General features: G+C 71.0%; 55 protein-coding genes and 3 pseudogenes (1 of these 58 running past the window's edge). 28 read left to right on the top strand and 30 right to left on the bottom strand.

The window, feature by feature from the left end; genetic code table 11:
* Both CHC11_RS19000 and CHC11_RS18995 read left to right on the top strand, forming a co-directional pair.
* On the top strand, positions 1-596 hold the final stretch of the coding sequence (locus CHC11_RS19000) for an FAD-binding oxidoreductase (RefSeq protein WP_089313106.1). It extends 748 nt beyond the left edge of the window; only the last 596 of its 1344 coding nucleotides appear in the window; its start codon lies beyond the left edge, outside the window; its stop codon occupies positions 594-596.
* Positions 597-748: 152 nt separating this feature from the next.
* Positions 749-1315, top strand: coding sequence for an LLM class flavin-dependent oxidoreductase (locus CHC11_RS18995; RefSeq protein ID WP_179278902.1), 567 nt, complete (start codon positions 749-751; stop codon positions 1313-1315).
* A 1107-nt stretch (positions 1316-2422) separates the two neighbouring features.
* Here the strand turns inward: CHC11_RS18995 and gvpO are convergent.
* The 7 genes from gvpO to CHC11_RS18955 all read right to left on the bottom strand — a co-directional run bounded on the left by gvpO (position 2423) and on the right by CHC11_RS18955 (position 6738).
* Positions 2423-2680 (bottom strand): gas vesicle protein GvpO, encoded by a 258-nt coding sequence (gene gvpO / locus CHC11_RS18985; protein ID WP_089313103.1) that lies wholly within the window; start codon positions 2678-2680, stop codon positions 2423-2425.
* A gap of 10 nt (positions 2681-2690) precedes the next feature.
* Positions 2691-2942: a gas vesicle protein GvpG gene (locus tag CHC11_RS18980; protein WP_089313102.1), complete on the bottom strand. Its 252-nt coding sequence runs from the start codon at positions 2940-2942 to the stop codon at positions 2691-2693.
* Between the two features lie 6 nt (positions 2943-2948).
* Positions 2949-3737, bottom strand: coding sequence for a GvpL/GvpF family gas vesicle protein (locus CHC11_RS18975; RefSeq protein WP_089313101.1), 789 nt, complete (start codon positions 3735-3737; stop codon positions 2949-2951).
* Positions 3734-4171: a gas vesicle protein GvpJ gene (gvpJ, locus tag CHC11_RS18970; RefSeq protein ID WP_089313100.1), complete on the bottom strand. Its 438-nt coding sequence runs from the start codon at positions 4169-4171 to the stop codon at positions 3734-3736. The genes CHC11_RS18975 and gvpJ overlap by 4 nt, the downstream gene beginning before the upstream one ends.
* Positions 4172-4374: 203 nt before the next feature.
* On the bottom strand, positions 4375-4782 hold the full coding sequence (locus tag CHC11_RS18965; RefSeq protein ID WP_089313099.1) for a hypothetical protein: 408 nt from the start codon (positions 4780-4782) through the stop codon (positions 4375-4377).
* Positions 4783-5096: 314 nt separating this feature from the next.
* Complete coding sequence (locus CHC11_RS18960; protein WP_218826156.1) at positions 5097-5753, bottom strand: hemerythrin domain-containing protein; 657 nt, start codon at positions 5751-5753, stop codon at positions 5097-5099.
* A 175-nt stretch (positions 5754-5928) separates the two neighbouring features.
* On the bottom strand, positions 5929-6738 hold the full coding sequence (locus tag CHC11_RS18955; RefSeq protein WP_089313098.1) for a TetR/AcrR family transcriptional regulator: 810 nt from the start codon (positions 6736-6738) through the stop codon (positions 5929-5931).
* 80 nt (positions 6739-6818) lie between these two features.
* On the opposite strand from CHC11_RS18955, the gene CHC11_RS18950 reads away from it, so the two are divergent.
* The gene (locus tag CHC11_RS18950) at positions 6819-9128 is read left to right on the top strand and encodes an ATP-binding cassette domain-containing protein (RefSeq protein WP_089313097.1); all 2310 of its coding nucleotides are present in this window, start codon (positions 6819-6821) and stop codon (positions 9126-9128) included.
* A 63-nt stretch (positions 9129-9191) separates the two neighbouring features.
* On the opposite strand, the gene CHC11_RS18945 is transcribed toward CHC11_RS18950, so the two are convergent.
* Positions 9192-9617: a VOC family protein gene (locus tag CHC11_RS18945; protein ID WP_089313096.1), complete on the bottom strand. Its 426-nt coding sequence runs from the start codon at positions 9615-9617 to the stop codon at positions 9192-9194.
* A gap of 105 nt (positions 9618-9722) precedes the next feature.
* Between CHC11_RS18945 and CHC11_RS18940 the strand changes: the two genes are divergently transcribed.
* Entirely contained in the window at positions 9723-10712 is a 990-nt protein-coding gene (locus tag CHC11_RS18940) for a helix-turn-helix transcriptional regulator (RefSeq protein ID WP_089313095.1), read from the top strand.
* Positions 10713-10756: 44 nt separating this feature from the next.
* Here the strand turns inward: CHC11_RS18940 and CHC11_RS18935 are convergent, their stop codons facing one another.
* Positions 10757-11275, bottom strand: a complete 519-nt coding sequence (locus tag CHC11_RS18935; protein ID WP_089313094.1) for a MarR family winged helix-turn-helix transcriptional regulator — start codon at positions 11273-11275, stop codon at positions 10757-10759.
* 277 nt (positions 11276-11552) lie between these two features.
* On the opposite strand from CHC11_RS18935, the gene rox reads away from it, so the two are divergent.
* Positions 11553-12980, top strand: coding sequence for a rifampin monooxygenase (gene rox / locus CHC11_RS18930; protein ID WP_089313093.1), 1428 nt, complete (start codon positions 11553-11555; stop codon positions 12978-12980).
* A 113-nt stretch (positions 12981-13093) separates the two neighbouring features.
* Here the strand turns inward: rox and CHC11_RS18925 are convergent, their stop codons facing one another.
* From CHC11_RS18925 to CHC11_RS18915, 3 genes are all read right to left on the bottom strand, one after another.
* Positions 13094-14221, bottom strand: a complete 1128-nt coding sequence (locus CHC11_RS18925) for a sensor histidine kinase (RefSeq protein WP_089313092.1) — start codon at positions 14219-14221, stop codon at positions 13094-13096.
* A gap of 173 nt (positions 14222-14394) precedes the next feature.
* Positions 14395-14934: a DUF1062 domain-containing protein gene (locus CHC11_RS18920; protein WP_245919425.1), complete on the bottom strand. Its 540-nt coding sequence runs from the start codon at positions 14932-14934 to the stop codon at positions 14395-14397.
* A 337-nt stretch (positions 14935-15271) separates the two neighbouring features.
* Positions 15272-16009 (bottom strand): VOC family protein, encoded by a 738-nt coding sequence (locus CHC11_RS18915; RefSeq protein ID WP_089313090.1) that lies wholly within the window; start codon positions 16007-16009, stop codon positions 15272-15274.
* Positions 16010-16021: 12 nt separating this feature from the next.
* Between CHC11_RS18915 and CHC11_RS18910 the strand changes: the two genes are divergently transcribed.
* The 4 genes from CHC11_RS18910 (at position 16022) to CHC11_RS18895 (ending at position 19801) form a co-directional block, all read left to right on the top strand.
* On the top strand, positions 16022-16207 hold the full coding sequence (locus CHC11_RS18910) for a hypothetical protein (RefSeq protein WP_089313089.1): 186 nt from the start codon (positions 16022-16024) through the stop codon (positions 16205-16207).
* Between the two features lie 277 nt (positions 16208-16484).
* Positions 16485-17579, top strand: a complete 1095-nt coding sequence (locus CHC11_RS18905; protein ID WP_089313088.1) for a TIGR03857 family LLM class F420-dependent oxidoreductase — start codon at positions 16485-16487, stop codon at positions 17577-17579.
* Positions 17576-18607: a phosphotransferase family protein gene (locus CHC11_RS18900; RefSeq protein ID WP_245919423.1), complete on the top strand. Its 1032-nt coding sequence runs from the start codon at positions 17576-17578 to the stop codon at positions 18605-18607. Before CHC11_RS18905 ends, CHC11_RS18900 begins: the two co-directional genes overlap by 4 nt.
* A 762-nt stretch (positions 18608-19369) precedes the next feature.
* A complete protein-coding gene (locus CHC11_RS18895; RefSeq protein ID WP_179278901.1) occupies positions 19370-19801 on the top strand; it encodes a peptidase inhibitor family I36 protein in 432 nt (143 codons plus the stop codon).
* A 445-nt stretch (positions 19802-20246) separates the two neighbouring features.
* On the opposite strand, the gene CHC11_RS18885 is transcribed toward CHC11_RS18895, so the two are convergent.
* From CHC11_RS18885 to CHC11_RS41385, 3 genes are all read right to left on the bottom strand, one after another.
* A complete protein-coding gene (locus CHC11_RS18885) occupies positions 20247-20471 on the bottom strand; it encodes a hypothetical protein (RefSeq protein ID WP_089313085.1) in 225 nt (74 codons plus the stop codon).
* Positions 20472-20630: 159 nt separating this feature from the next.
* The gene (locus CHC11_RS41390; protein WP_179278900.1) at positions 20631-20768 is read right to left on the bottom strand and encodes a hypothetical protein; all 138 of its coding nucleotides are present in this window, start codon (positions 20766-20768) and stop codon (positions 20631-20633) included.
* A complete protein-coding gene (locus tag CHC11_RS41385) occupies positions 20765-21484 on the bottom strand; it encodes a tetratricopeptide repeat protein (RefSeq protein ID WP_179278899.1) in 720 nt (239 codons plus the stop codon). The genes CHC11_RS41390 and CHC11_RS41385 overlap by 4 nt, the downstream gene beginning before the upstream one ends.
* Positions 21485-21675: 191 nt before the next feature.
* On the opposite strand from CHC11_RS41385, the gene CHC11_RS18870 reads away from it, so the two are divergent.
* Positions 21676-22098, top strand: a complete 423-nt coding sequence (locus CHC11_RS18870) for a hypothetical protein (RefSeq protein WP_089313082.1) — start codon at positions 21676-21678, stop codon at positions 22096-22098.
* On the top strand, positions 22095-23258 hold the full coding sequence (locus CHC11_RS18865; protein WP_089313081.1) for an epoxide hydrolase family protein: 1164 nt from the start codon (positions 22095-22097) through the stop codon (positions 23256-23258). The genes CHC11_RS18870 and CHC11_RS18865 overlap by 4 nt, the downstream gene beginning before the upstream one ends.
* A gap of 451 nt (positions 23259-23709) precedes the next feature.
* Here CHC11_RS18865 and CHC11_RS18860 read toward each other — a convergent pair whose 3' ends face one another.
* Positions 23710-25158, bottom strand: coding sequence for an MFS transporter (locus CHC11_RS18860; RefSeq protein ID WP_218826155.1), 1449 nt, complete (start codon positions 25156-25158; stop codon positions 23710-23712).
* Complete coding sequence (locus tag CHC11_RS18855; RefSeq protein WP_089313080.1) at positions 25155-25517, bottom strand: MarR family winged helix-turn-helix transcriptional regulator; 363 nt, start codon at positions 25515-25517, stop codon at positions 25155-25157. The genes CHC11_RS18860 and CHC11_RS18855 overlap by 4 nt, the downstream gene beginning before the upstream one ends.
* A gap of 390 nt (positions 25518-25907) precedes the next feature.
* Between CHC11_RS18855 and CHC11_RS18850 the strand changes: the two genes are divergently transcribed.
* Positions 25908-26201, top strand: coding sequence for a DUF1330 domain-containing protein (locus CHC11_RS18850; protein ID WP_089313079.1), 294 nt, complete (start codon positions 25908-25910; stop codon positions 26199-26201).
* Between the two features lie 449 nt (positions 26202-26650).
* Here the strand turns inward: CHC11_RS18850 and CHC11_RS18845 are convergent, their stop codons facing one another.
* Complete coding sequence (locus tag CHC11_RS18845; protein ID WP_179278898.1) at positions 26651-27673, bottom strand: tyrosine-type recombinase/integrase; 1023 nt, start codon at positions 27671-27673, stop codon at positions 26651-26653.
* 242 nt (positions 27674-27915) lie between these two features.
* On the bottom strand, positions 27916-28104 hold the full coding sequence (locus tag CHC11_RS40390; protein WP_143227170.1) for a hypothetical protein: 189 nt from the start codon (positions 28102-28104) through the stop codon (positions 27916-27918).
* Between the two features lie 212 nt (positions 28105-28316).
* Here CHC11_RS40390 and CHC11_RS18840 point away from each other — a divergent pair, with 212 nt between their 5' ends.
* Together CHC11_RS18840 and CHC11_RS18835 are read left to right on the top strand one after the other, a co-directional pair.
* Positions 28317-29510 (top strand): coiled-coil domain-containing protein, encoded by a 1194-nt coding sequence (locus tag CHC11_RS18840; RefSeq protein ID WP_089313077.1) that lies wholly within the window; start codon positions 28317-28319, stop codon positions 29508-29510.
* A 47-nt stretch (positions 29511-29557) separates the two neighbouring features.
* Entirely contained in the window at positions 29558-29767 is a 210-nt protein-coding gene (locus tag CHC11_RS18835) for a hypothetical protein (protein ID WP_089313076.1), read from the top strand.
* Between the two features lie 642 nt (positions 29768-30409).
* On the opposite strand, the gene CHC11_RS18830 is transcribed toward CHC11_RS18835, so the two are convergent.
* A complete protein-coding gene (locus tag CHC11_RS18830) occupies positions 30410-31027 on the bottom strand; it encodes a TetR/AcrR family transcriptional regulator (RefSeq protein WP_089313075.1) in 618 nt (205 codons plus the stop codon).
* Between the two features lie 110 nt (positions 31028-31137).
* The gene (locus CHC11_RS18825; RefSeq protein WP_089313074.1) at positions 31138-31401 is read right to left on the bottom strand and encodes a type 1 periplasmic-binding domain-containing protein; all 264 of its coding nucleotides are present in this window, start codon (positions 31399-31401) and stop codon (positions 31138-31140) included.
* On the opposite strand from CHC11_RS18825, the gene CHC11_RS41380 reads away from it, so the two are divergent.
* The 4 genes and pseudogenes from CHC11_RS41380 to CHC11_RS18810 all read left to right on the top strand — a co-directional run bounded on the left by CHC11_RS41380 (position 31385) and on the right by CHC11_RS18810 (position 34255).
* Positions 31385-31531 (top strand): hypothetical protein, encoded by a 147-nt coding sequence (locus CHC11_RS41380; protein WP_179278897.1) that lies wholly within the window; start codon positions 31385-31387, stop codon positions 31529-31531. The genes CHC11_RS18825 and CHC11_RS41380 overlap by 17 nt on opposite strands.
* Positions 31532-31658: 127 nt before the next feature.
* Positions 31659-32509: pseudogene (locus CHC11_RS18820) on the top strand (transposase).
* A gap of 253 nt (positions 32510-32762) precedes the next feature.
* Positions 32763-33260 (top strand): SigE family RNA polymerase sigma factor, encoded by a 498-nt coding sequence (locus tag CHC11_RS18815; protein ID WP_089313073.1) that lies wholly within the window; start codon positions 32763-32765, stop codon positions 33258-33260.
* Positions 33257-34255 carry a CU044_5270 family protein gene (locus CHC11_RS18810; RefSeq protein WP_089313072.1) on the top strand — a complete coding sequence of 333 codons (999 nt, stop codon included), beginning with the start codon at positions 33257-33259 and terminating at the stop codon, positions 34253-34255. Before CHC11_RS18815 ends, CHC11_RS18810 begins: the two co-directional genes overlap by 4 nt.
* A gap of 375 nt (positions 34256-34630) precedes the next feature.
* Here the strand turns inward: CHC11_RS18810 and CHC11_RS18800 are convergent, their stop codons facing one another.
* Together CHC11_RS18800 and CHC11_RS18795 are read right to left on the bottom strand one after the other, a co-directional pair.
* Entirely contained in the window at positions 34631-35209 is a 579-nt protein-coding gene (locus tag CHC11_RS18800; protein WP_179278896.1) for a DUF4158 domain-containing protein, read from the bottom strand.
* A gap of 465 nt (positions 35210-35674) precedes the next feature.
* A complete protein-coding gene (locus tag CHC11_RS18795; RefSeq protein ID WP_089313069.1) occupies positions 35675-36307 on the bottom strand; it encodes a DsbA family oxidoreductase in 633 nt (210 codons plus the stop codon).
* 14 nt (positions 36308-36321) lie between these two features.
* On the opposite strand from CHC11_RS18795, the gene CHC11_RS18790 reads away from it, so the two are divergent.
* Complete coding sequence (locus tag CHC11_RS18790; RefSeq protein WP_245919419.1) at positions 36322-37020, top strand: TetR/AcrR family transcriptional regulator; 699 nt, start codon at positions 36322-36324, stop codon at positions 37018-37020.
* A 92-nt stretch (positions 37021-37112) separates the two neighbouring features.
* Here the strand turns inward: CHC11_RS18790 and CHC11_RS18785 are convergent, their stop codons facing one another.
* Positions 37113-38138 carry a YihY/virulence factor BrkB family protein gene (locus tag CHC11_RS18785; RefSeq protein WP_218826154.1) on the bottom strand — a complete coding sequence of 342 codons (1026 nt, stop codon included), beginning with the start codon at positions 38136-38138 and terminating at the stop codon, positions 37113-37115.
* 1199 nt (positions 38139-39337) lie between these two features.
* On the opposite strand from CHC11_RS18785, the gene CHC11_RS18780 reads away from it, so the two are divergent.
* Together CHC11_RS18780 and CHC11_RS18775 are read left to right on the top strand one after the other, a co-directional pair.
* On the top strand, positions 39338-39895 hold the full coding sequence (locus CHC11_RS18780; protein ID WP_089313066.1) for a dihydrofolate reductase family protein: 558 nt from the start codon (positions 39338-39340) through the stop codon (positions 39893-39895).
* 502 nt (positions 39896-40397) lie between these two features.
* Positions 40398-41081, top strand: a complete 684-nt coding sequence (locus tag CHC11_RS18775) for a LysE family translocator (RefSeq protein WP_089313065.1) — start codon at positions 40398-40400, stop codon at positions 41079-41081.
* Positions 41082-41523: 442 nt separating this feature from the next.
* On the opposite strand, the gene CHC11_RS18770 is transcribed toward CHC11_RS18775, so the two are convergent.
* Positions 41524-42639 (bottom strand): serine protein kinase RIO, encoded by a 1116-nt coding sequence (locus tag CHC11_RS18770; RefSeq protein WP_218826153.1) that lies wholly within the window; start codon positions 42637-42639, stop codon positions 41524-41526.
* Positions 42640-42801: 162 nt separating this feature from the next.
* Here CHC11_RS18770 and CHC11_RS18765 point away from each other — a divergent pair, with 162 nt between their 5' ends.
* A complete protein-coding gene (locus CHC11_RS18765) occupies positions 42802-43194 on the top strand; it encodes a Tn3 family transposase (protein WP_425427332.1) in 393 nt (130 codons plus the stop codon).
* Positions 43195-43900: 706 nt separating this feature from the next.
* Here CHC11_RS18765 and CHC11_RS18760 read toward each other — a convergent pair.
* On the bottom strand, positions 43901-44254 hold the full coding sequence (locus CHC11_RS18760) for a winged helix-turn-helix transcriptional regulator (RefSeq protein WP_245919415.1): 354 nt from the start codon (positions 44252-44254) through the stop codon (positions 43901-43903).
* 241 nt (positions 44255-44495) lie between these two features.
* Here CHC11_RS18760 and CHC11_RS18755 point away from each other — a divergent pair, with 241 nt between their 5' ends.
* Positions 44496-44789, top strand: a complete 294-nt coding sequence (locus CHC11_RS18755; protein ID WP_089313062.1) for a DUF1330 domain-containing protein — start codon at positions 44496-44498, stop codon at positions 44787-44789.
* A gap of 831 nt (positions 44790-45620) precedes the next feature.
* On the opposite strand, the gene CHC11_RS18745 is transcribed toward CHC11_RS18755, so the two are convergent.
* Positions 45621-45995, bottom strand: a complete 375-nt coding sequence (locus tag CHC11_RS18745) for a DUF2255 family protein (protein WP_089313061.1) — start codon at positions 45993-45995, stop codon at positions 45621-45623.
* A gap of 61 nt (positions 45996-46056) precedes the next feature.
* Positions 46057-47076, bottom strand: a complete 1020-nt coding sequence (locus tag CHC11_RS18740) for a zinc-dependent alcohol dehydrogenase family protein (RefSeq protein WP_089313060.1) — start codon at positions 47074-47076, stop codon at positions 46057-46059.
* A 163-nt stretch (positions 47077-47239) separates the two neighbouring features.
* On the opposite strand from CHC11_RS18740, the gene CHC11_RS18735 reads away from it, so the two are divergent.
* From CHC11_RS18735 to CHC11_RS42730, 4 genes and pseudogenes are all read left to right on the top strand, one after another.
* On the top strand, positions 47240-47869 hold the full coding sequence (locus CHC11_RS18735; protein ID WP_089313059.1) for a helix-turn-helix transcriptional regulator: 630 nt from the start codon (positions 47240-47242) through the stop codon (positions 47867-47869).
* Between the two features lie 243 nt (positions 47870-48112).
* Entirely contained in the window at positions 48113-49348 is a 1236-nt protein-coding gene (locus CHC11_RS18730) for an epoxide hydrolase family protein (protein WP_089313058.1), read from the top strand.
* 279 nt (positions 49349-49627) lie between these two features.
* Positions 49628-50524 carry an LLM class F420-dependent oxidoreductase gene (locus CHC11_RS18725; protein WP_089313427.1) on the top strand — a complete coding sequence of 299 codons (897 nt, stop codon included), beginning with the start codon at positions 49628-49630 and terminating at the stop codon, positions 50522-50524.
* Between the two features lie 260 nt (positions 50525-50784).
* Positions 50785-51573: pseudogene (locus CHC11_RS42730) on the top strand (FAD-dependent monooxygenase); the annotation flags it as partial.
* A gap of 180 nt (positions 51574-51753) precedes the next feature.
* Here the strand turns inward: CHC11_RS42730 and CHC11_RS18715 are convergent.
* Positions 51754-53292, bottom strand: coding sequence for an FAD-dependent monooxygenase (locus CHC11_RS18715; protein WP_089313056.1), 1539 nt, complete (start codon positions 53290-53292; stop codon positions 51754-51756).
* Between the two features lie 159 nt (positions 53293-53451).
* Positions 53452-54033, bottom strand: a pseudogene (locus CHC11_RS43460) (helix-turn-helix domain-containing protein); the annotation flags it as partial.
* A gap of 105 nt (positions 54034-54138) precedes the next feature.
* Here CHC11_RS43460 and CHC11_RS18705 point away from each other — a divergent pair.
* Positions 54139-54780 (top strand): hypothetical protein, encoded by a 642-nt coding sequence (locus CHC11_RS18705; RefSeq protein ID WP_245919413.1) that lies wholly within the window; start codon positions 54139-54141, stop codon positions 54778-54780.
* The last annotated feature ends 170 nt before the right edge of the window (positions 54781-54950 follow it).

Below are 54950 nucleotides of genomic sequence, written 5' to 3'. Positions count from 1 at the left end.
GGTTCGTCACGCATGTACGGATCGCCTTCAGCGGCGCCGAAGGCGGAGAGGATCTGGTGCGGCCGCTGCGGGAGATCGGTCCCACCTTGATGGACACGCTGCGGGACATGCCCTACGCCGAGGTCGGCACCATCCACCACGAGCCCACCGATGCCCCCTACGTGGCCTATGACCGCAACGTGCTCCTTCACGAGATCGGCAAGGACGCGGTCGACACGCTCCTGGCCCACGCAGGACCGGACGCGCAGCCGCCGTTCATCGCCGAGCTGCGGCATTTCGGCGGCGCCTACGCCCGCCCGCCCGAGATCCCCAACTGCGTCGGCGGCAGGGACGCGGCGTTCTCCCTCTTCACCGGCGTGACGCCCGCCCCCGGGAACCGGGAGTCGCGCGACCGGTTCCTGGCGGACCTGCGCCCCTGGAGCACCGGTGGCACCAACATCAACTTCGCCGGTGTGGAGGACACCGACCCGGCCATCGTCCGCACCGCCTACCGGCCCGGCGACTACACCCGCCTGACCGAGCTCAAAGCCGTCTACGACCCCGGCAACGTCTTCCGGATCAACTTCAACATCCCCCCGAAAAAGGCGTCGACATGACGGCGCGGCCGTATCCGCGCGCCCCGGCCGTTCAGGTCAGGGCCTCGCTCCGACGCGGTGCGGGGCCATGCCGGTGTCCTTGACAGTGGCGCCGCCGGTCCGTACGGCACCGCATCCCAACCTGCACACAACCACAGTCACGGGAGGAAGTCGTGCGGATCGGAATCGGGCTGCCCGCCGCCGTGCCGGACACGGACGCCACGGTCATCGGGCGCTGGGCCGCTGAAAGCGAGGAGCGCGGCTTCGCCTCCCTGGGGGTGATCGACCGGCTGGTGTACGACAACCTGGACCCGCTCGTCGCGCTGGCCGCCGCGGCGGTCCGAACTGAGCGCATCGAGCTGATGACCACTGTCCTCAACACCGGTTACCAGGGCAACCCCGTGCTGCTGGCCAAGCAGATCGGCTCGCTGGAGCGGCTGTACGCCGGACGGCTGACCGTGGGCCTGGGCATGGGCGGTTGGCCCGAGAATTACGCCGCCAGCGATGTACCGGCGACCCGGCGCGGCGCCGCGTTCGAGGCGGGCCTCGCGGCGATGCGCGCCGTGTGGCGCGGGGAGACGACTGGAGCATCCGGCCCGGTCCCCGCCCTCCCTGAAGGCCGTCCCGGACTGCTCCTGGCCGGTCTGGTACCCGCCGGGTTCGCTCGAGCCGCCCGCCTGTCCGACGGTTGGGTGGCCCCCCGTCCTTTGGCCTGCAAACCCTCGAACAGAAGCTACTGACAGGTACCGCCAATGGCGGTCCACAGCTTCCCCAACCCCTTGCACGTCGGGGTGACCGCGAACATCCTCGACAGCCCTCGGCGTCACCCGCGAGAAGGTCCGCGAAGCCAGCGCCCGCCTGTTCGAGCCCGCGGTGATCGCCGAGGGCGCAGGCCGGGAACGCCGGGTCGTCGGCGACGGCGAAGGCGAACAATCCATCACCCAAGCCCGCCGACTGGCCGCCCGGCGCGGCCAGTCCCAGTTCCGGTCCGAGCACGTCCTGTTCTGCCTGGCAACCGACTCCGGTGCTCGGCCCACCGCGTCCTCAATGACCTCGGGGTAGACGTCGCCCGGATCAGGAAGGAACTCGAGGAATGGATCCAGCCGGTTCAGCGACGGCACCGCCGCATCGGCCGCTCCAAGACCACCGACAGTGCCTGTTCCTTCTGCGGCTGACAAGGACCTTGGCCCACTCGTCGCCGGACCCGGTGTCTGGATCTGCGGCAGCTGCGCCCACACCGCCCAAAAAAATTCTCCGTACCCAACCCCGAAGGCTCCGCACCGGATGACACCTGCGCCACACGTCACATCGAGATCCGCTGGTCAACGACCCCACCTGACACCATCCGCATCGCAAGGCTGTCCCCCCGACGCGGCGTCCGCGAGGAGGCCGTCGCGGCCGGGCTGGCCACCCCGGCCGACTTCGACCGCGGGGTCGCCGACCTGCACCGCGCCGCGGGCCCGGGGGGGCGTTCCACTACACCTTCTTCTAAGGCGACCGGGGTGAACCCGCGGTGGCCGTCGCCCGCCCGGGGCCGGTCGGTCGACAGGCAGGAGCGGGCCGAGGTCGAGGTCGGGGTGGCCTTGATCTTCGGGGGGCGGGACCGGTGAGGGGCTCGGCGCCCGGCGCGAGCCCCCCACCGGAGTCGGGGCCGGCCTCACCTGCGTCGCCGCGCAGCAGGTCGGGATCGGCGTAGGCCTTCACGCCCCACTCCGAGCGGCCGTTGATCAGGTCGAGGACATCGGTGAACCGGCCGCCCCCGTCCGAGAACACCTGGGTGACGCGTGCGTCGTCGCGGGTAGAGGATCGCGATCCGCACGGGCGCAGGCGGTGTCACTCACGGCCGCTCAGTTCCTCTCGACGCGTCCGCGGGCATAGCGGCCGGCGCGCCGGTAGCTCACCAGTTCCCCGTCCTCGTCCACCTCGGTGTCGTAGACCGCGAGGATGTCCGCGGAATCGGGGATGCGGTGGGTCTCCACGACCTCCACCTTGACGCGCCAGCCCTCCTCCGTGCGCTCCATTCCCACGACGCTCTCGGCCCGGCGGCCGGTCATCGCGGTGACGTGCTCCACCGCCAGTTCGGCGGCCTTGGACGCGGACATCATCACGGGCCTCCTAGCCGCCCGGCTGGTAGCCGCGGGCGCGGCCCTCGTTCAACCGGTGGATCAGCTCCTCCTCGCGCTCGGCGGCCTCCTCCTCGGTGATCTCGCCGGCGGCGGCCTCGTCGGCCACCTGCTGCATCTCCGCGGCGATCCGCCCCGGGTCGTACAGCTGCGCCTCGGCCTGCTCGGTCAGGGTCTCGGCCAGCCACATCACGCCCTTGACGGGTGCCAGGGGCGCCGTGACCAGCCCGGAGAAGAATCCCATCTCCTGTTACGCCTCCGGAACGAAGTCGTAGGGCGGCAGGGGCCCGATCAGCCGGATGCGGATCCGGTCGCCGTGCTCCTGGCCGAGCTTGTCCACGGCCTCCTCGAACGCGGCGCGGCGGTCCGCGCGGACCAGGAACGAGGCGTCAAGGACGTCCTCCTCCCGGGCCGGGGTCTTGCGCGTGAACGCCTCGGCCGCCGAGGCGGCCCCGTCCAGCAGGACCTGCTCGTCGCTCTCGCGGAGCCGCTGCATCGACTGCGCGATCAGCTCGCCGAGCCGGACCCGGTCGTAGTAGACCGCGTCGGCGGCGTCGGCCGGGACCTCGCGCAGCCGCTGCGCGAGCTCGGCGACCTCCGGGTCGTTCTGCATGATCTCCCGGAGCACCGCGTCCTCGACGTAGGTGCCCTTGACGCGCAGTTCGACGCGGCCCTCCAGCTGGTCCAGGACCTGCCCGAAGCGGTCGGGGTTGCCGGCCAGCAGCTCCTTCTCCACCGCGCCGCGGTCGGCCAGCGCCGCCCCGAACCGGAACGGCAGGACCACGGTCCCGGCGTCGACCAGCGCGTTCAGCACCCGCTGGTGCGCCACCAGGTCGGCGCGCTCGCCGAGTGCCCGGTCGGCCGGCAGGTCGCTGACGACCGCGGCGGCCACGCCGCCGTCCTCGATCAGCGACACGGGTCGATCGTCCAGTCCGGCCAGGTCCGGTGGCAGCGCCACGCCCGACCGGGTCACCCCGTACACGTACTGCGGGATCCGGTCCCCGGCCTCAGAGCCGCCGGGGGTCTGAGGCGTGCTCATTCTTCCTCGTCCTCCTTCTTGCGCGACGAACGCCGCCGCGCGGGCTGCTTGTCGTCCTCGTCCTCGTCGGAGTCGCCGCCGAAGGTCTCCTTCAGCCGCTCCTGCGCCCCCTCAAGGGCGCCGCGCGTCTTCTTCTTGGCGCCCGACTCCTGCATTCCGCCAACGAACTCCGGCAGACCCTGCGAGGTGCCGTCGTGAGCGATGTCCAGACGGTTCACCGCCTCGGCGAACCGCAGGTAGGTGTCGACACTGGCGACCACGATCCGCACGTCGATCGTGAGGATCTCGATTCCCACCAGCGAGACCCGCGCGTACAGGTCGATGACCAGACCCTTTTCCAGGATCAGGTCGACCACGTCGGCGAGGCCGCTGCCAGAGCCGCCGCGCTGCACGACATTGCTGCCCGAAGTCTGCTGGGCGATCGGCCCAGTCATGTGATCGCTCCTTCTCGGGTTTGACCCGTTTGGGGGTGAAGCATGACCCCCGATGTACCCGCCTCGGCCTCCCTAAACAGGAGATCTGTTTCCGGCTATGAACTCGTCATGGCGAAATGTCCGCCCATGCACGCGCGACGCCCCCGCAGAAAGCGTTCTGCGGGGGCGTCGCCCTCGTCGAAAAAATCTCCAGACGCCGGAGTTCAGCGCTTCCGAGCGGTCAGGCGCCCGACGACGATCCCGGCGGCGGCCGCGCCCGCCACCGGCACCGCACGCAGGAACCGGCCGAGCGTGAGGAGTTTGGCCACCCCCGCCACGCGGCCGGGCAGCGCCGCCACCTGGCCACCGGCCCGGGCGACACCGGTCCCCGCGGTCTTCGCCGCGCCCTGCGCGGTGTCCTTGGCGGTGCCCGCCGTGCTCTTGGCAGTGCCGGCCGTGCTCTTGGCCTTGCCCTTCGCCGTCTGCGTCGTGCTCTTGGCGGTGCCCTTCGCGGTGTCCTTGGCGCCCGTGCCGGCGGCCTCGGCCGTTCCCGCCGCCTTACCCGCCGTCCTGCTGACGTTCTTGCTCGCTTGTCCGGACCCGTTGCCCGGGACCGAGGGGGTCTCCATCATCCGTCCTTCCGTCGGGGGGATCTTCCTGCCGAACCGGTGGACCGCCGCACCGGGCGCGGCGCTCCACCGGCGAGAAATCGCGTTCGTCGGCCGTTACGCGGCCTACCCCACCCCGCCACCGCAAACATGCGGGCCGCCCCTGGGAGGGACACGGCGCAACACTGCAGGACGCGGCCGCGCCCGGCGCCCGCGGTTGGAACCCTCCTGCTGGCGCTGGCCGCCGCCGGCCGCGTCGCCTGGCTCACCGCGGGTGTCGTCGTCCTGGCCTGCTCACCGCACGTTCGTTGACCCGGCCCCGCCCGGGTCCTGACGGGTCAGATGCTCCAGAGGCGGCGCTTGCGGTAGCGGGGCTCCCACATCACCCGGTTCAGCTCCCGCAGCGGCTTGGGCAGCGCCGTCAGGAACCGGCTGCGCTCCACCGGCCCGATCCCGTCCACCACCCACGGGACGAACAGCGGCGTCCCCGTCTCGCAGCGGCCGCGCGCCTCGGCGGCCAGCGCCCGCCACTCCGCGCCGGCCAGCACCGACTCCGCCAGCGGCAGCGCGCTCCTCTCCTCGTGCAGCAGGTGCCGCTCCAACGCCTCGCGCAGCTCGCGCACCGCGGCGGACAGGTCGCCGCCCGCCCCCGCCGCGCCCTGCCCCGCCGCGCCTTTCATGGCCTCGTCGACGCGGGCGATCAGCGGGGCCAGCCGGGCGTGGTCGGCGCGCATCTCCTCCAGCACCGCCCGCTCGGCCCGGCGCCCCGCCACCGCGCGCTCCACCCGCGGCCACAGCCACCCGTCCTCCAGCTCCTGGCGCAGCCGGATCTGCTCCTTGAGGTTCTCCCAGCCCGCGCGCACGTGCGACGCCCCGCCCTTGCCCGCCGCCGCAGCCGCCGCGAGCCGGTCCAGATCCCGGCGGAACGCGTGGTGGGCGGCGTACAGGAGGGTGTGGCAGGTCATGTCGCGCGGCTGGACCGCGAAGGTCTCCATAACTGTAGGAGGCCTTCTGTGGCCCCCGATGTGACGTTCAGAGCGTCCGAGAGACGGACCTCACATGCCGCGCGCCGCCCGGCCAGTCGGCGCCTGCGGCGGGCAGGTGCACGGGCGCGCGGGCGAACGCGGCCGTCAGCGTGCCGGCGACCCCGCCGCGATCTTCGGCTGACCGTCAGCCGCCAGGGGTCCCGCCGCCCTCGCCCTGCGGGTCGAGGGCGGCGGCGATGCCGTCCAGGACCAGCGCCAGGCCGCCCTCGAACGCCTCCCGCGCCGCCTGCTCCAGGTAGGGGACGTCCTCGGCGACGCCGAGGGAGTCCTCGGTGTTCAGCCAGGCCACCAGCGGGAAGCGCTCGGTGAACCCGGGTGCCAGCGCCTCCAGGGCCCCGGCCCGGCCGTACCACCACTGCTCCTCCGACAGGCCCGTGGCCCGCACCGCCTCCCGCGACTCGGCGAGGGTCTGCGCCGCGCCGCGCACCACGCTCGACAGCGCCGACACCGCGCGCCGCACCCGCCGCGACGGCAGCCCGGTGGGGGCCAGCACGCCCAGGAGCGCCTCCAGCGCCCGGTACTCGTTCGGGCCGAGCACCGGGCGCGCCTGCGACACCTGCAGCATCCACGGATGCCGCAGGTAGAACTCCCAGGAGTCCTGCGCCCACCGGGTCAGCGCCGCCCGCCAGCCGTCCGCGGCGTCGTAGCCGCCGGGCAGTTCTGCCAGCGCGCGGTCGTACATCAGGTCCACCAGCTCGGCCTTGCCCGGCACGTAGGTGTACAGGGCCATCGCCGTGCGGCCGAGCCGCTCCCCGACCGCGCGCATCGACAGCGCCGCCATCCCCTCGGCGTCCGCGACGGCGATCGCGGTGTCCACGATCACCTCCACGCTCAGCCCCGGCCGCGGCCCCGGTCCCGTGCGGGGCGCGTCCGCGCCGCGCCACAGCAGGTCCATCGAGCGGCGCGGGTCGCCCTGCCCGGCGAAGACGACCAACGTGCATCTCCTTATGCCATAAACTATCGAAATCGAGTAACTCTTTACGCCCTAAGATATCAAGTGAGCGAGGAAGCCCCATGCCCCTCCGGCCGACGACCGCGCAGCCCGAGCCGCACCCCGGCGCGCTCCGGGCCGCCGACGCGCACGACGTGATCGAGGTCCGCGGCGCGCGGGAGAACAACCTGGCCGACATCAGCCTGGACGTCCCCAAGCGCCGCCTGACCGTGTTCACCGGGGTGTCGGGGTCGGGCAAGTCGTCCCTGGTGTTCGGCACCATCGCCGCGGAGTCGCGGCGCCTGATCAACGAGACCTACACCGCGTTCGTGCAGGGCTTCATGCCGAGCGTCGGCCGCCCCGACGTCGACGCGCTGCGCAACCTCAGCGCCGCGATCGTGGTCGACCAGGAGCGGATGGGCGCCAACTCCCGCTCCACCGTCGGGACCGCCACCGACGCCCACACCATGCTGCGCATCGTCTTCAGCCGGATCGGCGAACCGCACGCCGGGACCTCCTCGGCGTTCAGCTTCAACAACGCCGAGGGCATGTGCCCCGACTGCGAGGGACTCGGCCGCGCCTCCCGCGTCGACCTGGAGGAGCTGGTCGACCGGGACCTCTCCCTCAACGAGGGCGCCGTCACCGTGCCGGGCTTCGGCGTCGGCTCCTGGTACTGGAAGGTGATCGCCGACTCGGGGCTGTTCGACCAGGACGCCAAGCTGCGCGACTACACCCCCGCCCAGTGGGACGACCTGCTCCACAAGCCCCCCACCAAAATCAAGAGCAGCGGCATCAACACCACCTACGAGGGGCTGCTGGTCAAGGTCAAGCGGCTCTACCTGGACAAGGACACCGAGTCGCTGCAACCCCACATCCGCGCGTTCGTCGAGCGCGCCGTCGCCTTCAGCGCCTGCGCGGCCTGCGGCGGCACCCGCCTCAACCCCGCCGCCCTGGCCAGCCGCATCGCCGGGCGCAACATCGCCGACTGCGCCGCCATGCAGATCAGCGACCTCGCCGAGGTCGTCCGCGACATCACCGAACCGTCCGTCGCGCCGGTGCTGGCCGCCCTGCAGGGCACCCTGGACTCCCTGGTCGAGATCGGCCTGGGCTACCTCAGCCTGGACCGCGAGTCCCCCACCCTGTCGGGCGGTGAGGCCCAGCGCGTGAAGATGGTCCGCCACCTCGGCTCCAGCCTCAGCGACATCACCTACGTCTTCGACGAGCCCACCGCCGGCCTGCACCCCCACGACATCGCCCGCATGAACGACCTGCTGCTGCGCCTGCGCGACAAGGGCAACACCGTCCTGGTCGTCGAGCACAAGCCCGAGACCATCGCGATCGCCGACCACGTCGTCGACCTCGGGCCCGGCGCGGGCGCCGGAGGCGGCCGGGTCTGCTACACCGGCGACCTGGCCGGGCTCCGCGCGTCCGGCACCCTCACCGGGCGCCACCTGGACCACCGCGCCCGGCTGCGCGAGAAGGTCCGCGAGCCGTGGGGGCACCTGACCATCAAGGGCGCGAACCTGCACAACCTCAAGGACGTCGACGCCGAGATCCCCCTCGGCGTCCTCACCGTCGTCACCGGCGTCGCCGGATCGGGCAAAAGCTCCCTGATCCACGGGGCGCTGCCAGGCCGCGACGGCGTCGTCGTGGTCGACCAGTCCCCCATCCGCGGGTCCCGCCGCAGCAACCCCGCCACCTACACCGGGCTGCTGGACCACATCCGCGCCGCCTTCGCCAAGGCCAACGGCGTCAAACCCGCCCTGTTCAGCGCCAACTCCGAGGGCGCCTGCCCGGCCTGCAAGGGCATCGGGCTGGTCTACACCGACCTGGCGATGATGGCCGGCGTCGCCTCGGTGTGCGAGCAGTGCCAGGGCCGCCGCTACACCGCCGAGGTCCTCACCTACACCCTGCGCGGCAAGGACATCAGCCAGGTCCTGGGCATGCGCGTCGCCGAAGCCCGCGAGTTCTTCACCGCCGGGCAGGCCCGCGCCGTCCTGGACCGCCTCGCCGACGTGGGCCTGGGCTACCTCGGGCTGGGCCAGCCCCTCACCACCCTGTCCGGCGGGGAGCGCCAGCGCCTCAAGCTCGCCATCCACATGGCCGAGAAAGCCTCCACCTACGTCCTTGACGAGCCCACCACCGGCCTGCACCTGGCCGACGTCGACCAGCTCCTGGCACTGCTGGACCGGCTCGTCGACGCAGGCAACACCGTCATCGTCATCGAGCACCACCAGGCCGTCATGGCCCACGCCGACTGGATCATCGACCTCGGACCCGGCGCCGGCAGCGACGGCGGCCGGGTGGTGTTCACCGGCACGCCCGCCGACCTGGTCGCCGGCGCCGACACCCTCACCGCCCGCCACCTGCGCGACTACGTCCAGGACGCCTGACCCGCCCCGGCCCGCCGGCGCGCCCGGTGGGCCGCCCGGGGGCGCCCCGCCGGCGGGGCGCCCTCAGCGCGGCGCGGCCTTGGCCAGCACCTCCAGGTAGTGCGGGTTGGACATCACGCCCAGCACGTTGCCGAACGGGTCCACCACCGACGCGGTCACGAACCCCGTCCCCTCGCCCCGCTCGGTGATCTTCTCGTGCAGCCGCGCGCCCATCCCCAGCAGCCGCTCCACCGCCGCCTCCAGGTCGTCCACGTGCCAGAACATGATCGCTCCGCCCGGACCCGCCGGCGGCCCTCCCGGACGGAACCGGGCGTCGACCAGCCCCAGCTCGTGCTCGTAGTCGCCCACCCGGAACTCGTAGTAGGCGGCGCGGCCGTCCGGGCCTGCGACGTGGAAGTACGGCTGGTTCCCCAGCAGGTCGGCGTACCAGTCCTTGGCCGCCTCCAGGTCGTCCGCCCAGAAGCTGATGGTGGCGAATCCCCGCAGCATGTCGTGCCTCCCGTTCCCGGAGCCGGACGTTCCGGCCCCGATGCCTGCGACACTAGGCGGCCAATAGGTCATCAAACGTCCTAGTGGCGCGGCAGGATGGAAGTCATGCGTGATCCTTCCGGACGGCTCCTCCAGCTGCTGTCCCTCCTGCAGACGCCCCGCGAATGGTCGGGCACCGAGCTGGCCGCGCGGCTCGGCGTCACCGCCCGCACCATCCGCCGCGACATCGACCGCCTGCGCGAACTCGGCTACCCCGTCCACGCCACCCACGGCAGCACCGGCGGCTACCGACTCACCGCCGGCGCCGCGATGCCGCCGCTGCTGCTGGACGACGACGAGGCCACCGCCATCGCGATCGGCCTGCGCACCGCCGCCGCGGGCGCCGTCACCGGCATCGAGGACACCTCGCTGCGCGCCCTGGCCAAGATCGAACAGGTCCTCCCCCACCGGCTGCGGCACCGCGTCGCCGCCCTCACCGAGGCCGCCGTGCCCCTCCCGCCGCAGGACGGCGCCCCGCCCCCGGCCGACCCCGCCGTCCTGGCCCTGCTCGCCGCCGCCTGCCTCAACCGCGAGAAGGTCCGCTTCACCTACACCGCCGCCGACGGCCGCGGCACCCGCCGGCTGGTCCAGCCCCACCGCCTGGTCACCGCCGGCCGCCGCTGGTACCTGGTCGCCCACGACGAGGACCGCGCCGCCTGGCGCACCTTCCGCGCCGACCGCGTCACCGACCCGCACCGTACCGGCATGCGCGGCCCCGAACTCCGACTGCCCGGCGGCGCCGACGCCGCCTCCTGGGCCATGGACACCCTGGCCGGCGGGTCGGGCACGATCCGGGCGCGGCTGCTGCTGCACGCTCCCATCAAGGAGGCCGCCGAGCACGTCACCGCCTGGCAGGGCGTCCTGGTACCCGCCGACGACCGCACCTGCCTCCTGCACACCCGCTCGGACTCGATGCGCTTCCTGGCCTACCGCGTCACCCTGCTGCCCATCGACTACACCCTGCTGGACCCGCCCGAACTCGCCGACCACCTGGCCGCCATCGCCGACCGCGCCACCCGCGCCATCCGCCCCTTCACCGCACCCGCCACCACCTGACCGCGAGGGGCGAAGCCGCCCGCCCGCGCATGCGGCCGGGGCCGTCAGCCCTCGTCGGGCGGGGAGCCGAGGGACGTGTCGCCGAGCGACTCCAGCAGCGTGCGCAGGGCGGCGGCGAGGCGCCCGCGCTCGGCCGGCGACAGCGCCGCCAGCAGGCGCTCCTCGTTGGCGACGTGCAGGCCGACCAACTCGTCCACGATCTCCAGGCCGCGCGGCGCCAGCCGGATCCGCACCGACCGCCGGTCACCGGTGTCGCGCACCCGCTCCACCAGGCCCTTGGCCTCCATCCGGTCGATCCGGTTGGTGATCGCCCCCGAGGTGACCATCGCCGCCCGCAGCAGCGCCCCCGCCGTCAGCTCATAGGGAGCGCCGTGGCGGCGCAGTGTCGCCAGGACGTCGAACTCCCAGCTCTCCAGCCCCCGCGCGGCGAAGAACTCCTTCAGCTCCCGGCCGAGCAGCGACTGCGCCCGCGAGATCCGCCCGACGACGCCCATCGCCGACACGTCCAGGTCGGGTCGCTCGCGGCCCCACTGCGCCAGGATCGCGTCCACCGCGTCCGCCATTCCCACCCTCCCGCGACAATCTCAACGTTGAGATTATCAATCGGGCAGAGGCGGAGGAGGGGACATGGCGCAGCACGTGACCCGCGCGGCGCCGGAAGGAGGACGAACCCACTCCCTCCATTCTCAACTTATAGCGGACCAGGGGGCTTGCGGCAAGACCCGGGTCGTGCCGCAGAATCGTCGGCCGAGGCCGGTACCTGCGTGAACGGGGACGCGGCGCGCGCCGGCGGACCGCCGGGGCGGCCGGCCCGGAACCGCTCCGGTGAATGGGGGATCCATGATCGACGTGATCGTGGTCGGCGGCGGGCCGACCGGCCTGATGCTGGCCTGCGAGCTGCGGCTGCACGGCGTGCACGTCCTGGTGCTGGAGAAGGAGGCGGAGCCGACCCCGTATGCCCGCGCCCTCGGCCTGCACGTGCGCAGCATCGAGGTGTTGGACCAGCGCGGCCTGCTGGAGCGGTTCCTCGCGCACGGCAAGAAGTACCCGGTCGGCGGCTTCTTCGGCGCCATCAGCAAGCCCGCACCCGACCGGCTCGACACCGCCCACCCCTACGTCCTCGGAATCCTGCAGCCCACCACCGACCGCCTGCTGGCCGAGCGCGCCGCCGAGCTCGGCGCCGAGATCCGGCGCGGCTGCGAGGTGGTCGGGCTGAGCCAGGACGACGACGGGGTGACGGCCGAGCTGGCCGACGGGACGCGGCTGCGCTCGCGCCACCTCGTCGGCTGCGACGGCGGCCGCAGCACCGTCCGCAAGCGGCTCGGCGTCGGGTTCCCCGGCGAACCCTCCCGGGTCGAGACGCTGCTGGGCGAGGTGGAGCTCACCGCGCCGCCGGAGACGCAGGCCGCGGTGATGGCCGAGGTCCGCAAGACCCAGAAGCGGTTCGGCATCATGCCCCTCGCCGACGGCGTCTACCGCGTCGGCGTGCCCGCCGAGGGCGTGGCGCAGGACCGCTCTGCCCCGACCACCCTCGAGGAGTTCAGGCACCAGCTGCGGGCCGTCGCCGGCACCGACTTCGGCGCGCACTCACCGCGCTGGCTGTCCCGCTTCGGCGACGCCACCCGGCTGGCCGAGCGCTACCGGGTCGGCCGGGTCCTGCTGGCCGGCGACGCGGCGCACATCCACCCGCCCACGGGCGGGCAGGGCCTCAACCTCGGCATCCAGGACGCCTTCAACCTCGGCTGGAAACTCGCCGCCGAGGTCGGCGGCCGGGCGCCGGAGGGGCTGCTGGACACCTACCACGCCGAACGGCACCCGGTGGCCGCCGACGTGCTCACCAACACCCGCGTGCAGATGGAACTGCTGTCCACCGAGCCGGGCCCCCTGGCCGTGCGCCGGCTGCTGTCGGAACTGATGGACTTCGACGAGGTGAACCGGTACCTGACCGAGAAGATCATCGCGATCGGGGTCCGCTACGACCTCGGCGGCGAGCACCCGCTCGTCGGCCGCAGGCTCCGGGACATCAGACTGGAGAAGGGCCGCCTCTACGACCTGATGCACGACGGCCGCGGACTGCTGCTCGACCGGACCGGCCGCCTCTCGGTCGCGGGCTGGGCGGACCGCGTCGACCACGTCACCGACGCCGCCGAGGAACTCGACGTCCCGGCGGCCCTGCTGCGGCCGGACGGCCACGTGGCATGGGTCGGCGACGACCAGAAGGACCTGCTCGCCCACATGCCCGAATGGTTCGGCGCTCCCACCTCCTGAGCACACGACCGCCCCGCCGCCTTCACCGCCGTCCTCCAGGAGGTGGACGGCGGGGTGCTCACGCCGTGGACCGCAGGCCACGGAAGCGACGACGGCGGACGGCGCCCGGACCGTTATGCGGTGTCCTCAAGCGGCAGGTGGGCGCGGACCACGAACCCGCCGGCCGGGTGCGGGGAGGCCTCCAGCGTCCCGCCGAGCAGCGCCGCGCGCTCGCGCATCCCGGTGACGCCCTGCCCGGAGCCCGTCCAGCCCGGCCGTCCGCCGCCCGTCCCGTCGTCGCGCACCTCCACGGTCAGCCGGCCGTCCCGCGCGCGGACCGTGACGACGGCGGTGGACGCGCGCGCGTGGCGCAGGGCGTTGGTGAGCGACTCCTGCACGATCCGGTACGCCGACAGGGCCACGCCCGGCGGGACGTCGGCGTCCTCCAAGCCGTCCCGGACCACGCGGACGGGGAGCCCGGCAGCCTCCACCGTCCCGGCGAGCCGGTCCAGATCCGCGAGGGTCGGCTGCGGCACGAGCGCGTCGCCGGCGGGGACCGCCGCGGTCTCCTCGTCCAGCAGGCGCACGGTGCGCACGAAGCGGCGGAGCTCGACCAGCGCCTCCCGTCCCGACGCCTCCAGACTCCGCACCGCCTGCCGCGCCTTCTCGGGACTGGTGTCGAACACATCGTCCGCGGCGGCGGCCTGCACCACCATCACCGACACCGTGTGCGCCAGGACGTCGTGCAGTTCACGCGCGATCCGAGCCCGCTCTTCCAGCACCGCCCGGCGCGCCTCGGCCTGCCGCCGCGCCGCCCACGCCCGCCCGAGCGCGCCCCAGCTCCAGGCCAGGACCGCCGCGACCGGCCACAGGATCGCCGCGACGCCGTGGCCGCCGGCACCGGCCGCCACACCGAGGACGGCCGCCGCACCCACCGCGGCCCACAGCGACGTCCGCGCGGGCCGCAGCCACGCGAACGTGCTCAGCACCACCAGCGCGATCCCCGGCCCGGCCGCCGGGACCAGGAACTGCAGGGCTCCCCCGGAGACCATCGCGACGGCGGTGACCACGGCGGGCCGCGCGCCCAGCCACCACAGCGCCGCGGCCTGGACGACGACGAGCGCCGCCACCAGCGGACGCCCCGCCTCGGCCGGCACGCCGCGGGGCGCCAGGAGAAGCACTGGCGACAGCGCCGCCAGCGCCCCCGCCACCAGCGGCGCCTTCCACCGCGCCGGCAACGACGCCACGAACCGGTCCCGCACGCCAGCAGACGCTACCAGCGCACGTGCTGCCACCGGCCCGAGCGTTCGAGCGAGTCAGGAAGACTGGGCAGACCACCGGTGACGTCGTCCATCGATCGGAACGGCTCCGCCGGCGACGCTGCGGCGGTGTCGGACGAGACCTCGTTCAGCGTCGGTGAGCCGCGGCCATACCCCTACTCCCTGGCCATCACCGTGAAGGTGAATCCGGCGCTCGTCGGACGGCGCAGCGGAATGTCGCACTTGATCCGGCGCAGCACCTCGTTCCTGCTGAGGCCGAGCCCATGCGCGATGAGCCGGTCCGGCCGCACCGGGACCGGATCGTCGAAGACGACCTCCACCTGGACCGGCCACCCCTCGTCGAGCCGTGGCGACGGGGTGTCCAGCCGCCAGGCCCCCGTCCAGTCCAGGGTGAAGCGGTTGCGCCGGGCGAGCAGCGGATCCAGCAGCAGCGCCGCCACCAGTTCCGGATCGTTGACGCGGTAGCGGTGGAGTTCGGCCGGATCGAAGGACCTGACCGGCGCTCGCTCGTGCACGGCGAGCTTGCTCGTCCGATCGCACGACACGCAGCGGACCAGCAGCCACACGTCCAGCAGCTTGCCGTTGGCGTTGACGCGGAACCTGCCCTCGCCGGTGGTGGCCGACTCCGAGCGGCAGTCCGCGCACCGCGACGACAGCAGGGGCAGCCTGGTCCGACGAACGACCCAGGACAGCACGGTATGAGGTGGTGAAGACATGAGCCCTCTAGACCTGACACGAGGCCGATTACGCGCGACCTCGAACGCTGAATGACCGGGCGCACAAGGGCAGCCCGGCAGAACCGACGGGAGCGTCGGCTACAGGTGAGCGAAAGAAGGTGTCAGGTCTAAAGAGCAGGCGGGGTCACGCGGTTCTGTCCTTGGTCTTCACTGCGACAGGGCCGCAGGCAACCTACGGGACGAGAATGGAAGGCTCAAGCAGTTTTCCGACCGAGACGTGCTACCGGGACCCCACGGCATCGAAGGCAATGACGTCCCGCCGGTGTCCACCCGGTGGGGACTGCAGGGCTCTGCGTCAGCCCCGGCCGAGGACGCAGAACTCGTTGCCCTCCGGATCGGCGAGGACCGTCCACGGCACGTCGCCCTGGCCGACGTCGAGGTCCGTGGCGCCGAGGGCCCGCAGCCGCGCCACCTCCGCCTCCTTGGCGTCAACGGGGTAGGGCAGCAGGTCGAGATGCACGCGGTTCCACCATGTCCGCACGCCGGTGGTGCGGAGGAACTCCAGATACGGCCCCACACCCTCGGCGGAACGCAGCACCGCGTGGTCGTCGGTCACGTCGTGCAGGGTCCAGTCCATCGCCTCACCCCAGAACCGGACCATGGCTCGCGGATCGGCGCAGTCGACCACCACCGCGGCGATCGGCCCGGTGTCCCGGTAGATCTCCCGAGGCTCCAGCACGCAGAACACGTTGCCCTCCGGATCGGCCATTACCGTCCACGGGACATCGCCCTGGCCCACATCCGCCGGCGTCGCACCGAGATCCTTCAGGCGCGCGACCAACTCCGCGTGGTGGGCCGCGGAGGTGGTGGCGAGATCGAGGTGCACACGGTCCTTCACCGTTTCGGGGTCCGGAACGGTGACGAGGTCGACGCAGACGGCGGTGGGATCCGGCCAGTCGAAGCCCTCGGGCTCGAGGTTGGTCACGCCGGGCCCCTCGCTCGACATGCCCCAGCCGAGCACCTCCGCCCAGAACCGGCCGAGCGCCGAATCATCCCGAGCCTTGAAGTTCACCTGAACAAGTCGCAGCGCCATGCCGCCCAACCTATGCCCAGGTCACTGCCGCCGGTCCCCGAGGTCGCCGAGCTCCTGCTCGCGCTGCTGCGGGCCTACGGTCTGCTCGCGGTGGGTGAGGAGACCGCGCTCCCCATCGCCGCGGCGGTGGCCCACTGCGTGACCGACCTGCTCAGCTTCGTCCCGCACCGCCGAAGGTGCGCGCCGCCGACACCCTGAACCATCGACCCGGCCTCCTCACGCGTGCTGAGCACCCGACAGCGACCCGAGGATCCCCGCCCCTCCCCTGACCGCCCGCACCGCCGCTATCCGGCGAACACCACAGACAGTGACACCGACGAACAGCTCACCGGGCCTTGCGCGAACCTTCCGCCACCCCGTCCCGCACTCGTGCGGCGGCGCCGGGAGACAGGAGCCAACTCGACCTGGACAGGCTTTCGGACAGGTGTCCATTTCGGGTACGGTCGTTGCCCGGCACAGGCGGAGGAGGGCCACGGTGGACGATCTGCCAGAGCTCGGTTGCTACGGACTGGCCGGGCATTCGGCATCCCCGCGTGACCTGCTCGGCGAGGTCGCCGAGGCCGAGGCCATGGGGCTCGGCGCGGTGTTCCTGTCGGAGCGCTTCAACACCAAGGACGCGGCGGTGCTGGCGGGAGCCGCCGCGGCGGCCGGCGATCGGATCGGCATCGCCACCGCGGCCACCAACCACAACACCCGCCACCCCCTGGTCACCGCGACGTTCGCCACGACGATGCACCGGATGACCGGCGGGCGGTTCGCGCTCGGCCTGGGCCGGGGCTTCGACATGCTCTTCGACGTGATGGGCCTGCGCCGCGTCACCCAGGCCCAGCTCAACGACTTCATCGGCATCATGCGCCGGCTGTGGCGGGGAGAGGCGGTCGCCGGGCACGACGGTCCCGCCGGAAGCTATCCGTACCTCAGCCAGGACTCCACGTTCCGCGAAGACATCCCGGTCATGCTCATGGCGATCGGCGAGCGCACGCTGGAGTTCGCCGGCCGGGTCGCCGACGGGGTCGTCCTGCACACCTTCTTCACCGACCAGACCCTGGCCCGTGCGGTCTCCTCGATCCGGCGGGGCGCCGCGGCGGCGGGCCGCGACCCCGCCTCGGTACGGGTGTGGTCGGTCCTGGCCACGGTCGGCGACCATCTCGACGAGGAGGTCCGCTTGCGCAAGCTCGCCGGCCGCCTGGCCACCTACCTGCAGGGTTACGGGGACCTGCTGGTCCGGGTCAACCGCTGGGATCCGGCTGACCTGGCCCGTTTCCGCGCCGATGACCTGGTCGACGGCTACCCCGGAGCGTTCGACGCGCTCGCCACGCCGGACGAACTCCGCCACCTGGCCGGGCTGCTGCCCCAGGAATGGCTGGAGGCGGCGGCGACCGGCTCTCCCGAACGGTGCGCGCGACGCGTCCTCGCCCAGTTCGACGCCGGCGCCGACAGCGTCGTCCTGCACGGCGCGACCCCCGCCGAACTGGCCCCGATCCTCGACGCCTACCGGGCGGTGCGACCCGCTGACCGGTTCGAAGGACTGCCCCGCAACCCTGGCCGCGCCCGTGCGGGGGACTCGTGACCGGCGGCGAACCCATCTGGCTGAACGCCGCCTGGCTGAGCGAGGTGCTCGGCGCAACGGTGACCGACGTCCGGTGGCGGCCGGTCGGGACGGGGCAGATGAGCGGCTGCTTCCGAGGCGAACTGACCGGGGACGGGGTACCGGCACGGCTGGTGGCAAAACTCCCGGCGGCCGACCAGGCCACACGGGAGATGCTCAAGGGCATCTACCGGACGGAGGTGCGGTTCTACCTCGACCTGGCCCCGACGGTGGCCGTGCGCACCCCGGCCTGCCGCTACGGGATGCTCACCGAGGACGCCACCGACTTCGTCCTGCTCCTGGAGGACCTGCACCCCGGCGCCCAGGGCGACCAGCTCGCCGGCTGCGCCGCCGCCGAGGCGCTGGACTGCGTGGTCAACCTGGCCGGGCTGCACGGTCCCCGCTGGTGCGACCCGGCCCTGCTGGACCTGGACTGGCTGCACCGCACCGGCCCGGAGGACGGCGACGGGGTGACCGCCGTGCTGGGCCCGGCCACCGAGATCTTCATCGACCGGTTCGCGGACCGGCTGGACGCCGAGGACAAGGCGACCCTCCGGGCCGTCGCCGCCCACGCCGGACCGTGGATCACGGCGCGACCAGAGCGCTTCGCCCTCGTCCACGGCGACTACCGGCTCGACAACATCATCTTCGCGGCCGGTGACGCACCCGGTGTCGCCGCGGTCGACTGGCAGACCCTCACCGTCGGCCTGCCCGCCCGCGATCTGGCCTACTTCCTGAGCACCGGCCTCACCGTCGCAGACCGCCGAACCCACGAACGTGATCTGGTCGCCGCCTACCACCGCGCTCTGGCCGGCCACGGCGTGACCGGCTACTCCCTCGAGCAGTGCTGGGACGACTACGCCTTCGCCTTCCTTCAAGGCCCTTTGATCACCGTGCTCGGCTGCGCCTACGGCACTCCCACCGAACGCGGCGACGAGATGTTCCTCGCCATGGCCGCCCGTTCCTGCGCCGCGATCCGTGATCACGGCTCCCTCACCAAGGCTCCATGAACCGCAGATCCGACAACCTTGCAGCGTGGCTGCGCAAGCACCCGGGCGTCGAGATCGTCTGCCGGGACGGCGCCGCCGGCTACGCCGACGCCGTGCACCAGGCTCTGCCCGACGCCCTGCAGGTCGGGACCGGTGGCCTATCTGGCACAACTTCGCCCAAGCGGCCGGTAAGGAGGTCGCCGTGCACAGCGGCTGCTGGGCCAGTGCCTCCCGAGTGCGCAGACTCGATGGCGGAAAGACCACCACCCTGGCTCGGTGACAGCAGGTCCACGATCTGCTCGATGCGGACGTCGGCCTGCTGGAATGCGCTCGACGACTGAACCTGGCCCTGAACACCGTCAAACGGTATGCGCGGGTCGACAAGCCCGAGCAGATGCGGCGGGCGCCCCAATACCGTCCCACGCTAGTCGATCCCTACCGGGAGTACCTGCGCAAACGCCGGGCTGAGGAACCCGCGGTCCCGGTCCTGCAGTTACTGCGCGAGATCCGCGAACGCGGCTACACCGGCAGCCAGAGCTGGGTCTCAGCGATCGCAGGCCTCGGCCGATATCGGCCGATTTCGATGGATATAGTGACTCATCGTCAGTATCGAAGTTGAATTGATGTCAGTTGGGTCATCGTCCACGAGGTGGGCGGGCAGCGAGGGCTTGCGAAAGGTTGGGTCAGACGCGCTCTCGACGGCGACCGTTAACGGCGGCTCTGTGTTTTTATACCGGCACCCCGCTACCGATTCGACAGGCAAGGAACGCGATGAGACAGATTATGGTGTTGGTCGCCGCTGCGGTGAGCGTGCTGGCGCTGTCGGCTGCGCCCGCGGCGGCCACGACGGATCCCCAGCCGACGGTGGTGCGAATTCCGGCCACCGCCGTGAACGCGATGAAGGTGCTCACCCCGCAGCGGGCCGCTGGCTGGGATTGCGATCCGGGCTTCTCCTGCTACTACACCGGCCTTGACGGCACCGGCTCTCGGTGGAGGGCACCGAGCTGTGGTTGGTTCACCCTGGAAGGGTCATTCCTCCAGAACAACCTGTACTCGATCCACAATCTGGGAAACGGCAGAGTCGACGTGTACAACTCGATCGGTGGCGGTTCGTACGAACTGAAGGGCTGGGTCGATCCCCGCTCTCTCAACTGGGCGGGGAGGGGAAACTTCCACGAGAACATCGGCGCCGACCTGATAAACATCTACTGCTGAGTCTCGCAGCCTGACCTGGATCCTCAACGGCGAGATCATGGCGCGAGTCGCAATCAACGGGGGTCGATCAGGCTCGGCAGGGCGCGGAGATCGGGCGGCAACGTGCCAGCCCGATCTCCAGCGCGTAGAGCACGCCGCCGTGTTCCTGGATCTTGTCGGGGCCTGCGCGGCAGAACTACACCGAGGGCAGGATAGCCACGGTGCGGCTACCCGCGAATGTCTCCGGCGACCTGGTCCAGGTCGCGTTTATGGAGGCCCTCCCGGGTGGTCCCGTCACCTCCGAAGCCAGCTCGCTCCCATGGTTGGACAGCTGGAACGGATTCATGCGGCTCTCGGGCGCGTCGCAATCCGGAACGGTGCCGCCGGCGCTGATGCGATCCCAGTCGGCCACCCCGATGTCCCACACCCGGATCCGGAGACTCACCTCGTCGTCATCCTCATACATTCAGTACTCGGCCATATCGCGTTGTTCAGCGACGAGATCGTCCAGGAAGGTGTCCAGCATCTCCCGAGCGAAGTCCTTCGGGGAGCTCTGCACTCCATCACGAATCCCGCCAGCCGAGGCGAGGCGAAAGCCGGTGCTTCCGCCCTGCGCCGTCCACGACCTGGCCCGGCTTCCCTTGATCTCGACCAAGAAGGCATACCAGCCGCTACCCGTCTCCCTGTTCACCCTCCTGACTGTGACCCGAACCCCTACGCCGCGCACCCTGCCCAAGGTCGCGCAACAGCTCCAGAGGCACTCCAACTACCGATGACGCACCCAGATGCCCGGCCACCTACTTGCCTTACATGCCTGACAGAACACCAAATCGCTGACCTGCGACTTCAATCAACTATCCCAGAAAGGATCGCCCCGGTTGCCGCGGGCGGTGATGAGCTCGTTCTCGCTCCCGCGCAGGTAGGAGTACACGTCGGCGCTGACGGAGATCAGGGCGAACGAGGCGACCGTCCCGGAATTCGAGATCAACCCTCGATTTCGGGATGGTCTGTCCTGGGCGTTTCCGGCCGGGCGTCGACCGCCCCGTTATCGAGCGTTTCCGAGACCCCGCCATCTGAGCCCGGCGACGCCCCAAGGCCAGCCCGCTGCAGCCATTGCGCCAGGTTTTTGCGAGTGATCAAGGTGTTGGGGTGGTCGGGGCCCAGCACCCGCAGCTGGTCGGCCACCAACTCCTTGCTCGCGGTGACTGCACCGGCCACGTCCCCCGCCCAGCCTTGCCAGTTCGCCAGGTTGCCGCGGATGTCGAGGGTGTCGAGGTGGTCGGAACCCAGATGGTGCAAGGCGGTGGCGCATAGGGCGGCGTAGGCGTTGCGGGCGGCGGCGGCCTGTCCGGTCCCGGCGAGCGCAGTGAACAGCTCCGGACCCCAGTCGGGTTGGGTGGCGAGTGCTTCGCGGGTGGCGCGCTGGACGAGGAGTACATCCGCGACCGCACCCTGGAAGGCCACGAGTCCGCCCGCGCCCGCGCCCGCGGCAAGACCATCGGCAGCGCCGGTGTCACCGACGAGGGCATGCAGATGACGCAGTTGGCGATCAGCTCGTTGAACGTGCCCCGCGCCCTGGACGCCCGCCAGCAGAAGCGGTACCTGCGCGCCGTCGAACGGCGTCCGCTGGCTCTTGACCGCGCCATCGCCGGCGCCGACACCCCGGGCGCTGTTCCTCGACCGACGCGGCGGCCGCCTACCCACCGATCAGTAGGGCACCGCTGGCCTACTCAATCCCGTGTATCTGATGACACGAGACATACCGACAGGCCACTTCCAGGTCCCGCGTGTGGGCCTCCTTCCATGGACGGCCGAGCGTTCGGCTCGGCGGAGGGATGTGGCAGCTTCCGTCAGGACAGCTTGACGTCAAGGTGGTCTGACGAAAGACTCGGGACATGGCGACTCCCGACGACCTCGAACGTCAATTCACGCTGCTGACCGCGGTCTCCCACTACGAGGCGTTGAGGACACGCGATGCGCTCACGGCACCGGATGACCACGACGACGGCGCGACCGACGCGGTCCCACTGACGCGCGCCGAAACCCTGGAGATGCTCGCGCTCGGCGAGGTGATCGCACGGAAGGCCGGCTACGGCCGCCAACTGTCCGTCCGCTCCGCACGCCGGGCCGGAGCATCGTGGGCCCAGATCGGCGCCGCCCTGGGGACCAGCAAGCAGGCGGCCTGGGAGACCCATAACCGGTGGATCGACGAGCAGGCCAGGCGACAGGACGATCCCGGGCATTGGGGCTGGGATGACACCGACGTCACGATCGCACGAGCTCTGGCGGGGGAACCGGACGACAAGGAAGAGATATGACCGTGCTAGCGCAAACGCTGATCCGGCCGTTCAAGCTCAACATCCCTCAAGCCGCCCTTGACGACCTGGCCGCGCGCCTCGACATCACCCGGTGGCCCGACGAGGCCCCCGTCCCGAACTGGACGCAGGGCGTTCCGCTGGCGTATCTCAAGGATCTGGCCGCCTACTGGCGCACCGGCTACGACTGGCGCGAGCACGAAGCCGAGCTGAACCGGTTCCCTCAGTTCATCACCACGATCGACGGTACCGACATCCACTTCCTGCACATCCGGTCCCCCGAGCCGGACGCGATGCCGCTACTGATCACCCACGGCTGGCCAGGGTCCATCATCGAATTCCTCGACGTCATCGGCCCCCTCGTCGACCCCCGCTCGCACGGCGCCGAACCTGGCGACGCCTTCGACCTGGTGATCCCCTCCATCCCGGGATACAGCCTGTCGGGACCCACCCCCGACACCGGCTGGGACGTCCACCGGGTCGCACGCGCCTGGGCCGAACTGATGCGGCGACTCGGCTATCACCGCTACGGCGCGCAAGGCGGCGACTGGGGGCATGCGATCACTTTGGAACTGGCCGCCGTGGCCTGCGAGCAAGTGACCGCGATCCATCTGAACACCTTGCTCACCCTGCCACCCGACGACCCCGCCGCAGCCGCCGAACTCACCACCGACGACTGGGCACGCCTGAACCGGATGCTCCAGGCCGAGCCTGAGATGTCGGGATACGCCAAGATCCAGGGCACCCGGCCGCAGACACTCGCCTACGCACTGACCGACTCCCCCATCGGACAACTCGCCTGGATCGTCGAGAAGTTCATGGAGTGGACCGACAGCGCCCGAGCCCCCGAAGACGCGGTTTCCCGCGACCGCCTGCTGACCAACGTGATGCTGTACTGGCTGACCTCGACCGCCGGGTCGTCGGCCCGCCACTACTGGGAGGCGGCCCACCCCTCGCGCGTGACGCCCACCGGTCGCTCCGCCACTCCTACCGGCATCGCCGTCTTCGCCGCCGACATCGCCCGCCCCGTCCGCCGGCTCGCCGAAAAAGACCACAACATCGTCCACTGGTCCGAACTCCCCCACGGCGGCCACTTCGCCGCAATGGAACAACCCGGCCTGTTCACCACCGACGTCCGCGCCTTCTTCCGGCGCTTCCGCTGACAACCTCCGGTCAACACTGAGCGTTCCAGACCCACCTACGGCACAGGCGGGCGGGCGTTTCGGGCTATGCGTAGTGATCGTCACTCTTCGCGCTCGCATAAAGACCATTTGTGAGAGCCGGGGTGAACGCCACGGCGACGATGACGGATCAGCATCCCAACTGCCCCCACCAATGGGACCGGCGGCGGAGACATCGCGCCGAGCGTAGCCGTGTGCGAAACGCAGGCGGAAGCCGTCATTTCCAGATCCATCGATCGCGCCGATGATGGTCCGCAGTGCCATGCCTCTGTGGTTCGTTCCGGCATGGTCGAGGCAAGGCCGCGCATGCTGCGACCGAGTCGTGGTCCACCTGGTTCTCTCGTCTCAGCAGGCCATTGGTGCTGGCGATCGTCGATATGTCTCCTCGGCGCCGACCAGGGCGACGGGGCCGCCGCCCTTCCGATCGAGCCGGTCACCGGCTCGATCGGTCCTGACTCGGCACGCTGGCCGTGGCCGCGGTGGGGGTGATCTCGGGCGGGCGTTGGCGGGCGAGAGCGGTGGCGGTCAGGGCGGTGACCGCCATCGCGGCGATGCCGACCAGCGCTGCGGTGGTGTAGGCGTGGTCGTTCGGGAAGAGATGACCGGTGTCGGTGCCAGTGGCCAGGACCAGGCCGCCTATCGCGCTGCCCAGGGAGTACCCGACGCTGCGGACGACGTAGTTGAAGCTCATCGCGCTCGACGTCTCGCTCTTGGGCGTGACGGCCAGGATGACGCCGGGTATGGCGGCTGAGAAGCTGCCGACACCGAAGCCCAGCACACCCATCGCGACGAGCAGTTCGGCCAGGTTCGACCGGGCCGCGGCGAAGAGGACGAACCCGCCGCCGACGATGACGGCGCTGCCGGCCAGGAGCACGGGTGCGTCGATCAGCGTCCGAACCCGGGGCGTGAGTTTGCCGGCGACGAACCCCAGCACCGAGAACGGGACGAGGACCAGCCCGGCGACGAAGGTGGTCAGCCCGAAGCCGTAGCCGGCGCTGTGCGGCGTCTGCGCGTACCGCGTGATGAGCGTGAGCAGGAGGTACATGCCGCTCCCGCCGACGAACATGGCGATGTTCGCTCCGGCGACCGCCGGGTGCCGTACCGCCCGGACATCGACCAGGGGCGCCTTGCTGCGCAGCTCGGAGGCGGTCCAGACGCACAGCAGGAGCACGGCGACGACGGCGAGGATCACCGCCACGGCGAGGTGACGGCTCCACAGGCTCCGCTGGCCGGCCAGGAACAGGACGAGGAACAGTCCACCCGCGAGGACGAGCGCGCCCGCCACGTTCACGTGAGCGGAGCGGCCTTCGGGAGCCGCGGGTATGGAACGCCACGCGGTCAGGAAGGCGACAGCGGTGACGAACAGACCGAAGCCGTAGGCGGCCCGTACGCCGCCGAGCTCGGCGAGCAGTGCGGTGAGCGGGTAGCCGACGCCGGCGCCGATGATCGAGACCACCGAGATCAGGGCGATCGCCGCCGTGCTGCGCTCCTCGGGAAGATGGTCCCGGGCCACGCCCATCATCAGCGCCGTCAGACCGAGCCCGACGCCTTGGGCCGCCCTGCCGATGAGCAGCCCCGCGAACGGCAGCGGCAGCACGGTCAGCGCACTGCCGACGACGACGATCGCCAGCGTGGCGAGGATCGTGGCCCGTCGGTGCGGGCCCGCTCCGAGCCGGCCGAGGACGGGCGTGGCGACGGCGCCGCTGAGCAAGGCGATGGTCAGCGTCCACTGCGCGCTGTCGAGCGAGACGTGGAACGTGGTCGCCACACTGGTGATCAGCGGCGTCCCGAGGCTGGCGACCACCGCCACGACCAGGGCGATGAACATCAGGGCGGGGACCAGCAGCCGCGCCTCGGAGCGCTCCGGGGTGCGCCCCGTCACCGCTTCGGCCCTTCGCGGTCCTGGCTCTCGAGCTCCGCCAGGTGCGCCAGCGCCGGAAGCGCCGCCATCAGGGCCTCGACCTCGTCGTCGGCGAGTTCGTCGATCAGCCGCGCGAACGCATCGACGCCCGCCTGGCGCCGCGTCCGAACGTACGACGCGCCGGCCTCGGTCAGACACACCAGCGTGACCCGCTTGTCGGACGCGTCGCCCCTCCGCTCGACCAGTCCGGACTCCTCCATCACCCGGACCAGCACGGTCATCGCGGGCTGGGTGACACCCTCGATCACGGCCAGATCGGTGATGCGTCGCGGGCCGGTCCTGTGCAGGGTGGCCAGGGTGGCGGCGGACGTGATGCTCATATCGCGCGGGAGGCGTCTCACAGCCCTGGTGGCCAGCCCGTAGAGGGCCGACCCGATCGCAGTGGAAGCGCCACCAGTGGCGTCTTGACGGCTCATGTCGTGAGCATACAATATTTATATTAATATTTTATACATCTCTCCCCGAACGCCGTGCCAGCCCCGCACCCGGCGCACCAGACGGCGGTCGCCGTCGGCGCCATGGCGGACGCCGTGCGCCGCGGCCCCCTGCCGAAGACTTCGCCGGGACGCGGGCCGGCAGCCGCGGGTGACAGAGCCGAACCGGGCCGTATCAGCACGCCCTCACAAACGCCCGGTGCTCGGTCGCCGGGATCGAGCAATCTGAGCGTCAATTCGAAGTCGGACGTGTCCGGCCGAACACAGGAGGTTTGCATGGCGAAGGGCTACTGGGTCAGTGTCTACCCCACCATTTCCGACCCTGAGACGCTGACTGCCTACAACAAGCTGGCGGGTCAGGCTGTCCGGGCTGCGGGCGGGCGGACCCTGTCCCGTGGCGGTCGAGTCGTCGCCCACGAGACCGGAATCACGCAACGCGTCGTTCTGATCGAGTTCGACAGCTTCGAACAGGCGGTCGCGGCATACCAGAGCGAGGCATACCAGAAGGCGCTGGTGGCCCTCCCCCACGGCTTCGAGCGCGACTTCCGCATCATCGAAGGCATCGACTGACCGGCGGGCCCAGCCATCCCCACGCAGCGCGTTATTGCCCGCGTCTCCGTCGGTGAGCAGACCTCCGCGAAGTGTAGGTCCCCCCTCGCCCTCACCCGGTCCTAAGTCAGCCGCCGATCGCTGGGCACCACTCACCTGCTCAGCTCGACCACAACGTCAAAAAGACGCGATCGACTTCGCCGAGGGATTCCTAGAACCCGACGCCCAAGGCTGCAGCCTCGGGCGTGCTGCCAGCCCCCGACCCCGGCATTTGCGAGAACGACTACGCCAGCGTGGCTTCATGACGGGGCAGACTCCGCACAGCCGCCCTCAGCCATCTCGTCTCCGAACAAACACCCGCTCCGGTAATCGCCCATTCGTTCAGCTTCCGGGTCGATTACGGCAAGCCGACCAGCCAGAACCGGAGTTCATCGGCCGGGCCGGACGGGGGCGTGGGGCAGGTGAACTCCTCACCGGTGGCGGGACAGCAGGCCGCTGGCCAGGTAGGCGGCGTGCCCGTCCATTTGGACCCCGGCGTGGTCGTAGCGCTGAAGCGTGGCCAGGGACGCGTGCCCGGTCAACTCTTGGATCTTGTTCGGGGGGACGCCGGCGGCGCTGAGCAGCGTGACGACGGTCGCGCGAAGTACGTGCGGGGTCAACTGCCCCGGGCGAAGGTCGACGGCGCGGGCGGCGCGGCGCAGCGCGGTGGTGACCCGGCCCCGGTTCCACGGCCGCCCGTCGGGGTGCTGCAGCAGGAACTCGTGGTCGGCGCGGCCGTGCAGGAGCGGCTCGACCAGGAGCCGCACCCGAGGCACGACCGGCACCGGGAGGACCTTTCCGCCTTTGACCCGGAACCGGGCGACGAAATGCCCCCCGTCCCAGGTGAACGCCGACACCGGCATGGCCTCGAGTTCCCCGGTGCGCAGCCCGATGTTCAACAGCAGCGCGACCGCGGCGGCGTCCAGGGGGCGGTCGCCGGCGATCGCCTCGGCGCCTGCCATCAGGTCGGTGGCCTCGTGCTCCGCCAACGCGGGCGTCATCCCGATCCTGGGCGTCTCCGGCGGGTCGACGAACACTGCCGGGTCGTAGTCGATGACGTGCCGGCGCAACGCGTAGGCGTACAGCGACCGCAGCGCCGAGATGCGCTGCGCGGCGGTGGCCGCTCCGAGCGGGCGCCCGCCCTTCAGCAACTGCGCGGCGTGACCGGTGCCGGTGAGGATCTGGTCCTTGTAGGCGACCAGGACATCCTCGGTGACCTCCCACAACCCGGCGCCGGGCACCGCGAACTCCAGCCACCGCAGGAACGCCGTCAGGCAGTGCAGGTAGCCGCGGCGGGTGGCGACGGTGTTGCGGGACTGCAGCCACGCCGCGACGGTCGGCCACTCCTGCCCGGCCGGCGGCCGCGGTAGCCGGTCGACCAGGTCGACGTTCGCGGCTGGGACCTCCCCCTCGCCGCGGCGACGCCGGGGCGACAGCCCGGGAATGTCCCCCACCGTGACCAGCCGCGGCGCCGGCAACGGCGGTCGGCGTCGACCACGCCCCTGCCAGAGACCCTCCCGGGCCGGCGCGCCTGGACCTGGATCCCGGGCGGATGCTGGTGAGGTTTGAAACGGCTCTGGTGACGCCGTTGGGGAGGAGGGCGCGCCAGGCGGGACGAACCCGGCCGGGTGAATCACGGTGGGCTCCAGTGCTCCCTCACCGCCCCCGGCCGGTCCGCCCGCGGGCTTGATGCCCGTCATGGCCCCTCATCCGGACCGGGCGCGTGCGCGAGCCGCTGCGGGACCGCCCGCGCGTCGTGCACGCCGCCCGGCGCGCGGTGGCCACCGCCGAGCGGGATCGGGTACCCGGCGCGCGCCCACGCCGCCCGCAGCGCTCCGAACGCGGAGTTTCCGCAGCACGGCATCAGCTTCGCTGAGCCAGCCATCCCAGGGTGTACTCCGTTCACATCAGCTTCGGCGAGCCGGGGCATCAGGCCGACTGAGCCAGGACGCCAGGGCAGGTCGCTGTCAGCTTCGCACAGAACGAGCCTTCGCACAATCAGCATTGTGTGATGTCTTCTGAGATGTTCAGGATCCGTTCCGTTCCGTTTCTCTATCCGTTTCAGCTACGGAACGGAACGACTGTTAGGCTGGATCCATGCCGGATGACCACGACGACCCCGCCGTCGAGCAGGCTGAGCCGCCCCTGGCGGAAGCGTTCGACGCCGCAGCGCTACTGGACGGCCCGGTGGCCGAGGACGACCTGTCCGCCGACGCGATCGCCCAGCGCGCCGAGACCACCCGGGGCGCCGGGCGCCGCCCCTGCAAGCACTGCGGCCGGCCGATCCCCCGCGGCGTACGCCGCGACGCCGAATACTGCAGCCCCGCGCACCGCACCGCGCACCACAAGGCCGGTCGCAAGGCCGAGGCCGCCGAGCTCGCGCCCGTGCGGACGCTGCGCGGCGAGACGGCACAACTCGGCCAGCTGCTCGCCGCGTTCGAAGAGCGCACCGGCGTGCTCACCGAGCTGCTGAACGGCGCGGTCGCCGAAGCGACCGACCAGGCCGAGCAGGCGCGCCGCGAGGTGCAGACCGCGCGCCGCCACACAGACGAAGCCGAGACCCGCGCCAAGCTCGCCGAGGACCGCGCCGACGAGGCCGACGCCGCGGCGAAGGCCGCGCGCGCCGACCGGGACGACAAGGTCGCCGACGCGCGCCGGGACGCGCGCGAGCAGGTCGCCGACGCGCGCGCCGACGCCGAGCGGGCGTGGCGGCAGGCGGGGCAGGCCCAGCGCGCCCAGCAGGTCGCCGAGCAGGAGGCCGCCGCGGAACGGCACCTGCGCGAGGTCGCCCAGCAGCAGGCCGCCGACGCCGAGCAGGCCCGCGCCGATACCGCCGCGCGACTGGACGCCGCGCACCAGGAGACCACGAGCCTGCTGGAGGAGCTGCAGGCCGCACGCGCGCAGCTCGCCGAGGAACAGACGCGGCACGCCGCCGCCACCGACCGCGCCGACGCCGCCGAGGCGGCCCTGTCGAAGACCCGCGACCAGCTCGCCGACGCCCACCGGCAAGAACGGACCGCGCGGGACAGCGCCGCGCGCAGCGACCGCGCGGCCAAGGAGCACGCCGCAACCGCCACCGCGGCTCGCGAGGACGCCGAGCGGGCCCGCGCCGAGGTGCAGGCCGCCCGCGCGGCCGCCGACGCGGCGATGGCCGAGGTGCGGCGCCAGCTGGAGGAGGCGCGCGCCGAGGCCCGCACGCAGCGCGAACGCGCGGCCACCGCCGAGCAGCGCGCCCAGACCGCCGAGCACGCCGCCGAACAAGCCGCGCGCGCGGCCCGCGGCGACCAATGATGGCTGCCTACCCCCCTGTACCCGCGCGGCGGAGGAGCGGAGATTCGATGACCGTCTCCCCCGGCCCCTCCATCGTCCCGCCGCTCACCGGTCCGCGGCTCGGCGCGCTGACCGAGACACCCGCGGTACCGGAGGTGCCGTGCCCGGACCTGCCCTACCCCGACTGCGGTGAGCCGCGGCTGCTGGACATGGTCGGCGGGTGGCTGGCCTGCGGGAAACCGGTCTGCTGCAAGTTGGCGATCGGGGTGCCGGTGTGACGGGAGCTGGACGCGGCGGTCGCCGCCAGCCGCGCTCACTACGAGCAGATGTGGGAGACCTACGCCCGCGCCTGTCTACACCGCGTGGACGCGCCCGCCCCCGGCGAGCCCTCCCGCCGGTCGCCGGAGGGCGTCGACGAGCACCCGGCGCGACGGATGGCGGGTCGAGAAGACCGGACTCCACCGGGAGATCACCACGAGGCGGGCCTCGCTCCGCGCGCTCGACGCACCACCCGCTGCCGTCGCCGTGCCCGGCGTGGAAGACCTCAACGGGGACGCCCGGCCCGCGGCACTGGCAGGCCGCCGTGCGCCGCCGAGGAAGACCCGGCGTGACCGACTTGGCGGAATGACGGAAGGAAAGGGCCAACCGCATGACCCAGCAACCTGTGGCGGGTGTCGCCGGACGCCGGCGTGGTCATGCGCCACCCGACCACGATGGACGAGTGCGCGTCCGGACTGGTGCATCTTTATCGACTGATCAGAGCACGGCCTGCTCCGGAACGGGCCGGTGTTCGCTGCGGCCGTCGCGATCGGGCACGCTGGCGACGGGAGCGTCCATGGCGGATGCGAGCACGCGGAGGTCGACCTCCCGTCAAGGCTGCCCCGCACCTGCGCGAGGCCTGCGCGGAAGAGGGCCGTAGATCAGGGGTAGTTCTTGGGAGAGACCATGCGAAGGACGAGGGAGTGCAGGTTGACGCGGAATTCCTCGAGTGCCTCCGGGGCGATGGCGGCCCCGTCTCGGGGAGGTCGATTCGATGGGTGATCGCTGTGCAGCATGCCCCCGGTGATGAAGCCCGCGACGGTCCAGATGACGGTCCAGGTGATGAAGTCGGTATCGACATCGTCCGGCACCATGTATCCGACCGCATCGGCGACCATGGCGATAATCGGCCCCCGGTATCGAACGTCAAGTTCGGCGGTGGCCGACGCGTCGCCCATCCAGCGGTGCATCCACAACAACGAGGCATGGGGGTTGCGGACATGGAAGTCCAAGTAGGCGTCCGCCAACTCGGTCAGCCCTCGAAGAGTGTGGGGAATCGATGCTAGGGCGGCCTCCACCACCTCCACCTCGGCCCGATGGACACGCAGCATGACAGCCTGGTACAGCTCGGTTTTGCCACCCGTGAGCGCGGTGAGCGTGCCGGTATCCACCCCGGCGGCTTCAGCGACCAACTCGGACGGGGTCCCATCGAAGCCGAGCTCAGCGAACAGCCTGGTAGCGACGTCGACAATCCGCTCGACAGCTGGGTCGTCCTCCATACACCCAACTTAACCGATGGCGTGCGACACGGCCGGGCGGCGAGTGGCATCGGCGTGCTCGGTGGTGGCCGCCCCAAGCACCGGCTCGCGCTGCACCCCGACCAGCACCCTCAGGGCACCGTCAGCCGCGCCTTTCGAACAGGCCACCAGCTCTGGACGAAGGCCGCGAGGAGGGCGGTCATCTCCGGGGTGCGGTGCAGCAGCCGGTCGGTCGGGTCGGAGCCGAAGGCCGGTTCGAACGGCCCGCGCTCGACCAGCCGCTCGTCCACCAGGAGGCCGTGCTCGCGCAGGGCCTGCTCGTATCCCCCGAACCGCTCCTGGCCGAAGTTCGTGTCGGGCGGTCCGCCGATGGAGCCGATGTGGCGGTGGCACACCCACTACGAGGGCCTGCACCACACAGGCCGCCCGACAACGGTCATGGTCAGAGGCCGGATCGTCATCGACAACGGCACCCTCACCGATCCGACTCCCCAAGGCCGCCATCTCAAGGCCACCCTCGCGTGACAGGGATCGGGAGCTCAGGCGCGCAAACCGGCCGCCATGCGCTTCGGGACCGTGAGCCGCTACTAGATCGTTGATGGGGGTTTGCTGAACCGCTGCGGGCATGGCGAAGGGCGCCCATGATCAGTGTGTGAAGACAAACCTGGATGCCCTTCTGACCGCACTCTTTGCTCATCTGGACGACCATGTCCTGCCATCTGCGGACCGGCCGCGGCGACGCGGGCCGCAGCGGGTGCTCAACGACGCCCATCTGGTGTGCGTCGCCGTGGCCCAAGCCCTGCTCGTGTGCGATTCCGAGCGCCGTGGCTGCGGACGGCGCCGGGCAGGGTCGGGCATCTGTTCCCGCGGTTGCCGGGCCAGTCGGAGTACAACCGGCACCTGCGCGATGCGGTGCCCGTCCTGTTCACCGCGGCGATGTGGCTGGCGCGGCGGGTTCCGTCCTGGCAGGAGCGGCTGCGTTTGATGGACGGCACCCCGGTGCGCTGCGGCGCTTCGCGCACCACCGTGCACCGCTCGGCCCTGGGCGAGATCGCCGGCTACGGCATGGACAAGTCCCACCACGCCTTCTACTGGGGCGCCAAGCTGATGCTGATCACCACCGCCGAGGGCGCGGTGTGCTCCTTCAGCCTGGCCCACCCCAAGGAACTGGACGAACGCAAGCAGGCGATCCACCTGCTGCACGTGCAGCCGCCCGCACCGGGGCCGTGCCCGATCGTGTGCGACAAGGGATTCGCCGTAGCCGGAGTGCAGAAGGCCGCCGCCGACCTTGGCCACGTCTTGATCCGACCCGTCCGCCAAGACGAGCCCCAGCCGACGGCCGCGGTCTTCCCCGGCTGGCTGCGCCAGCGCATCGAGGCGGCCATCTGGACGCTGAAGAACCAGCTCGGCCTGGAACGCCGCTCCGCCCGCACCACCGAAGGACTCTGGGCCCGCATCTGCCAGCGCATCTGCGCCCTCAACGCCGCCATCTGGCACTGGTAGTGGTAGATCAGCTTCGCCGGAGGTGCCTGACCTCAGCGACGACGTCCTGCTGGCCCTGCGCGCCGCGGGCGGCTCGGACGCCCGGATCGACCAGATGCTCGTGGCGAACCCGCGCCGCTATTTCGCCGGCTGAGCTCGCACATGGAAGGGGCGGACCCGCCGCCGGTGGATCCGCCCCCTTACGTCTGTGACAAAGCGATCGGCCCGCGGCGTCTGTATGGACGGAACCGACGAACGACGCTGGGAAGGCCCGATGGCCAAAGATCCGCATGGATTTCATGAATTCGCCGCCGCGCGCGGCGCCTCGTTGTTCCGCACCGCCTGCCTGATGTGCGGGGACCGGCACCTGGCCGAGGACCTGGTGCAGACGACGCTGGGAAAGCTGTACGCGTCGTGGCGGCGCGTGCAGCGCGCCGACAACCCGGCCGCCTACGCGCGGACCGTGCTGATGCGCACCTACATGTCCCACGTGCGCAAGCACAGCAACCAGGAGACGCCGTCGCGGCGGCTGCCCGAGACGGCCTCCGACGACGCCGACCAGGCGCTCCGCGTGACGCTGCTGAACGGCCTCGCGCAGCTTCCCCCGCAGGACCGCGCCGTACTGGTCCTGCGGTACTGGGAGGACATGAGCGTGGAGGACGTGGCGTCCGCGCTGCGGCTGAGCGGCGGGGCGGTGCGCAACCGCAGCATGCGGGCGCTGGGCAGGCTCCGCGAGGCACTGGGCGAGGGATTCGAGGAGCTCATCCGATGACGCGGGAGAAGGACGCCGAGATGCATGGGGACGCGGGAATGAACGCGGTGGAGGACCGGCTGGCCGAGGCGATGCGCCGCACCGCCGAAGGACTGGAGCCGCCGCTGGACGGGCTCGTCAGCGGGGGCCTCGCGCGGGGGCGGCGGCGACGACTCCGCAACCGCGCGAGCATCGCCGCCTCGGCGGTCACGGCCGCGGCCGTCGCCGCGGGCGCGGTGGTCGTGGCCGGCACCGGCGCGAACGGGACCGTTCCGCCACGGCCGCCCGCCGTCCACCTGGTGAGCGCGGCACAGGTGCTGGGCAAGGCCGCCCAGACGGCGGAGGCGCGCCCGCCCGTCACGCCACGTCCCGGCCAGTGGTGGTACACCAAGGCGGTCGAGATGGGGCCCACCGCAGAACACGGCCCCGAGCCGCACTACTCGGAGGACTGGATCAAGCTCGACGGCTCGCAGGACGCGAGCCTGCTGAACGGCAAGCTGGTGATCTACCGCCACACGGGCGAGGGGGCCAAGAGCTCCAGGGCCGAAACCGACCGCCTGATGTCACTGCCCAGCGACCCCCGGAAGCTGCGTGCCCTGGTCTACAAGGAGGTGGACGCCACACCCGCCCGGGGCCGGATGGTCAAGGATCGGGACGGCCAGGCCTTCCGCGACGCCGCTCAGATGCTGTGGAACGCGCCGGTCACCATGCCGCCCGCGACGCAAGCCGCCCTCTACCGGGTGCTGGCCGCAATCCCCGACGTCAAGATCGACCGGAACGTCAAGGACGGCGCCGGCCGGCCCGCCATCGCGCTCTCCCGTGGGTTCGGCGAACAGTTCCTGCTGGACCCGGCCACTTACCAGATGGTGGCGCAGCGGACGGTCAACACCGGCCGCAACGCCCCGATCTCCGCCACCAAGGGCAAGGACCCCCGCTACAACGTCCCGGTGGGGACCGTCATGTACTCCCTCACCCGCGTGGTCACCAAGCTCGTCGACCAGGCCGGCCAGCGGTAGGAGCGAATGCCCTCGGTGAAGTTCTCACGAATGGAAGATTCGCACGTGCGTGACAGCATAATCCGCGCCGCTGCCGTCGCGACGACGCTGGGCGGCCGTGGTGGCAGCTCCACCGGCGGTCGCGGCGCTGGTCGGCACGGAGGCGAAGCCCGCGGTGAAGACGGCGGGGTCCGACGGGTGGCAGCCCTTCGAGGTCCCCGTCCAGGGAAAGGCCAACCTGCTCAGCGTCAGCACGACGGGACCCGACGCGGCCTGGGCCGGGGGGTTCACCCTCAACGAGGACAGCCCGGGCCCGCAACCCTCCGGTGCCGCATTGCCGCAAGCCTCCGGAACCACGATGCCACGGCGCCCTATGGCCACGTCCGACGACGACTGCTACGGCAGAGACACCTTCATCTCCCTCATGATGCGCTGGGACGGGCGTGGCTGGCAGCAGTCGCCCATCCCCAATGTCGGCCGCGTCAACCATGTCAGCGCGTCGAGCACGAACGATGTCTGGGCGTCGGCCGACTGCGGTCTCCTGCACTGGAACGGGCGGAGCTGGACATCGGTCCCGATCGAGGCAGTCCCCGGCGCGCAACAGTCCGCCGCCGAGGCGGTGCCGGTCACCGCGGGGAACACCACGTCGCGGACCTGGTCGTCCGGGGTGGCCAGCAACGCCTCGGCGATGTGGAACAGGATGTTCTCCTTGCCCGTCACCCGCTGGGTGCGGTGATACTCGATCGTCCGCCCAGTCCAGTCGTACAGACCAAGCTCCGAGGCCGGCACCTTGACCTGCCGAGCGACGTGGTCGACAACCCTGTCGGCGAACTCCGCCCGCCCGCGCGGAACCCGGCCATGCCGCGTGTAGAACTTCAGCAGCAGCGCGAATCCCAGCCTTGTTGCACCGCGCTTGCCCGCCACGAACTCCAGCTCATCATCCAGCACCGTCCGGTGCTCGACAAGCTCGTCCATCCCGACCGGTTGCCGACTCATGGGGCCTAATCATCGTGGAACCCCCCACTAGGCGGTGCCCGATCACGCAAAAGGCGCTCGTTTGCGGCCGGTGACACGTCCGTTAACGGCACCCGGAGACCGCCGGTTGACGACTCTTTCCGACCTGGGCCTACGCCGAGCAGGATTCGGCCTGTGGGGGCCCGTACAGGTACAGGTGGTCTGGCTTGAGGCCGCCCAGACCTCTGGGGGGAGGCCGGTCCGCCATGCCAGGATCCGCTGCTGTTGGCGCTGGCCGGGCCGTGCGCTCAGGCCACTGTCCCGGTGGTGGGGATCCTCTGCCGGGTTTCGGGATACGCGCTCGCGCCTGGACGGCTCGGCCCGGCGGGCGACGCTGACGACGGCCTACCAGACACTATGGCCTTACCTGCACGGACCGAGTTTCGGCGACCACGGCTGCCCTCCCACCTCGGCGTATGGCGTCGGTCAGAGCACTGCTTCTGCGGTCGGCGCGCGGTCGGACGATGGCCGAACGCGTCGGCGCGGTGAGTCGGCCCGCCTCAACTCACTCCGCAGCGCGGCGAGTGACACGGCTCCAACGAGGACGGTCCCGTCCGGAAACCGGAAGACCGGCACTCGCGGGTCGGACGCGCGGGCGGACCGCGCAGATTCCGCGCGGGGGCGCACGTCGCCCTTCTCAGTGTTCCACCTGACACCGATCGCGAACGCCAGGTCCCGCAGCACGTTCGCGTCGCCGATGTCCAGACCGTCACTGAAGTGGGCGCGGTACAGGCGGGCGGCCATGTCCTCGGCGGTGCCCTGTGCGGCCGCCAGCGCGATGAGCCGGTGGGCGTGGGCGGTGGGGGCGGGCACGATCCGGTCGAGGTTCACCACCAGGCCGTCGGCCGCCGCTGCCCGTGCGATCTGCGCGACGGGGTCGGGCTGGAGATGGGCGGGGCTCTGCGGCGTTCCCGCTGACGAGACCACGGTCCGGTACGGCCTGAAGACGACCTCCAGTTCGCCGCCGCCCGCCCGGTGTTCTTCGGCGGCCCGCTGGAAGCGGGTGTAGCCGAGCGCCGACCAGACGCAGGCGATGTCGTGGGTGAACTCGACTTTCATGGGCTCGTCCTTCGATGGCGGCACGGATCGTTCCGTGTCGCCTCAGCATGCCCGCCGCCGACCACCCAGTCAATACGGAACGTTCCGTGCCGCCTGAGGGCTATGCTGTCCGCATGTCACCTAGACGTCCCGAGCGCCGAAGTGAAGAGGCCGCCAACGCCGTCATCAAGGCCGCCATGGACCTGTGCCAGGAGGTCGGTTACCGCAAACTCAGCATCGAGGGCATCGCCGCCCGCGCCGGCGTCGGCAAGAACACGATCTACCGCTGGTGGCCGTCCAAGGCCGCCGTGCTGCTGGACGCCCTACTGTCCACATGGAAGATGGACGCGTCCTTCCCCGATACCGGTGACTTCGTCGCCGATATCAAGGCGCAGATGGCGGCAGCCGCGCGCATCCTCGGTGACCCGCACGTCTTTCCGCATTACCGCGCACTGATCGGCGAAGCCCAGCACGACCCAGACCTCCACCGGGCACTGTGGGACAGCTTCATCGGTCACCTGGCGGGCGCCGCCGCCGAACGCATCAGCACGGCGCAGCGCGAAGGTCAGGTACGTTCCGACGCCGACCCGGTCCTCGTCACCGAACTCCTTTACGGCGCCGCCTACTACCGCAGGCTGCTCACCCCGCGCACAGCCGACACCGACCACATCAACGCCATCGTCGACCTCGCATTCACCGGCCTCGCCCCCCCGGCCGGCACAACCACCCGGTAGCAAGCCCCAAGGGCCAGTGGACCTTCGCCGCGCCGAGACCGGCAGGCCGACCACGATCTGCGCAGTACGCGGCGACGAGCCGGCCCTGGCCTTCAGGACGTTTCGTCTTTGTGGAGCCGGAGTCGCCTGATCAGCTCGATGAGGCCGCGGACGGAGGTGATGATTGCCGAGCCGACGGCGCCCACCAGTGGCTCGCGCTCCTCTTCGGCGGTCGGGCCAGGGTCCGGCATGGCAGGGTCGGGGCAGCGCGCGCGGTACGCCTCCAGTTGGGCGGCGAACGCCAGGCCGAAGAACAGCGCGATCGAGCTGAGGAACGACCACAGCAGCAGCGCCATCACCGCGGTCAGCGGACCATAGGTGCTGCCGAACGTGGTGTTCTGGCCGGTGTAGAACGCCAGGCAGAAGGTGAACAGGGTCCAGAGCGCCAAGGTGACCAGCGCGCCGAAGGCCAGCCACGTGTGGCCGGGTTGCCTGCGGCGGGGGGAGGCGCGGAACAGCACCGAGGTGGAGGCCAGCGCGAGCAGGAATCCGAGGGGCCAGCGCACCAGGTCAAAGGAGGTGCGCAGGCCGTCACCCCAGCCGTAGACCTGGGCGAGAGCGCCGCCGATGGCGTCACCGCCGCCCATGACCGTGAAGCCGGAGACCATGAGCGCGCCCGCCGTGACGGCCAACACTGCGGCCCTGCCGTACTTGCGGTGGAACGGGCGGTCGCGTTTCATGCCGTAGATCCGGTTCGCGCCGCGCTCGATCTGAGCCATCGTGCTGGTCAGGGACGCCAGCGCGGTGGCGAGCCCCAGCCACAGGGCCAGCGCGTCGCGGCTCCGCCTCTGTTCGCCGAGCACCTCTCGGACGGCATCGGTGTCCCCGCCGGGCGCCAGCCGGCTCAGCGTCAGCTCGATCACCTGGCCCAGCTGCTCCTGGTGGGCGACCGAACTCAGCCCGACCAGGGCGATGGCGCCGGGAACGATCGACAGGCACATCTGGAAGGCCAGCGCCCTGGAGTGGCTCATGCCATCTCCGTACCTGAACCGGATCCACGAGTCGCGGGCCAGGTGCCACACACCGTACTCACGCAGGGTGGTCCAGGCATCGCCAGCTGAGAGCTCCTCGCCGCTCATAGTGCGCGTCTGAGGCACGAGAGTTACCGATGTCACGGCGCAACCGTACCTATTGCAGTGATATCCCCCGACTCGCTCTGCGATCTCGGAGGTTGAGGAACCGGGGCCGTCGGCGTTGAGAACGAATTTGGCCTCGGTCGCGGGTGATCGCTCGCCGGACAACCGCGCGCCTGTGCCGGTCGCCGGCGTCCTGACGCCCTACGGCAGCAGGAGGTTGAGGCCGCCGAACTCGTGCCGGATAGTGATCGTCGAAGACGGCCTGGTAGGCGACGGCCAGGGGTCGCCGCCGGCTATGAGCGATGCCTCCTCGCGGGCGGCACGGTTGCTTCAGCCGAACGACCGGGCGAAGGCTCGCCGGGTTGGCGCCCGCCATAGCCGGACATCTGTCGTAAACGAATCTTTCTCGGACGATGTGAGGCCAAGCCGCCCGGCACGTTACGATCGCGCCAGCTTTGGAGGCCACGCGGACGCGGCGGAACTCGGGGGCGAGTCCCTCGATGTCGAGGCTGAGGAGCTCTTCGGCGCGGGCAGTGATCTCGTACAGCCGAGAGAGCACCCGCTCGCGCACCGCGTGTGCGTCGTCGGCCCGCGGCCGCCGAGCCGTTCCACCGGTCCATCACCGCGGCGAAGTCCTCGGGCGTCCGTTCGGCGACGGGGCTGGCGCCGTCGGCGATGGCGACGAGGCGGGCGAGGTGTCGGCGCGAACGACCCGACCTCATGCGGGCCCGATCACACACAAGCCATTTCGTTTGCGTGACTCGTCCGTTGACGGCACCAGCGGTAGCCCGGGTCGCCTCCAACGCCGAGATTGCCAGGCTCCTGGTCCTGGCGGAGGCGACCGTGAAGGTCGTCCTGTAGAAGCTCGGCGCCCGCGACCGTGTTCACGCCGTTGTGATGGCCTGCGACCTCGGTATAGTCCGGCCCCGCCCTTCAGCCTGAAGTCGCATCCGTAAGACCCTTCACGCGGCCGACGCCCCCGGTTTCGCGCTTCTTTAGCCTGGTCAAACGAAGCAAGAGCCGCATCGCAAAGGGCAGGACGGCGCATGTCTCACTGCTCCTGGCGAGAGGTGTCGATGGTGCGGAGCGCGATGAGTTCTGGGGGAACCGGCGGTCTGACTGTGCGACTGACCAACCACTGAGCACGAGATGATCTTGGTCCGCGCTGGACCGGCGCGGGAAGTAACACATGGAGGCACTGCATGCGAAAGTTGATTCTGGGTTTCTACGTCTCGCTCGACGGTAAGAGCGCTGACGGGGACAATGGAATCCGGGACGTCATGATGAGCATTGACGACCCCGAGCAGGAGAAGTACTTCGTCAGCCGGCTTTGGGAGGCTGGCGCTTTCCTCATGGGCCGGAACACCTACGAGAGCATGGCCGGATACTGGCCCGATTCGGACCACCCGTCCGCCAAGGCCATGAACGAGATTCCCAAGATCGTGTTCTCCCGCACGCTCGAAACCGCCGACGACTGGCCTGAGACCCGGATCGCCAGCGGTGACACGGCGGAGGAGATCGCCAAGCTCAAGGCCGAGCCCGGCAAGGACCTCGTCGCCGCAGGCGGCACCAAGTTCATGCACTCCCTGATCAAGCTCGGCGTAGTCGACGAGTACCGGCTGTGGGTGCTGCCCGCCGTCACAGGGAAGGGCGCGCCGCTGTTCCCCGAGCTGGATCAGGCCGTGAACCTGCGCTTGGTGAAGAGCACGGCCTTCCCGTCCGGAGTTCTCGAACTGGTGTACGCGCCAGCCGACAAGTAAGACTCAGCAAGCGACGCGTGGTCACGGTGGCACCGGGGCAGGCGCCTGCTCGTCCCCGGTGCCATCGGTTCTCGGACGAGGTCGTGGACCTCCGCTAGCTCTGCACGTCGCAGGCTGACGTGACCGCCCCGCTTGGTGGCTACTCAGACGGTTGCCTGGTGGCAGGGTCATGGAAGGGACGGAGCCCGGCGCCCGCCTTGGCTTCCACTGCGGCCAGGCTCTGACCGTTCGTGCGCCACCACATCAACATGATGGGCCGCCATTCCTTCCAGATCCCCGAGACCCCGACGGGCTCCGCCCGCTCAACCCTGCGCCGTGACACCGCGCCGACAGGCTGCCGGACCGGCGCGCCAACGCCCGTAGGGCGGGGCGGGGTACATGAAGTGCCGGGTGGCGAGGCCCTATCCTGCAGCAGGCGAGACAGGCGCTGCTGATGCGCCGCAGCCGGGCGACTCTCCACTTCGAGAACTAGGTACCCGACGAACGTCCAGGAGGTTGACCGGTGATCACTTTGGCCGCGGTCGGAGGAGTGGCTCTGGTCGAACTCGGCATGGCCCTGACCCCGGGACCGAACATGATCCACCTCGCCTCCCGCGCGATCACACAAGGCCGCAGAGCGGGCCTGGTGAGTCTCGGTGGGACCGCCGTGGGATTCGTGTTCTACCTGCTGGCTGCGGCGGCGGGCCTGTCCGCGCTGTTCGCCGCCGTGCCGTTGGCGTTCATGGCGGTCAAGCTAGCCGGGGCCGCCCACCTGGCCTACCTCGCCTGGGGCATGCTCAAGCCCGGCGGCCGCTCGCCCTTCGCCCCGGCCCAGGACCTGCCTCCGGTATCCGACACCCGCCTGTTCTCGATGGGGCTGCTGACCAACCTGCTCAACCCCAAGATTGCTCTTATGTACGCCGCCCTACTGCCCCAGTTCCTGGACCCGCAGGCAGGCCCTGCCTGGGCGCAACTGCTCCAGCTCGGCGGTGTGCAGATCACCGTGGGGATCTCTGTCAATGCTCTGATCATGCTGGGCGCAGCACGGGTGTCGCGGTTTTTGAGCTCCCGGCCCCGCGCCATGGCCGCCCAGCGGCTCACGGCAGGCGGCTTGCTCGGCGTCTTCGCGCTTCGCACCGCCCTGTCCCGCACCCCTGTCTCCGGTCTGAGCCAGGCACGCGTAGCCGTGACACCGGTCCTGCTTTGAGGGACGGTTTCTGAACGCTTCGGACCGGCTGCTGGCCGAGCGGGGCTCGTCCGCCGAGGGCCTGCTGTTCGTCATCCGCACCGGCCGCCGGGTTCATGGGACGCCGGCTCCACCGCGTCGCCACAAGCCGCTGGCAGCCCCAGCCAGGACAAGATCAACCGCGCGACCTGCGCGGCACCCCGATCACCCACGCCCCCAACGAACGACAGCAAGCCACGGCGCGACGTCCAGGATTTCGCCGGGCACACCCGCCCTGGCACCACCCGCCGCCACAGTTTCGACCACTTCCCCGCCTACGACCTGGGCGCCGCCATGGCCACCGAAATCGCCCGGCTGCGCCGGGATGCTCAAGATGCCGGCGCGCTGGGAGTCCAGCTGGACTCCCAGCGCGGGCTGGCAGTTCGGCCGAGCATCGGCTGAGGAACCGCGTCGCAGAAGGCGATCAGAACACCATGGTGAGCAGGTCGGCGAACAGCTCCTGGTCGTCGATCTCAAGCCCGCGGCTCGTGAACCACGTGGCCATGTTGTGGCAGTCGCGCATCAGGAAGTCCATGCCCTTCGGGTTGCCGACGATGTCGACGACCTGGGGCAGGTCGATCATCACGATCCGCTCGGCCTGCGCGAGGACGTTGTACGGCGAGAGGTCGCCGTGCGCGAGCCCGGCGCGAGCCAGTTCGCGCATGCCGTGGCGGAGCTGCTCGAAGTACACACCGAGCAGCTCCTTCGACGGCCGGACCTGGGCGAGCCGGGGCGCGGCGCCCTCCTCGCCGTCGTCGATGAACTCCATCAGCAGCTCGGTGCCGTCCACCTGCACGGGATACGGGACCGGGACGCCGGCCTTCCACAACCGGTTGAGAGCATCCCATTCGGCGTACGCCCACTGACCGGCCGAGACACTGCGGCCGTGCGAGGTCTTATTCGCCATCGCCCTGCTGTCGCGGCTGTTGCGGGTACGGCGACCTTCGACGTACGACGTACTGCGGTGGAAGGATCGGTGTTCCTCGGTGCGGTACCGTTTCGCGGCCAGCAGCGAGGATTTCGCCGGATTGTCGCCGATGGCTTCGACAGCCCGTTCAAGCAGGAAGACGTCGGCCTCCTTGCCGGTTTTGAGGACGCCGAGCTCAGTATCGATCGCGGCCTGTTCCGTGACGACCCATGAGGGGCGTGGTTCTGGGCCGCGGGAGCCGCGCTCGACGTCCAGCCAGGTGGACCAGCGCTGATCCGGGCCCAGCTCCTCGTCGATCGATTGAAAGTTGAAGACGAAGGCGTCGGCCGGGTCTTGCCGGGGCTCATCACCGGTGAGATCGGACCCGCGGGAGTCGAGGTCGGAGTAGGTATCAGAGAGTTCGTACTCGGAAGACAACGGGTGTGCTCCTGAACAAAAAGGTGGGACTGATGCGGACATGCCGCAGCGCAGTGATGGCCATTCGTCAGCCCTCCTTAGTCCAGGCAGCGTTCGCCGCCGCTCGACCAACCCAGCATGTCCGCCCGTTCCGGACCCCGCAACGTATTTACCGGAGCCGGGACAGCGGGTCTCGCTCAGCCGCAGCTCCTGCATCGGCGGTCGCGTGCCGATTCGCGCCGCCGGTGTTGGCCGTGCAGATCGCGACGGTTCGCTACAAGGGGCTGTTGCTGGAGGTTCGGGAAGAGGCGCCGGCGCCGGCGCCGGCCCGGCAGAGCGAGCCGCGCAAGACCGCGACGCCGCTGGCGGTGACCCGCCATCACTGCCGGGCCCTCACCCAAGCACTTCGGCTACAAGCGCGAGATCACGCTGCTGAACGCCGTCAACGACCAGGTCATGGGCATCGGGCAGATGGTCGTGCCCGGCACCCCGCGCGACTCGCTGTTCATCCCGGGCACCCTCATCAACATCGACGCCGGCCCCAAGCCCGAGGTCGTCACCACCGACCAGGCCAGCGACTCGGAGATGGTGTTCGGGATCTTGTCCATGCTCGGCTACCGGTTCGCACCCCGCTTCGCAGACCTGGGCGACCAGCGGTTTGGCGCGCCGGCGGTGAGTTCGGGTTCGAGTGGTCTTTGGTCGGTGGTCCCTGCGGTGCCCAGGCCGCGGGCGCGGGCGACGAACATGAATGCCTGTTCCCTCATCGGATGATGACCAGCGCCAATGCCGGCCGACCGTCCTTCTGTTCTGGCCGGGCTGACGGTGGCGGCCGCCGCGACGAGACCCCTCATCGTTTCGGCAACAGTCTCGTGCGAGTCAGTCAGACGGCGCGACGGTAGTCGGCGAGGAGACTGGAGCCGTTGTCTCGGCCTGCAAAACGCAGGCCTGGCTGCCAGGACGCAAAAAGATGACCTCGGCGATGGCTGCTACGCCGCCCATGCCCAACCATCCGCCGCCGGCTGAGCCGCCGAGCGTACCGGACAACGAGTAGAACCCAGGAGACAGCAAAGCCGAACCATGCCTTGGCTGCCCTGAACATCATGCAGCGGCCGGGCCGCTACCGGTAGCGGCTGCGCTACCTGGTGCCGCTACCGCCCATCCCCATGACGGCCTGCGTCATCGTGGCCGGGTAGCGGGTAGCGCCGATGCGCGAAGGCCTGGCCGGTGCCCGCGCCCGCCTTGCCGAGGTCAAGGCATAGGCCCGCCGACCGGGTACCGGATCTCGTCCGGCACGTCCCACCATCGACCACACCCCCGACGCCCGCCAGGACGCCCCGGCCAGGGCCGACACCGAGGTGCCGGTCAGCCTCAACATGCCCGGCAAGGTCGCCGACTTCCTGCGCGCCGCCGACCTCGACGACGCCGAACAGGCCGCGCTCGACCACGGCCGGGCCATACGGCGCGGCCAGGGCCAGCGTTAACGGGCGTCTTCGGGACCGGCGGCGGAGAGGGTCGCGGCCCACTCTGCGGACCACCGGACGAGCGGGCGCAGCGCGCGGCAGGCGCCGTGGCCCAGCTCGGTGAGGGCGTAGGTGGTGTCCGGAAGCTGCTCGACGAGGGCGGCGTCGAGCAGCTCGGTCAGCCGTTGCCGCAGCACGCTGGAGGACATGTTGTCGCAGCGTTCCTGCAACGCACGGAACCCGACCGGCCCGTGTCGCAGTTCCCAGACGATCCGCAGGTTCCACCTACGGCCGAACAGGTCGAGGGCGGCCATCAGTGGCCGGCCGGTGCTCGACCCTCGGACCGCCCGTCCCGGCCTGGGTGCCGCCATCCGTCGTACCGTCCCCTCTTGCTGCTTCGATATCCGACACACTATCGTGGAGCCCATCGATTCGATTTTCGAAGCACCGAGGAAGACTTCGCCGGGACGCGGGCCGGCAGCCGCGGGTGACAGAGCCGAACCGGGCCGTATCAGCACGCCCTCACAAACGCCCGGTGCTCGGTCGCCGGGATCGAGCAATCTGAGCGTCAATTCGAAGTCGGACGTGTCCGGCCGAACACAGGAGGTTTGCATGGCGAAGGGCTACTGGGTCAGTGTCTACCCCACCATTTCCGACCCTGAGACGCTGACTGCCTACAACAAGCTGGCGGGTCAGGCTGTCCGGGCTGCGGGCGGGCGGACCCTGTCCCGTGGCGGTCGAGTCGTCGCCCACGAGACCGGAATCACGCAACGCGTCGTTCTGATCGAGTTCGACAGCTTCGAACAGGCGGTCGCGGCATACCAGAGCGAGGCATACCAGAAGGCGCTGGTGGCCCTCCCCGACGGCTTCGAGCGCGACTTCCGCATCATCGAAGGCATCGACTGACCGGCGGGCCCGGCCACTGCTGAGCATCCGCCACCTGATACGCACACGGTGCCGAACGACAACTCTCGCCGTTATCGTGGGTTGTGAAGTGTTTGCGCAGGTCAGCGGCTTGGACGAAGTCAAGGCAAGTTAGGCGAGTAGTGAAACGCGCCACGGTTCACCGCGCCCGGCGCACCCACGCATGCTGGTACCGGTCCACGACCGGTCGGTGCTGCTCCGAGTCCACCCACACCTCGGCAGGCTGACAGCGGCGTGCCAGCGGTACGGGCTCCTCGGCTGTTTGGTGTACGTACCGCCGGTGGGCGATCGGGTTGTCCGGCGCCGCTCTCGTTTGCAGCCTGTGACACGGGCGTTAACGGCACCAGAACGTCGCGGCGGTCCCGGCCGGGGTCCGGTCGGCCAGCAGCCCTTACAACCGGGCGTTCTCAACCCGACGCACCTCGCTGACCAACCGGGTCAGCGTCGTGATCCCGGCCGAGCTAGCGCCGAAACCCGGTCCGATCCCCCTCGCGGACCAACTCCGGGCACCTGCTCCCGTCAGACCTGTGACGTGGTGGTGGTCGTCCCACGCCGCCGCGCCGGGGAACCGCGAACCAGGCGGGTCGCCCGGGTGGGCCCCGATGATCTGGCCGCCACGGGCCTGAAGGAGTGCGACGCCGGAGACGATGTGCAGGGTCTGGGCAAAGGGGTGCGAATGCCAGCCGGTGCGGGTGCACGGCGCGAAGCGCACCACCCCACCAGACGTCTCCGGGGAACCAGTCGGCCGGCGCCTTGGCCGATGGCCGCCGCTTGGGGACTTCCATGCTGATCCTTTCCGACCTGCCGCCATGTTCAGCGGGGGTCGAGTTGCAGTGTGGTGTCGCGGGGGCCGGGCCGGGTCATCGGCTCGGCCCACGGGGTGCTGCCGTACTTGGCCAGGTAGGCGGCGTCGATCTGGTCGTTCGCGGCCGGGTCGGTGGCGTCGGTGAAGGTGACGTCCCTGGTCAGTCCGTCGGCGGTGATCCGGCCGCGGTGGGTGCCGGCGGCGGTGCGGTACCAGCGGCCCTCGGGTCCGTTGGCGGATCGGACGAACAACGCGTCGCCGTCGCGGACGATCCAGATCGTGATCGGGCGGCGCAGGGTGCCGTCGTCGTTCTCGGGCGCGATCTGAATCTCCTCTGCGTCGCCGATGCGGTCCAGGTCGTCGCTGCTCCATGTGGTGGTCATGGTGCGGTGCCTCCCCACGGACGGATCGAATGTGTGCGGGTTGGTCGTGAATTGGCGGTATTCAGGGACGCAGCAGGGTCTTGATGGCGCGGCGCTCGTCCATGGCCTTGTAGCCCTCGGCGGCCTCTTCCAGGGGCAGGGTGAGGTCGAAGACCTTGCCGGGGTCGATCTCCCGGTTCCAGATCAGTTCGACCAGCTCGGGCAGGAACCGTCGCACCGGGGCCGGGCCGCCGTGCAGGTGGACGCCGGAGAAGAACAGCTCCTTACCGGGCAGTTCGACGCCGTGGGCGACGCCGACGTACCCGACGTGCCCGCCGGGACGGGTGGAGCGGATCGCCTGCATCATCGATTCCTGCGTGCCGACCGCCTCGATCACCGAGTGCGCGCCGAGCCCGCCGGTCAGCTCCTTGAGCGCGGCGACGCCCTGGTCGCCGCGTTCGGCGATGACGTCGGTGGCGCCGAACTCGCGCGCGAGCCGCTGCCGGTCGGCGTGCCGGCTGAAGATGACGACCCGTTCGGCGCCGAGCCGCCGGGCGGCCAGCACCCCCAGCAGGCCGACCGCGCCGTCGCCGACGACCGCGACGGTCTTGCCCGGCCCGGACTCGGCGGCCACCGCGCCGAACCAGCCGGTGCCCAGCACGTCCGAAGCCGCCAGCAGACCCGGGACCAGGTCCGCATCGGGCATGCCGGGGGTGGCGACCAGCGTGCCGTCGGCCAGCGGAATCCGCGCGAACTGCGCCTGCGTCCCCAGCGCCCCCACCGGCTCGGCGTGCACGCAGCGCGACTGGTACCCGGCCCGGCATATCTCACAGGTGTTGTCGGAGGCGAAGAACGACCCGACGACGAACTCGCCGACCTTGACGTCCCTCACCTGGTCGCCGACCTGCTCGACCACACCGACGTACTCGTGGCCCATCGGCCGGCCGGCGACCTCCTCCACGCCGCGGTAGGGCCACAGGTCCGAACCGCACACGCACGCAGCCGCAACCCGGATGACCGCGTCGGTCGGCTCGACGATCCGCGGGTCCTCGCGGTCCTCGACCCGAACGTCACCGGGGGCATGCATCACGACACCGCGCATCGACTTCCACTTCCTCGGATAGGTGTGCTCATGTTCCGTGGTTCACCGCCCTCAAGCGGCCACTACCCAGGAAAGACGATGGTCTGCCAGGCAGGAAGGCACTGCTGACAGGTGTACCGACAGGACACCCCTCACCGGCCGGGCGCCGCCTAGCCTGGAAGGCGTGGACCACCGCAGCCAAGTCCGCGAGTTCCTGACCTCGCGCCGCGCCAAGATCACCCCGCAGCAGGCCGGCCTGCCCGCCTACGGCACACGCCGGGTCCCCGGCCTGCGCCGCGCCGAGGTCGCCCAGCTCGCCGGCGTCAGCGTCGAGTACTACTCCCGCCTGGAACGCGGCGACCTGTCCGGCGCCTCCGACCACGTCCTTGACGCGCTGGGCCGCGCCCTGCGGCTCGACGACGAAGAACGCACCCACCTGGAAGACCTCGCCCGTACCGCCGGGCCCGGCCCCCGCCGCAGGCGCCGCCCCGCCCCGCGGGTGCGGCCCACCGTCCAGCGGATGCTGGACTCCATGACCGACGCCCCCGCCATCGTCAAGAACGGCCGCGGCGACGTCCTGGCCGCCAACGCCCTCGGCCGCGCCCTCTACGCCCCCATGATCGACGCCGCCCGCGGCGCCGTCCCGAACCACGCCCGGTTCATCTTCCTCGACCCCCGCTCCCACCGGTTCTGGGGTGACTGGGACCGCGCCGCCGGCACGACACCCGCCCGCAGCGGCTCCCACGCGGAACGGCCCGACGAACGACCGGACACCACCACGAGGCCGGCCACCAGGCCAGGCGACGCTTCATGAGCGACCACCTGCAACGCCGCTTCGGGGAGGATTGGAACGTTCTTTCGTCAGATGTCCGCGCCGGCGCCAAGGTGGCCGAGTCGCGGCGAGAGGAGCGCATCGATCGCCGCACCGCCCCTGGCCGGCCAGCTAGACCCGCACCACCGGCAGACGCTCGCCGCGTCGCCGCCCGCACTCCTTGAAATCGCCCGGCTCGCCGCTTGACCACCTGACAGGCCGACGACACCCAGTGAGGACCCCGCCATGGCCACTCCACACGCCTTCCCTCTGGAGCCCACCCCGATCCATGTGTCCGACGAGGTCCTCGATGACCTGCGCGCCCGTCTCACATTGACCCGCCCGCCGCTGGACGAGGGGAATGAGGACTGGTCCTACGGCGTCCCGGACAGCTATCTGCGTGAGCTGGTCGCCTACTGGCGGGACGGCTACGACTGGCGCAAGGCCGAGGCCGCCATCAACGCGTACGAGCATTACCAGGCGAGCGTCGCCGGTGTCCCGGTGCACTTCATGCGCAAGCCCGGCCGCGGCCCGCGCCCGATCCCGTTGATCCTCACCCACGGCTGGCCGTGGACGTTCTGGCACTGGTCGAAGGTGATCGACCCGCTCGCCGACCCGGCCGCATTCGGCGCCGACCCCGCCGACGCGTTCGACGTCATCGTGCCGTCCCTGCCGGGCTTCGGTTTCCCCGGCCCGCTCACCGGCTTTCCGGACGTCAACTTCTGGAAGGTCTCCGATCTCTGGCACACCCTGATGACCGAGACCCTGGGATACGAGAAGTACGCCGCCGGGGGCTGCGACATCGGCGGGATCGTCTCCAGCCAGCTCGGCCACAAGTACGCCGAAGAGCTGTACGGCATCCACATCGGCTCCGGGCTGCCGCTCGACTTCTTCACCGGCCCCCGCGCCTGGGACTTCGCCCGGAACCGGCCCCTCACCGACGACCAGCCCGCCGACGTCCGCGCCCGCATCATCGAACTGGACCACCGCTCGGCGTCCCACCTCACCGTGCACATGCTCGACGGCGCCACCTTGGCCCACGGGCTGAGCGACTCACCCGCCGGACTTCTCGCCTGGCTGCTGGAGCGCTGGAACGCCTGGAGCGACAACGGCGGCGACGTCGAGTCCGTCTTCACCAAGGACGACCTGCTCACCCACGCCACGATCTACTGGGTGAACAACTCCATCGCCACGTCGATGCGTTACTACGCCAACGCCAACCGCTACCCCTGGGCCCCCGCCCACGACCGCACCCCGGTGGTGCAGGCCCCGGTCGGCCTCACCTTCGTCACGTATGAGAACCCGCCCGGCATCCACACCGCCGACGAGCGCGTCCGGGCCTTCAAGACCGGCCCGCAGGCCGACTGGTTCAACCACGTCAACGTCAACGCCCACGACCACGGCGGCCACTTCATCCCCTGGGAGATCCCCGACGCCTGGGTGAGCGACCTGCGCCGCACCTTCCACGACCGCAGGCCCTGATTGATCCTGCGGCTCGACTGGCGCGCCGACGTGGACGAGCGCGGACCGGAGCAGTTGCGGGGGCCGTCGTCTCACGACTTTTCGACCTGACCCCGACGACCGGCGCCTACCCCGAGGAGACCTCGCGGATGCCGTGGCAGGACCACACCTCCCGGCGCCTCCCGCTCACGCAGTAGGTGCCGTCCTTCTCGGGGTTGACCTTGACATTGGCGTCAACGGATACCGTCCCACACCGAGATCAGGGACCTCGCCCTGGTCGCTGTGGAACACGGGGACGACGTGAAATTCGCGATCAGCTACAGCACGCCCTTCTTCGGCGTGGATCCCGACCGGATCACCGCCTACGCCCGGCACGCCGAGGAGTGCGGTTTCGAGGCGCTCTACGTGCCCGAGCACATCGCCCTCTACCCCGGCGCGCAGGTGGGCGCGATGGCCCTGCCTCCGTCGCTGCCGTTCGGCGACCCGCTGGACTGCCTGAACTTCGTCGCCGCCGCAACCGAGCGGATCCTCCTCGGTACCGGCGTCCTGCTGCTGCCGTATCACCACCCGGTGACGCTCGCCAAGCGCCTGGCGACCATCGACCAGCTGTCCAAAGGACGGATGCGGCTGCTGACCGTGGGGCTCGGCACGCTGCCCGGCGAGGCCCAGGCGGTCGGGGTCGACTTCCGCACCCGCGGCCGCCGCGCCGATGAGGCCATCCAGGTGCTGCGGCTGCTGTGGGCCGGGGACGACGAAGGCGTCAGCTTCGACGGAGAGTTCTTCTCCTTCGAGAACCTGTGCAGCTTCCCCAAGCCGTTCGGCGGTACCGGCCTCCCGATCCATGTCGGCGGCTCCAGCCCGGCGGCCGCCCGCCGCGCCGGACGCCACGGCGACGGCTTCTTTCCCGGGGGCTCACTCACCCCGGACCAGCGAGCCGCCCAGTTGGAACTCGCCCGGTCGGCCGCTAGCGAAGCAGATCGTGATCCGGCGGCCCTGGAGTACACCCGCTGGGGCTCGATGGACATGTCCGAGGAACGGGTCGAGGAGTTCGCCCGGCACGGTGTGACCCGCATCGTCGTCAGCGCCACCGCGCCCGACCTGGAGCAGCAGCGCGAGCAGATGTCCGCCTTTGCCCGGCGCTTCGGCCTCTCCCCCGGCGATGGAGTTACGCCGAACACGCTTCGAGGACGCCCGTGAGGGCGTCCAGCGCGGTTGGGTAGACGAGCTCGTTCGGCGTTCGAAGCCGACGATGATGCCCTGCGGGTGATCTCCAGGGGTGTGCCAGCGGTCTCCCAGCCGTCCCACGGCGACGTCCTGGGCCGCCGCGGCGTTGAGGACGTCCTCCTCGGTGGCGATCGCGGCGGTCTCGCCGAGCACGCGGCCGAGCAGAGGGCCTGAAACGTCTTGCTGAGGTGCTCGGACGGTGGTCCGGCGGGAGGCATCGCACCCCGCGCCGCATGTTCAGCGTGCCCCGCCAGCGGCTGTGGGCCGAAACGGGCAGGCTGCTGGGCGACACGCCGCGCGGACGGCTGGCCGACGACTCCCTCATGAGCGTCACGCTGATGCGCGGCCGGCTGGTGGAGGCGCTGCGCGCCGAGGCCGTCCGGGCCGGGGCCCGGCTCGTGACCGGGCAGCGCCTGGTGGGCGCGGCCACCGAGGGTTCGACGGTCCGGGCGGAGCTCGACGGCGGCCTCACCGCCGAGGCGGACCCGCTGGTGGGAGCGGACGGGATCTGGTCGGCGACCCGGCGGGTCCACGACCCCGGGGCTCCAGAGCCCCGTTACGCGGGGCTCTACTCGGCGTCCGGCGTCGCCCGCGGGGTCGACGTGGAGCCCGGCGTGTTCAACATGGTCTTCGGCCGCAACGGCGCCTTCATCCACCTCGCCGCGCCGGACGGCGCGGTCTGGTGGGCGGCACAGGTCGCCTCTCCCCGGCCGCCCGATCCGGCCTCGATCGACCTGGACCTGATCAAACGGCTCTACCAGCGTGAACGCATGCCCGCCGCCGTGCTCGCGGCGGCCACGGAATGGCACCGGCCCACCCTGACGCACGTGCTGCCCGAGGTCCCGGTCTGGCGCACCGACCGGACCGTGCTCGTCGGTGATTCCGGCCACCCGGTCGGCGCCGGGCAGGGCGCGTCCATGGCGATCGAGGACGCCATCGTCCTGGCCCGGGCACTCCAGGAGACCGACGTCCCCGCCGCCCTGGCCCTCTACGAGCAGAAGCGGCGGGCACGTATCGCCAAGATGGTGAAGTCGGCCAGCGCCAACCGCGACGCCAAGACCGCGGGCCCCCTCACCCGCCGGGCCCGCAACCTCGTCATGCCCGCGGCGGTGAAGCTCTTCTACGAACGCGGCACCTCCTGGTTGTGCACCCACGACGTGACCGCCGGCTGGCAGCACACCGGGCGGGCGGGGCTCTCGCCCTCAGACACCGCCGGCGTCAGGTGCGCCGAACCAGTCGGAGAGTGCCCGCCGCAGCGCGGGCGCGGCGGTGCCGGTGGGTTCGTCGACGGTCGCGGCCCAGGCGATGCAGGCGTCCGGGCGGATCAGTAGGGCGTCGGCCGGCCGCTCATCGGTCTTGGCGGTGCGGACGTCGACGCGGTGCTGCCGGTCCCGGGCCGCCTCGCGCAGGTCTGGCCGGTCGGCGAGGTCGAGCAGGACGGGCCGCGCGGAGTGCATGAGGTCGGCGACGCTGGTGACGCCCTGGTCGGTGTGCAGGGTGAGGTCGGGTGCGAAGGTGCCGGCCAAGGGGTGGGCGCCACCGGGCATCGGGTAGCGGATGTCGGCGCCGGAGAGAAGCGCCCCCATGCGGCGCAGCGGCTGCTCGTCGGCGAGCAGTTCCTGGAAGACCTCCCGGAGGGCTTCGGCGGCGGGATCGTGCCCCCGCCGCAGCGCCACCTGGGCACGGGTGTGCAGCATGGTGCGGGCGCCGGCGAGATGGCGTTCACTGTGGTAGGTGTCCAGCAGGCCGGACGGGGCCCAGCCGTGGACGGCGGCGGCCAGTTTCCAGGCCAGGTTGACCGAGTCCAGCATGCCGGCGTTGATCGCCACCCCGGTGGCGGGGAACAGGTGCGCCGCGTCCCCGGCCAGCAGGACCCGCCCGTGGCGGTAGTGCTCGGCCTGCCGTGCCTTGAAGGTGAACCGCGACAGCCGGTGCGCCTCTCCCACCGGCACGTCCGCGCCGAGCACCCGGCGGATGCTGCCCTGGACTTCGGCCACGGTCATCGGCGCGTCGTCGTCGTACTCGGTGTCCTCGTCCTCGGCGGTGTAGAGGGACACGACCCTGGAATCCGGGGAGGAGCCGAGACCGAACATACCGCGGTCGGTCTGGGTGAACCCCGCGCGGATCGTACCGAAGCCGGGGACGTCGAGGTCGCCGTCGCCGAGCACGGTCACCGTGTCGGGCAAGGTGACCTGGGCCAACCGGTTGACCTCCGGGTAGGTCGTGCCGGGGAAGCCGATCCCGGCCCGGTCGCGGACGCGGCTGCGCGCACCGTCGCACCCCACCAGGTAGCGGGCGCTCACCTGGTAGGTCCCGTCCGGGCCGCGCACCTCCGCGGTCACCGCGGCGTCGTTCTGGCTCACCCCGACCACCTGGTGCCCGCGCCGGACCTCGGAGCCGAGTTCGCCGGCGCGTTCGTCGAGCAGCCGTTCCAGCAGCTGCTGCGGCAGCGGCAGGGCGTGCATCGGGGGGTCCTGCAGGCGGGTGAAGTCCACGTGCACCCCGCCGAACGGGAACCGGGGAGCCGGAACGGGGTCGGTGCAGGCGGCTTCGAATCGTTCAAGCAGCCCCCGGTAACGCAGCAGCTCCAGGATCTGCCCGCCGAGGCCGCCGGCCTTCGGGGTCTCGCGGCGTTGCGACCAGCGTTCCAGGACCAGCGGCCGCACACCGGCCAACCGCAGCTCGCAGGCCAGCATCAAGCCGGTCGGACCGGCGCCCACAATGATCACATCGGTGTCCATGCACTCTCCCTCGGTTGAACGGCACGTGCCGTGCCTCCGGCACGTGCCGGGGCGGATTGAGATCGCGGCCATGACGCGGGACCGCGTTGGAAACGGGCAGGCGGATCGGCCGCGCCAGGAGCACGACGGTCCGCCGGAGGCGTCCAGGAAGGGGGGCCGCTACGTCTGGGATTTCGCGGCCCGCCGTTCGCTGGTCGTGCTCCTGTCCTCGGCGCCCCCGGCGCGGGAGCGGCGGAAGGTGCGGCGGTAGGTGTCGGGCGGGACGCCGACCGTGCGGTTGAAGTGGCGGCGCAGCGTCGTGCCGGTGCCCATGCCGGTGGCCGCCGCGATCGGCTCGACGCCGTCGTCGGTGGTCTCCAGCAGCTCCTGGGCGCGGCGGATCCGCTGGGTCAGCAGCCACTGCAGCGGCGTGGTGCCGGTCACCGCCCTGAACCGGCGGCCCAGATTGCGCGAGCTCATGGCGGCCCGGCGGGCCAGGTCCTCCACGGTGAGCGGCTGGTCCAGCCGTTCGAGCGCCCACGGGAACAGCTCGGCGAGCGGGTGGTCCTCCTGGGCGGGCACCGGGGAGGGGACGAACTGGGCCTGGCCGCCGGCCCGGTGCGGCGGTACGACCAGGCGGCGCGCGACCGCGTTCGCGACCGCCGAGCCGAGGTCGAGACGGACCAGGTGCAGGCACAGGTCAATCGCGGCGGCCTTGCCGGCCGAGGTGAGCACGCTGCCGTTGTCCACGTAGAGGACGTCCGGCCCGCGTCGGCCGACGATCCGGCCGAGATCGAGGCCAACGCCGACACGCTCGCGCACTTCGCCGAGCGCGCCCGCGACGCGGGAGTCGCGGTCGTCCCCGCGATGGCCTTCTTCGGCGGACTCGGCGACCTGCTGGCCATCGCCGCGATGGGCGACTGGACCGCCGCCGACGAGGTGCACGTCGCCTACGGGTTGAGCAGCTGGCGCCCCACCGCGGGCACGCGCGCCGCGGGCACGGTGTCCCGCGAGCGGCGCGACGGGCGGCGGGTCCGCTTCACCGGCGGGAAGCTGGAGTACCACCGGGACGCGCTCCCCTCGTTGACGTGGACGTTCCCCGAGCCGATGGGCGTCCGGCCCGTCCTCGGGGAGTTCAGCATGGCCGACGTCGTCACGATCCCCAGCCACCTGGCGGTCCCCGAGGTGCGCTCGTACATGACCGTCGAGGCGGCCGAGGACCTGTCGGCCCCCGACACGCCGGCGCCGGCGGCGGCCGACGAGCGCGGACGCTCCGACCAGACGTTCCTGGTCGACGTCGTCGTACGATCCGGCGGCCGGGAACGGCGCGCCACGGCGAGCGGCCGGGACATCTACGCGGTCAGCGCGCCGCTGGCGGTGGAGGCGGTCGGCCGAATCCTCACCGGCCGGACCAGGACGACCGGCATGGCCGCCGCCGGGGAGATGTTCGACGCAGCCGACTTCCTGCACGCGCTGGCCGCGCACCTGTCGTTCGACCTGTGCCGGTGACCGCCGGCCAGAGCGACCGCCTCCCGCGCGGGGGCGAAAGCTCGGGCCGGCGCTACCGTCAGATCTCGTCGACGTTCATCGCGCCCTCGTTCGGGCGGCGGGAGAGGTCGATGCCGAGCTCCTCCGCGGCGCGGAAGACGTCCTCGTCGGTGTCGCGCATCTCGATGGAC

Origin of the sequence: Actinomadura mexicana (genome assembly GCF_900188105.1) — a bacterium.
Taxonomy (GTDB): Bacteria; Actinomycetota; Actinomycetes; order Streptosporangiales; family Streptosporangiaceae; genus Spirillospora; species Spirillospora mexicana.
The sequence above is the reverse complement of the archived record's forward strand: the minus strand, read 5'-3'. Positions and strand labels throughout refer to the sequence as shown.

What these genes read in the sequence shown, in the direction of transcription:
- CHC11_RS18785 (WP_218826154.1), bottom strand. Translation starts at nt 38,138, where the DNA reads ATGAGCGGCGAGGAGCTCTCAGCTGGCGATGCCTGGACCACCCTGCGT.
- CHC11_RS18855 (WP_089313080.1), bottom strand. Translation starts at nt 25,517, where the DNA reads ATGAGCATCACGTCCGCCGCCACCCTGGCCACCCTGCACAGGACCGGC.
- CHC11_RS18840 (WP_089313077.1), top strand. Translation starts at nt 28,317, where the DNA reads ATGCCGGATGACCACGACGACCCCGCCGTCGAGCAGGCTGAGCCGCCC.
- CHC11_RS40390 (WP_143227170.1), bottom strand. Translation starts at nt 28,104, where the DNA reads ATGGCTGGCTCAGCGAAGCTGATGCCGTGCTGCGGAAACTCCGCGTTC.
- CHC11_RS41380 (WP_179278897.1), top strand. Translation starts at nt 31,385, where the DNA reads ATGTGGCGGTGGCACACCCACTACGAGGGCCTGCACCACACAGGCCGC.
- gvpO (WP_089313103.1), bottom strand. Translation starts at nt 2,680, where the DNA reads ATGATGTCCGCGTCCAAGGCCGCCGAACTGGCGGTGGAGCACGTCACC.
- CHC11_RS18715 (WP_089313056.1), bottom strand. Translation starts at nt 53,292, where the DNA reads ATGGACACCGATGTGATCATTGTGGGCGCCGGTCCGACCGGCTTGATG.
- CHC11_RS18865 (WP_089313081.1), top strand. Translation starts at nt 22,095, where the DNA reads ATGACCGTGCTAGCGCAAACGCTGATCCGGCCGTTCAAGCTCAACATC.
- CHC11_RS18705 (WP_245919413.1), top strand. Translation starts at nt 54,139, where the DNA reads ATGGCCTTCTTCGGCGGACTCGGCGACCTGCTGGCCATCGCCGCGATG.
- CHC11_RS18965 (WP_089313099.1), bottom strand. Translation starts at nt 4,782, where the DNA reads ATGATGGAGACCCCCTCGGTCCCGGGCAACGGGTCCGGACAAGCGAGC.
- CHC11_RS18835 (WP_089313076.1), top strand. Translation starts at nt 29,558, where the DNA reads ATGACCGTCTCCCCCGGCCCCTCCATCGTCCCGCCGCTCACCGGTCCG.
- CHC11_RS18760 (WP_245919415.1), bottom strand. Translation starts at nt 44,254, where the DNA reads ATGGCGGCACCCAGGCCGGGACGGGCGGTCCGAGGGTCGAGCACCGGC.
- CHC11_RS18960 (WP_218826156.1), bottom strand. Translation starts at nt 5,753, where the DNA reads ATGGAGACCTTCGCGGTCCAGCCGCGCGACATGACCTGCCACACCCTC.
- CHC11_RS18755 (WP_089313062.1), top strand. Translation starts at nt 44,496, where the DNA reads ATGGCGAAGGGCTACTGGGTCAGTGTCTACCCCACCATTTCCGACCCT.
- CHC11_RS18945 (WP_089313096.1), bottom strand. Translation starts at nt 9,617, where the DNA reads ATGCTGCGGGGATTCGCCACCATCAGCTTCTGGGCGGACGACCTGGAG.
- CHC11_RS18795 (WP_089313069.1), bottom strand. Translation starts at nt 36,307, where the DNA reads ATGAAAGTCGAGTTCACCCACGACATCGCCTGCGTCTGGTCGGCGCTC.
- CHC11_RS18915 (WP_089313090.1), bottom strand. Translation starts at nt 16,009, where the DNA reads ATGGCGCTGCGACTTGTTCAGGTGAACTTCAAGGCTCGGGATGATTCG.
- rox (WP_089313093.1), top strand. Translation starts at nt 11,553, where the DNA reads ATGATCGACGTGATCGTGGTCGGCGGCGGGCCGACCGGCCTGATGCTG.
- CHC11_RS18745 (WP_089313061.1), bottom strand. Translation starts at nt 45,995, where the DNA reads ATGACCACCACATGGAGCAGCGACGACCTGGACCGCATCGGCGACGCA.
- CHC11_RS18870 (WP_089313082.1), top strand. Translation starts at nt 21,676, where the DNA reads ATGGCGACTCCCGACGACCTCGAACGTCAATTCACGCTGCTGACCGCG.
- gvpJ (WP_089313100.1), bottom strand. Translation starts at nt 4,171, where the DNA reads ATGACTGGGCCGATCGCCCAGCAGACTTCGGGCAGCAATGTCGTGCAG.
- CHC11_RS18800 (WP_179278896.1), bottom strand. Translation starts at nt 35,209, where the DNA reads ATGGACGAGCTTGTCGAGCACCGGACGGTGCTGGATGATGAGCTGGAG.
- CHC11_RS18770 (WP_218826153.1), bottom strand. Translation starts at nt 42,639, where the DNA reads ATGCAGGAGCTGCGGCTGAGCGAGACCCGCTGTCCCGGCTCCGGTAAA.
- CHC11_RS18980 (WP_089313102.1), bottom strand. Translation starts at nt 2,942, where the DNA reads ATGGGATTCTTCTCCGGGCTGGTCACGGCGCCCCTGGCACCCGTCAAG.
- CHC11_RS18950 (WP_089313097.1), top strand. Translation starts at nt 6,819, where the DNA reads ATGCCCCTCCGGCCGACGACCGCGCAGCCCGAGCCGCACCCCGGCGCG.
- CHC11_RS18935 (WP_089313094.1), bottom strand. Translation starts at nt 11,275, where the DNA reads ATGGCGGACGCGGTGGACGCGATCCTGGCGCAGTGGGGCCGCGAGCGA.
- CHC11_RS18790 (WP_245919419.1), top strand. Translation starts at nt 36,322, where the DNA reads ATGGCGGCACGGATCGTTCCGTGTCGCCTCAGCATGCCCGCCGCCGAC.
- CHC11_RS18850 (WP_089313079.1), top strand. Translation starts at nt 25,908, where the DNA reads ATGGCGAAGGGCTACTGGGTCAGTGTCTACCCCACCATTTCCGACCCT.
- CHC11_RS18740 (WP_089313060.1), bottom strand. Translation starts at nt 47,076, where the DNA reads ATGCGCGGTGTCGTGATGCATGCCCCCGGTGACGTTCGGGTCGAGGAC.
- CHC11_RS18815 (WP_089313073.1), top strand. Translation starts at nt 32,763, where the DNA reads ATGGCCAAAGATCCGCATGGATTTCATGAATTCGCCGCCGCGCGCGGC.
- CHC11_RS18975 (WP_089313101.1), bottom strand. Translation starts at nt 3,737, where the DNA reads ATGAGCACGCCTCAGACCCCCGGCGGCTCTGAGGCCGGGGACCGGATC.
- CHC11_RS18940 (WP_089313095.1), top strand. Translation starts at nt 9,723, where the DNA reads ATGCGTGATCCTTCCGGACGGCTCCTCCAGCTGCTGTCCCTCCTGCAG.
- CHC11_RS18910 (WP_089313089.1), top strand. Translation starts at nt 16,022, where the DNA reads ATGCCCAGGTCACTGCCGCCGGTCCCCGAGGTCGCCGAGCTCCTGCTC.
- CHC11_RS18780 (WP_089313066.1), top strand. Translation starts at nt 39,338, where the DNA reads ATGCGAAAGTTGATTCTGGGTTTCTACGTCTCGCTCGACGGTAAGAGC.
- CHC11_RS18830 (WP_089313075.1), bottom strand. Translation starts at nt 31,027, where the DNA reads ATGGAGGACGACCCAGCTGTCGAGCGGATTGTCGACGTCGCTACCAGG.
- CHC11_RS18730 (WP_089313058.1), top strand. Translation starts at nt 48,113, where the DNA reads ATGGCCACTCCACACGCCTTCCCTCTGGAGCCCACCCCGATCCATGTG.
- CHC11_RS18895 (WP_179278901.1), top strand. Translation starts at nt 19,370, where the DNA reads ATGGTGTTGGTCGCCGCTGCGGTGAGCGTGCTGGCGCTGTCGGCTGCG.
- CHC11_RS18810 (WP_089313072.1), top strand. Translation starts at nt 33,257, where the DNA reads ATGACGCGGGAGAAGGACGCCGAGATGCATGGGGACGCGGGAATGAAC.